The sequence below is a fragment of the Rhodovulum sp. YNF3179 genome, assembly GCF_050586465.1.
Taxonomy (GTDB): Bacteria; Pseudomonadota; Alphaproteobacteria; order Rhodobacterales; family Rhodobacteraceae; genus CAJXYS01.
This window is the reverse complement of record NZ_JBOCEG010000004.1, coordinates 270009-325173: the sequence shown is the minus strand read 5'-3', so window position 1 is coordinate 325173 and position 55165 is coordinate 270009. Positions and strand designations below refer to the sequence as shown.

The 55165-nt window shown below is 67.6% G+C and carries 56 protein-coding genes and 1 tRNA gene (2 of these 57 only partly in view); 32 read left to right on the top strand and 25 right to left on the bottom strand.

From position 1 onward, the window contains the following. From gshB to rsmI, 3 genes are all read right to left on the bottom strand, one after another. Window positions 1-405, bottom strand: the start of a protein-coding gene (gene gshB / locus ACQ5SP_RS09295) for a glutathione synthase (RefSeq protein WP_430938081.1). Its footprint begins 543 nt before the window's first position; only the first 405 of its 948 coding nucleotides appear in the window; it begins with the start codon at window positions 403-405; its stop codon lies off the left edge, out of view. A 91-nt stretch (window positions 406-496) separates the two neighbouring features. Next, a complete protein-coding gene (locus ACQ5SP_RS09290; protein WP_430938080.1) occupies window positions 497-850 on the bottom strand; it encodes a YraN family protein in 354 nt (117 codons plus the stop codon). Window positions 851-887: 37 nt separating this feature from the next. Next, the gene (gene rsmI, locus ACQ5SP_RS09285; RefSeq protein ID WP_430938079.1) at window positions 888-1751 is read right to left on the bottom strand and encodes a 16S rRNA (cytidine(1402)-2'-O)-methyltransferase; all 864 of its coding nucleotides are present in this window, start codon (window positions 1749-1751) and stop codon (window positions 888-890) included. Between the two features lie 98 nt (window positions 1752-1849). Here rsmI and ACQ5SP_RS09280 point away from each other — a divergent pair, with 98 nt between their 5' ends. The 3 genes from ACQ5SP_RS09280 to murJ are packed head-to-tail and all read left to right on the top strand — an operon-like array spanning window position 1850 to window position 7342. Beyond that, window positions 1850-3013, top strand: a complete 1164-nt coding sequence (locus ACQ5SP_RS09280; protein ID WP_430938078.1) for a penicillin-binding protein activator — start codon at window positions 1850-1852, stop codon at window positions 3011-3013. Beyond that, window positions 2973-5795 carry a [protein-PII] uridylyltransferase gene (locus ACQ5SP_RS09275; protein ID WP_430938077.1) on the top strand — a complete coding sequence of 941 codons (2823 nt, stop codon included), beginning with the start codon at window positions 2973-2975 and terminating at the stop codon, window positions 5793-5795. Before ACQ5SP_RS09280 ends, ACQ5SP_RS09275 begins: the two co-directional genes overlap by 41 nt. Further along, entirely contained in the window at window positions 5792-7342 is a 1551-nt protein-coding gene (gene murJ / locus ACQ5SP_RS09270; RefSeq protein ID WP_430938076.1) for a murein biosynthesis integral membrane protein MurJ, read from the top strand. Before ACQ5SP_RS09275 ends, murJ begins: the two co-directional genes overlap by 4 nt. A gap of 3 nt (window positions 7343-7345) precedes the next feature. Here the strand turns inward: murJ and ACQ5SP_RS09265 are convergent, their stop codons facing one another. Next, the gene (locus ACQ5SP_RS09265) at window positions 7346-8044 is read right to left on the bottom strand and encodes a rhomboid family intramembrane serine protease (protein ID WP_430938075.1); all 699 of its coding nucleotides are present in this window, start codon (window positions 8042-8044) and stop codon (window positions 7346-7348) included. 76 nt (window positions 8045-8120) lie between these two features. Between ACQ5SP_RS09265 and trpS the strand changes: the two genes are divergently transcribed. From trpS to ACQ5SP_RS09200, 13 genes are all read left to right on the top strand, one after another. Then, a complete protein-coding gene (gene trpS / locus ACQ5SP_RS09260) occupies window positions 8121-9176 on the top strand; it encodes a tryptophan--tRNA ligase (RefSeq protein WP_430938074.1) in 1056 nt (351 codons plus the stop codon). 109 nt (window positions 9177-9285) lie between these two features. Beyond that, complete coding sequence (locus ACQ5SP_RS09255; RefSeq protein WP_430938073.1) at window positions 9286-9774, top strand: VOC family protein; 489 nt, start codon at window positions 9286-9288, stop codon at window positions 9772-9774. Between the two features lie 66 nt (window positions 9775-9840). Continuing rightward, entirely contained in the window at window positions 9841-10704 is an 864-nt protein-coding gene (locus tag ACQ5SP_RS09250; RefSeq protein WP_430938072.1) for a branched-chain amino acid aminotransferase, read from the top strand. Between the two features lie 62 nt (window positions 10705-10766). Then, window positions 10767-11222 (top strand): universal stress protein, encoded by a 456-nt coding sequence (locus ACQ5SP_RS09245; RefSeq protein WP_430938071.1) that lies wholly within the window; start codon window positions 10767-10769, stop codon window positions 11220-11222. A gap of 77 nt (window positions 11223-11299) precedes the next feature. After that, window positions 11300-11860 carry a NifU family protein gene (locus tag ACQ5SP_RS09240; RefSeq protein ID WP_430938070.1) on the top strand — a complete coding sequence of 187 codons (561 nt, stop codon included), beginning with the start codon at window positions 11300-11302 and terminating at the stop codon, window positions 11858-11860. Continuing rightward, window positions 11850-12503 (top strand): tRNA (adenosine(37)-N6)-threonylcarbamoyltransferase complex dimerization subunit type 1 TsaB, encoded by a 654-nt coding sequence (tsaB, locus tag ACQ5SP_RS09235; protein WP_430938069.1) that lies wholly within the window; start codon window positions 11850-11852, stop codon window positions 12501-12503. The genes ACQ5SP_RS09240 and tsaB overlap by 11 nt, the downstream gene beginning before the upstream one ends. Beyond that, the gene (locus ACQ5SP_RS09230) at window positions 12500-12919 is read left to right on the top strand and encodes a GNAT family N-acetyltransferase (RefSeq protein ID WP_430938068.1); all 420 of its coding nucleotides are present in this window, start codon (window positions 12500-12502) and stop codon (window positions 12917-12919) included. Before tsaB ends, ACQ5SP_RS09230 begins: the two co-directional genes overlap by 4 nt. Before the next feature lie 154 nt (window positions 12920-13073). Beyond that, window positions 13074-14063 carry a BMP family lipoprotein gene (locus ACQ5SP_RS09225; protein ID WP_430938067.1) on the top strand — a complete coding sequence of 330 codons (990 nt, stop codon included), beginning with the start codon at window positions 13074-13076 and terminating at the stop codon, window positions 14061-14063. 18 nt (window positions 14064-14081) lie between these two features. Continuing rightward, the gene (locus ACQ5SP_RS09220; protein ID WP_430938166.1) at window positions 14082-15647 is read left to right on the top strand and encodes an ABC transporter ATP-binding protein; all 1566 of its coding nucleotides are present in this window, start codon (window positions 14082-14084) and stop codon (window positions 15645-15647) included. Beyond that, window positions 15647-16753: an ABC transporter permease gene (locus ACQ5SP_RS09215; protein WP_430938066.1), complete on the top strand. Its 1107-nt coding sequence runs from the start codon at window positions 15647-15649 to the stop codon at window positions 16751-16753. Before ACQ5SP_RS09220 ends, ACQ5SP_RS09215 begins: the two co-directional genes overlap by 1 nt. Next, window positions 16753-17721, top strand: a complete 969-nt coding sequence (locus ACQ5SP_RS09210; protein ID WP_430938065.1) for an ABC transporter permease — start codon at window positions 16753-16755, stop codon at window positions 17719-17721. The genes ACQ5SP_RS09215 and ACQ5SP_RS09210 overlap by 1 nt, the downstream gene beginning before the upstream one ends. Window positions 17722-17838: 117 nt before the next feature. Further along, window positions 17839-18753 (top strand): sulfite exporter TauE/SafE family protein, encoded by a 915-nt coding sequence (locus ACQ5SP_RS09205; RefSeq protein WP_430938064.1) that lies wholly within the window; start codon window positions 17839-17841, stop codon window positions 18751-18753. Further along, on the top strand, window positions 18753-19517 hold the full coding sequence (locus tag ACQ5SP_RS09200) for a TIGR02186 family protein (RefSeq protein WP_430938063.1): 765 nt from the start codon (window positions 18753-18755) through the stop codon (window positions 19515-19517). Before ACQ5SP_RS09205 ends, ACQ5SP_RS09200 begins: the two co-directional genes overlap by 1 nt. A 2-nt stretch (window positions 19518-19519) precedes the next feature. On the opposite strand, the gene ACQ5SP_RS09195 is transcribed toward ACQ5SP_RS09200, so the two are convergent. The 8 genes from ACQ5SP_RS09195 to ACQ5SP_RS09160 form a co-directional block, all read right to left on the bottom strand. Then, window positions 19520-20257 carry an SDR family oxidoreductase gene (locus ACQ5SP_RS09195; RefSeq protein WP_430938062.1) on the bottom strand — a complete coding sequence of 246 codons (738 nt, stop codon included), beginning with the start codon at window positions 20255-20257 and terminating at the stop codon, window positions 19520-19522. Between the two features lie 4 nt (window positions 20258-20261). Further along, the gene (locus ACQ5SP_RS09190; RefSeq protein WP_430938061.1) at window positions 20262-20498 is read right to left on the bottom strand and encodes an Lrp/AsnC ligand binding domain-containing protein; all 237 of its coding nucleotides are present in this window, start codon (window positions 20496-20498) and stop codon (window positions 20262-20264) included. Between the two features lie 62 nt (window positions 20499-20560). Further along, window positions 20561-22087: an ATP-dependent DNA helicase gene (locus ACQ5SP_RS09185; RefSeq protein ID WP_430938060.1), complete on the bottom strand. Its 1527-nt coding sequence runs from the start codon at window positions 22085-22087 to the stop codon at window positions 20561-20563. A gap of 63 nt (window positions 22088-22150) precedes the next feature. Beyond that, window positions 22151-22789, bottom strand: coding sequence for an acyl-homoserine-lactone synthase (locus ACQ5SP_RS09180; RefSeq protein ID WP_430938059.1), 639 nt, complete (start codon window positions 22787-22789; stop codon window positions 22151-22153). Window positions 22790-22881: 92 nt separating this feature from the next. Further along, entirely contained in the window at window positions 22882-23595 is a 714-nt protein-coding gene (locus ACQ5SP_RS09175) for a helix-turn-helix transcriptional regulator (RefSeq protein ID WP_430938058.1), read from the bottom strand. Continuing rightward, the gene (locus ACQ5SP_RS09170; protein WP_430938057.1) at window positions 23540-23734 is read right to left on the bottom strand and encodes a hypothetical protein; all 195 of its coding nucleotides are present in this window, start codon (window positions 23732-23734) and stop codon (window positions 23540-23542) included. The genes ACQ5SP_RS09175 and ACQ5SP_RS09170 overlap by 56 nt, the downstream gene beginning before the upstream one ends. A 219-nt stretch (window positions 23735-23953) precedes the next feature. Continuing rightward, window positions 23954-25246: a crotonyl-CoA carboxylase/reductase gene (gene ccrA / locus ACQ5SP_RS09165; protein WP_430938056.1), complete on the bottom strand. Its 1293-nt coding sequence runs from the start codon at window positions 25244-25246 to the stop codon at window positions 23954-23956. A gap of 165 nt (window positions 25247-25411) precedes the next feature. Continuing rightward, complete coding sequence (locus ACQ5SP_RS09160; RefSeq protein WP_430938055.1) at window positions 25412-26815, bottom strand: 1-acyl-sn-glycerol-3-phosphate acyltransferase; 1404 nt, start codon at window positions 26813-26815, stop codon at window positions 25412-25414. Window positions 26816-26973: 158 nt separating this feature from the next. On the opposite strand from ACQ5SP_RS09160, the gene ACQ5SP_RS09155 reads away from it, so the two are divergent. The 3 genes from ACQ5SP_RS09155 to deoD all read left to right on the top strand — a co-directional run bounded on the left by ACQ5SP_RS09155 (window position 26974) and on the right by deoD (window position 30113). Continuing rightward, window positions 26974-28938 (top strand): protein meaA, encoded by a 1965-nt coding sequence (locus ACQ5SP_RS09155; RefSeq protein ID WP_430938054.1) that lies wholly within the window; start codon window positions 26974-26976, stop codon window positions 28936-28938. Window positions 28939-29066: 128 nt separating this feature from the next. Beyond that, window positions 29067-29372, top strand: coding sequence for an H-NS family nucleoid-associated regulatory protein (locus ACQ5SP_RS09150; RefSeq protein ID WP_430938053.1), 306 nt, complete (start codon window positions 29067-29069; stop codon window positions 29370-29372). A gap of 36 nt (window positions 29373-29408) precedes the next feature. Then, window positions 29409-30113, top strand: a complete 705-nt coding sequence (gene deoD / locus ACQ5SP_RS09145) for a purine-nucleoside phosphorylase (protein ID WP_430938052.1) — start codon at window positions 29409-29411, stop codon at window positions 30111-30113. Window positions 30114-30135: 22 nt separating this feature from the next. Here the strand turns inward: deoD and ACQ5SP_RS09140 are convergent, their stop codons facing one another. The 10 genes from ACQ5SP_RS09140 to ACQ5SP_RS09095 all read right to left on the bottom strand — a co-directional run bounded on the left by ACQ5SP_RS09140 (window position 30136) and on the right by ACQ5SP_RS09095 (window position 38337). Beyond that, window positions 30136-31365 (bottom strand): DEAD/DEAH box helicase, encoded by a 1230-nt coding sequence (locus ACQ5SP_RS09140; protein ID WP_430938051.1) that lies wholly within the window; start codon window positions 31363-31365, stop codon window positions 30136-30138. A 329-nt stretch (window positions 31366-31694) separates the two neighbouring features. Then, entirely contained in the window at window positions 31695-32474 is a 780-nt protein-coding gene (locus ACQ5SP_RS09135) for a succinate dehydrogenase iron-sulfur subunit (RefSeq protein WP_430938050.1), read from the bottom strand. A 23-nt stretch (window positions 32475-32497) separates the two neighbouring features. Next, entirely contained in the window at window positions 32498-32800 is a 303-nt protein-coding gene (locus ACQ5SP_RS09130; protein WP_430938049.1) for a hypothetical protein, read from the bottom strand. A 2-nt stretch (window positions 32801-32802) separates the two neighbouring features. After that, window positions 32803-34611 (bottom strand): succinate dehydrogenase flavoprotein subunit, encoded by a 1809-nt coding sequence (gene sdhA, locus ACQ5SP_RS09125; protein ID WP_430938048.1) that lies wholly within the window; start codon window positions 34609-34611, stop codon window positions 32803-32805. A gap of 12 nt (window positions 34612-34623) precedes the next feature. Continuing rightward, a complete protein-coding gene (gene sdhD / locus ACQ5SP_RS09120; RefSeq protein ID WP_430938047.1) occupies window positions 34624-35001 on the bottom strand; it encodes a succinate dehydrogenase, hydrophobic membrane anchor protein in 378 nt (125 codons plus the stop codon). Between the two features lie 7 nt (window positions 35002-35008). Then, a complete protein-coding gene (gene sdhC / locus ACQ5SP_RS09115; RefSeq protein ID WP_430938046.1) occupies window positions 35009-35395 on the bottom strand; it encodes a succinate dehydrogenase, cytochrome b556 subunit in 387 nt (128 codons plus the stop codon). 258 nt (window positions 35396-35653) lie between these two features. Next, a complete protein-coding gene (locus tag ACQ5SP_RS09110) occupies window positions 35654-36688 on the bottom strand; it encodes a MaoC family dehydratase (protein ID WP_430938045.1) in 1035 nt (344 codons plus the stop codon). Window positions 36689-36692: 4 nt separating this feature from the next. Beyond that, window positions 36693-36896, bottom strand: a complete 204-nt coding sequence (locus ACQ5SP_RS09105) for a DUF1737 domain-containing protein (RefSeq protein ID WP_430938044.1) — start codon at window positions 36894-36896, stop codon at window positions 36693-36695. Then, on the bottom strand, window positions 36896-37453 hold the full coding sequence (locus ACQ5SP_RS09100) for an NnrU family protein (protein WP_430938043.1): 558 nt from the start codon (window positions 37451-37453) through the stop codon (window positions 36896-36898). The genes ACQ5SP_RS09105 and ACQ5SP_RS09100 overlap by 1 nt, the downstream gene beginning before the upstream one ends. Then, window positions 37450-38337, bottom strand: a complete 888-nt coding sequence (locus tag ACQ5SP_RS09095) for an HpcH/HpaI aldolase/citrate lyase family protein (protein ID WP_430938042.1) — start codon at window positions 38335-38337, stop codon at window positions 37450-37452. Before ACQ5SP_RS09095 ends, ACQ5SP_RS09100 begins: the two co-directional genes overlap by 4 nt. Window positions 38338-38638: 301 nt before the next feature. Here ACQ5SP_RS09095 and ACQ5SP_RS09090 point away from each other — a divergent pair, with 301 nt between their 5' ends. The 9 genes from ACQ5SP_RS09090 to lpdA all read left to right on the top strand — a co-directional run bounded on the left by ACQ5SP_RS09090 (window position 38639) and on the right by lpdA (window position 49186). Then, on the top strand, window positions 38639-38866 hold the full coding sequence (locus ACQ5SP_RS09090) for a hypothetical protein (protein WP_430938041.1): 228 nt from the start codon (window positions 38639-38641) through the stop codon (window positions 38864-38866). A 262-nt stretch (window positions 38867-39128) separates the two neighbouring features. Further along, window positions 39129-40091 (top strand): malate dehydrogenase, encoded by a 963-nt coding sequence (gene mdh, locus ACQ5SP_RS09085; RefSeq protein WP_430938040.1) that lies wholly within the window; start codon window positions 39129-39131, stop codon window positions 40089-40091. 193 nt (window positions 40092-40284) lie between these two features. Then, a complete protein-coding gene (sucC, locus tag ACQ5SP_RS09080) occupies window positions 40285-41478 on the top strand; it encodes an ADP-forming succinate--CoA ligase subunit beta (protein WP_430938039.1) in 1194 nt (397 codons plus the stop codon). Window positions 41479-41483: 5 nt separating this feature from the next. After that, window positions 41484-42365 (top strand): succinate--CoA ligase subunit alpha, encoded by an 882-nt coding sequence (sucD, locus tag ACQ5SP_RS09075; RefSeq protein WP_430938038.1) that lies wholly within the window; start codon window positions 41484-41486, stop codon window positions 42363-42365. A gap of 58 nt (window positions 42366-42423) precedes the next feature. Next, window positions 42424-45387 (top strand): 2-oxoglutarate dehydrogenase E1 component, encoded by a 2964-nt coding sequence (locus tag ACQ5SP_RS09070; RefSeq protein WP_430938037.1) that lies wholly within the window; start codon window positions 42424-42426, stop codon window positions 45385-45387. A 4-nt stretch (window positions 45388-45391) separates the two neighbouring features. Next, a complete protein-coding gene (gene odhB / locus ACQ5SP_RS09065) occupies window positions 45392-46918 on the top strand; it encodes a 2-oxoglutarate dehydrogenase complex dihydrolipoyllysine-residue succinyltransferase (RefSeq protein ID WP_430938036.1) in 1527 nt (508 codons plus the stop codon). 12 nt (window positions 46919-46930) lie between these two features. Continuing rightward, window positions 46931-47320 carry an MAPEG family protein gene (locus ACQ5SP_RS09060; RefSeq protein ID WP_430938035.1) on the top strand — a complete coding sequence of 130 codons (390 nt, stop codon included), beginning with the start codon at window positions 46931-46933 and terminating at the stop codon, window positions 47318-47320. A 4-nt stretch (window positions 47321-47324) separates the two neighbouring features. Next, entirely contained in the window at window positions 47325-47738 is a 414-nt protein-coding gene (locus ACQ5SP_RS09055; RefSeq protein WP_430938034.1) for an MAPEG family protein, read from the top strand. A gap of 59 nt (window positions 47739-47797) precedes the next feature. Continuing rightward, entirely contained in the window at window positions 47798-49186 is a 1389-nt protein-coding gene (gene lpdA, locus ACQ5SP_RS09050) for a dihydrolipoyl dehydrogenase (RefSeq protein WP_430938033.1), read from the top strand. 195 nt (window positions 49187-49381) lie between these two features. On the opposite strand, the gene ACQ5SP_RS09045 is transcribed toward lpdA, so the two are convergent. Together ACQ5SP_RS09045 and ACQ5SP_RS09040 are read right to left on the bottom strand one after the other, a co-directional pair. Continuing rightward, window positions 49382-50032: a GntR family transcriptional regulator gene (locus tag ACQ5SP_RS09045; RefSeq protein ID WP_430938032.1), complete on the bottom strand. Its 651-nt coding sequence runs from the start codon at window positions 50030-50032 to the stop codon at window positions 49382-49384. Between the two features lie 31 nt (window positions 50033-50063). Continuing rightward, a complete protein-coding gene (locus tag ACQ5SP_RS09040) occupies window positions 50064-50759 on the bottom strand; it encodes a M48 family metallopeptidase (RefSeq protein ID WP_430938031.1) in 696 nt (231 codons plus the stop codon). Window positions 50760-50929: 170 nt separating this feature from the next. Between ACQ5SP_RS09040 and ACQ5SP_RS09035 the strand changes: the two genes are divergently transcribed. The 3 genes from ACQ5SP_RS09035 to typA all read left to right on the top strand — a co-directional run bounded on the left by ACQ5SP_RS09035 (window position 50930) and on the right by typA (window position 53387). Then, a complete protein-coding gene (locus ACQ5SP_RS09035) occupies window positions 50930-51259 on the top strand; it encodes a TIGR02300 family protein (protein WP_430938030.1) in 330 nt (109 codons plus the stop codon). A 79-nt stretch (window positions 51260-51338) separates the two neighbouring features. Continuing rightward, window positions 51339-51414: transfer RNA gene (locus ACQ5SP_RS09030), tRNA-Ala, on the top strand. A 152-nt stretch (window positions 51415-51566) separates the two neighbouring features. Further along, the gene (gene typA / locus ACQ5SP_RS09025) at window positions 51567-53387 is read left to right on the top strand and encodes a translational GTPase TypA (RefSeq protein ID WP_430938029.1); all 1821 of its coding nucleotides are present in this window, start codon (window positions 51567-51569) and stop codon (window positions 53385-53387) included. Window positions 53388-53393: 6 nt separating this feature from the next. Here typA and ACQ5SP_RS09020 read toward each other — a convergent pair whose 3' ends face one another. Further along, window positions 53394-53972 (bottom strand): histidine phosphatase family protein, encoded by a 579-nt coding sequence (locus ACQ5SP_RS09020; protein ID WP_430938028.1) that lies wholly within the window; start codon window positions 53970-53972, stop codon window positions 53394-53396. 234 nt (window positions 53973-54206) lie between these two features. Between ACQ5SP_RS09020 and ACQ5SP_RS09015 the strand changes: the two genes are divergently transcribed. Further along, window positions 54207-55165 carry the start of an FAD-dependent oxidoreductase gene (locus ACQ5SP_RS09015; RefSeq protein WP_430938027.1) on the top strand. 1084 nt of this gene lie beyond the right edge of the window, so only the first 959 of its 2043 coding nucleotides appear in the window; the start codon lies at window positions 54207-54209; its stop codon lies off the right edge, out of view.

The following is a 55165-nucleotide window of genomic DNA, read 5'->3' as shown; positions in this document are numbered from 1 at the left end:
CGTGAGGTCAGGGAACCGCAGCACCAGGAGTTTCTCGGGCGAGTTCCGCACCCAGAACGGATCGTTCACCACCAGCGTCTGCGGATGGATCATCTCCAGCAGGTGGGTCGTGGTTATGTAGCTCATGTCGAAGGGCGGGTCCTGGCGCAGCCATACGACGTCCCATTCGGCCAGGTCGATCTCTCGTTCCTCCCCGAGCGTGAAGTGATTGCCATGCGCACGCCGCACCTTCAGCGGCCATCCCCGCGCGGTGATGCGCCCGCTCTGGAAGGCGATGCGGTCCGGCGTGTAATAGAAGAGCTCGTGCCCCCGCGCCTGGGCCTCCTCGGCGAGGCGGAAGGTGCTGTCGGCGTCGATGTCGATCGGCGCGATCGGGTCCATCTGGAAAGCGACTCTGAGCGGCATGGTCGAACGGTCCTGCGGGTTTCGGTCCGGTCCTGTTTGGCCGACCCGGGCGCGGGTTGCAATCGGGATACGTGCCCGCCGGCCCGCGCCGCTATCCCCAGATCGCGTTTTCGGTCACCACGATCCGCCCCACCCCGTCGACACAGGCGAGATCGAAGCGCATGTCGCTGTCCGCGCCTTTCGGACATGTCCCGAGATATTCCAGCGCCGCGGTCTGCAGCCGGGCGATCTGCCCGGGCGAGAGGCGCAGCGCCGCCGCGTCGAGGCTGCGGGCCTTCTTGACCTCGACGAAGACGATCAGGCCCGCGCGGGCGCAGACAAGGTCGATCTCGCCGCCCGCCCCGCGCCAGCGCCGGGCCAGCACCGCGTGGCCGCGCCGGGCGTAATGCCGCGCGACCGCCTCTTCGGCGGCGCGCCCGGACTCGTATCCCTCGATCCCGCTCATCCCGCTTTCCCCCGCGCGCGCCCCGCGCGGGCCGGGGTCAGTCCCCCTTCGCCAGCGCCAGGGCCATCTGGTAGACCGCCTTGCGCGGTCGGCCATAGGCGGCGCTGACCGCCGCCACGGCATCCTTCAGGCTGCCCTCCGCCATGTGATCGCGCAGCGCCGCCGCGATCTCGTCATCCGAGGCCGCGGCCTCGGCGCCGGCCCGGTCGACGAGCACCACGACCTCGCCCCGAGGCGGTGCCCCGGCATACTGCGCCGCCAGGGCCTGCAGCGTGCCGCGGCGGGTTTCCTCGAACTTCTTCGTCAGTTCCCGGCAGACCGCCGCCTGCCGGGTGCCGCCCAGAACCTCGGCCATATCGGTTAACAATTTCCCAACGCGCTTGGGGGACTCGAAGAAGACGAGCGTTCCGGGCACGGCCGCGAGGCTCTCCAGGTAGCTCCGCCGCGCGCCCTGCGCGGCGGGCGCGAAGCCGGCGAAGAAGAAGCGGTCGGTCGGCAGGCCGGCGACGGTCAGCGCCGCCATCACGGCGGACGGCCCCGGCGCGGCGGTCACGTCGGCCCCCGCGGCGATCGCCTCGCGCGCCAGGACGAAGCCCGGATCGGAGACCAGCGGCGTGCCGGCCTCCGAGGCGTAGGCGACCGACTTGCCCTCCGCCAGCATGGCCAGAAGGCGCGGCCGGACCTTGGGCCCGTTGTGTTCGTGATAGGCGATGATCGGCCGGTCGCCGGCCGGGACGGCGTGGATTTCCATCAGCTTGCGCAGGGTGCGGGTGTCTTCGGCCGCCAGCACGTCCGCCGACGCCAGCACGTCGAGCGCGCGCAGCGTGATGTCACGCGCGGTGCCGATCGGCGTCGCCACGAAATAGAGACCCGGCGCCAACCGGGCCGGTCGATGATCCATAAGGGTCTCCCGGTCACGGCGCCGTTTACTTGACGACGCCAACCCGGTAGGTTCTGCCACATCTTTTCCTGTTCTGGCCAGCATTCGAGGAGACCGGGATGACCGCAATGCTGAACCGCGCCACCGCCGGCCCAAGGCTTGTGGTCGCCATGCTCGTTACCGCCTTTCTGGCCGCCTGCGCCGGGCCGATCGGCACGGGCGGGCCGCAGGTGAACACGCGCGGCGCGGTCCCGGTGGCGCTGCTGGTGCCCTACGGCGCCGAGGACAGCCGCACGACGGCGCTCGCGCGGAGCCTCGAGAACGCGGCGCGGATGGCGGTGGACGATCTCGACGGCGCGGAAATCGACCTGCGCGTCTACGACACCGGCGGCGCGCCCCAGATCGCGGCCGATGCCGCGCGCCGCGCGGTCGACGAGGGCGCGAAGGTCATCCTCGGCCCGCTCTTTGCCGAATCCGCGCAGGCCGCGGGCGCAGCCGTCAACGTCAACCTGCTGAGTTTCTCCAACAATCCGCGGGCCGCGGGCGGCAACGTCTTCCTCCTGGGCAACACCTTCGAGAATACCGCCCGGCGGCTGGTCAACTACGCGACCGCGCAGGGCCGCAGCCGCATCATGGTGGTGCATGCCAACAACCCGTCGGGCCAGATCGGCCGGGCCGCGGTCGAGGACGCAACGATCCTCAGCGGCGCGACCCTGACCGGCGCCGGCACCTACGAGTTCTCGCAGCAGGGCGTCGTGGACGCGCTCGGACCCATAGCAGAGACCGCGCGCGGCACCGACACCAACGCCATCGTCTTCACCTCGGACACGGCCGGGGCGCTGCCGCTGCTGACGCAGCTGCTGCCCGAGAACCGCGTCGGCCCGCCGGAGATCCAGTTCATGGGCCTGACCCGCTGGGACATCCCGAGGGCCACGCTGGACCTGCCCGGCGTGCAGGGCGGTTGGTTCGCGCTGCCCGATCCCGGGACGCGCGCTTCCTTCGACGCGCGGTACGCCGAGACCTACGGCACCCCGCCGCACCCGCTGGCCGGCCTGGCCTATGACGGTATCGCCGCCATCGGGGCGCTGGTCTCGACGGGTCGGTCCGACGCGCTGACGACCCCCCAGCTGACCCAGGCCTCGGGCTTTGCCGGGGTGAACGGCGTCTTCCGGCTGCTGCCGGATGGAACCAACCGGCGCGCCCTCGCCATCGCGGAAATCCAAGACAGCGAAGTAACGATCATTGATCCTGCCCCAAGAAGCTTCGGCGGCCCCGGTTTCTGACCCGGCGGACGTCACGCCCAGCGCCGCGCCCGCGGCCCTGATCTGCCCCGCGCAGGAGATCTTCGACCCGGACGCCGTCCGGGCCGAGCTCGACGCGCGCTTCGCGAACGCGGCCGACGGCAAGGAGGTCCGCGCCATCGCGGTCGACGTTCTCGACACGGCCCGGAAACGGGGATTCGAGGCCATTTCCGCGGCCTTCCGGGCGCGCCCGCTCGAGGCGCGCCCGACCACGGGCGCCTATGCCTGGCTGACCGACCGCGTGGTGGAGGAGGTGCTGCGCATCGCGCGCGAGCGTCTGCATCCCCTGCCCAACCCGACCGAGTCCGAGCGGATCGCGGTGATGGCCGTCGGCGGCTACGGCCGGGGTGAAATGGCGCCGTTCTCGGATGTCGATCTGCTGTTCCTCACCCCCTACAAGATCACGCCCTGGGCCGAGAGCGTGATCGAGTCGATGCTCTACATCCTCTGGGATCTGAAGCTGAAGGTCGGCCATGCCAGCCGCACCGTGGCCGATTGCGTGCGGCTGGGCCGGCAGGACATGACCATCCGAACCTCGCTTCTGGAACAGCGTTTTCTCGGCGGGGACGCCGGGCTCGCCGCGGAGCTGGACGAGCGGCTCTGGACCGATCTCTTCCAGGGAACCGCGGCGGAATTCGTCGAGGCCAAGCTCGAGGAGCGCGCCCAGCGCCACAAGCGCCAGGGCGGCCAGCGCTACGTGCTGGAACCCAACGTCAAGGAAGGCAAGGGCGGGCTCAGGGACCTGCAGTCGCTGTTCTGGATCGCCAAATACGTCCACCGGGTGCGCGAGGCGCACGAGTTGGTTGCGCTCGGCATGTTCACGCAGGAAGAGTTCGACAAGTTCGTGCGCGCCCAGGGATTTCTCTGGGCAGTGCGGTGCCACCTTCACCTGAACGCGGGCCGGGCGGTGGATCAGCTCACCTTCGACATGCAGGTCGAGGTCGCCGCGCGGCTCGGCTACGAGGATCGCGGCGGGCGGCGGGCGGTCGAGCATTTCATGCAGGATTATTTCCGCCACGCCAACAGCGTCGGCGAACTGACGCGTATCTTCCTCACCGGGCTCGAAGCCCGGCACGTCAAGAAGACGCCGCCGGTCGTCGGCTTCCTGCGCCGCGCCGGGCGGCGGCGTAAGATCGCCCAGGGTTACGACATCGTGCATGGCCGGATCTCCATCGCCGACCCGACCGAGTTCCTGGCCGACAAGCTCAATTTCCTCCGCCTGTTCGAGGAAGCGCTGCGCACCGGGTATCTGATCCATCCCGACGCGATGCGCCTGATCGCGGCGAACCTGCACCGGATCGACGACGAATTGCAGAAATCGCCGGAGGCAAACCGCATCTTTCTCGACCTGTTGCTCAAGCACGGGAACCCGGAACGGGCGCTGCGGCGGATGAACGAGCTGGGCGTGCTCGGCGCCTTCATCCCCGAATTCCAGCGCATCGTCGCGATGATGCAGTTCAACATGTACCACCACTACACGGTGGACGAGCATACGATCCAATGCATCTCGAACCTGGCCGAGATCGAACGCGGCGAACTGATCGAGGATCTGCCGATCGCCTCGTCGATCCTGGAAGAGGGCGTGAACCGCAAGGTGCTCTACGTCGCGCTCCTGCTGCACGACATCGGCAAGGGGCGCCCGGAAGATCACTCCATCGTCGGCGCGCGGATCGCGCGCAAGGTCGCCCCGCGGCTGGGCCTGTCCAAGGCGGAATCGCAGACGGTGGAATGGCTGGTGCGCTACCATCTGCTGATGTCCGACATGGCGCAGAAGCGCGACATCAGCGATCCGCGCACGGTGCGCGATTTCGCCCGCCTGGTGCAGTCGCGCGAACGGCTGAACCTGCTGCTGGTGCTGACGGTCTGCGACATCCGCGGCGTCGGCCCCGGCACCTGGAACAACTGGAAGGCGGTGCTGCTGCGTGAGCTTTACAACGCCACCGCCGACATGCTCGAGGGCGGTCTCGAGGAAGTCAGCCGCGCCAAGCGCGTCCGCGAGGCCAAGCGCGCGCTGCGCGAGACGCTGTCCGATTGGGACAAGGCCGATCTCAAGCGCGAGACCCGGCGCCATTACGGCCCCTACTGGCAGGGGCTGGACACCGACAGCCAGGTGGTCTTCGCCAAGCTGCTGCGCGATATCGGCGATGACGAGATCCGCATGGACCTGACCCAGGACACCTATCGCGACGCGACGCGGGCCTGTTTCGCGCTGGCCGATCACCCGGGCATCTTCTCGCGGCTGGCGGGCGCGCTGGCGCTGGTCGGCGCGAACGTGGTCGACGCCAAGACCTTCACCAGCTCGGACGGCTATGCGACCGCGGTGTTCTGGGTCCAGGATTCCGAGGGGTCCCCCTATGACGAGAGCCGCCTGCCCCGCCTGCGCAAGATGATCGACAAGACCCTGAAGGGCGAGGTGGTCGCGGCCGAGGCGCTCAAGGATCGCGACAAGATCAAGAAGCGCGAGCGCAAGTTCCAGATCCCCACGTCGATCACCTTCGACAACGAAGGCTCGGAAATCTACACCATCGTCGAGGTCGACACCCGCGACCGGCCGGGGCTGCTCTATGACCTGACGCGGGTGCTGGCGGCGAACAATATCTACATCGCCACCGCCGTGATCGCCTCCTACGGGGCGCAGGCGGTTGATGTCTTCTACGTCAAGGACATGTTCGGCCTGAAACTGCATTCCGGCGCCAAGCGCGACGCCCTGGAGAAGAAACTGCGCCAGGCCATCGACCGCGGCGACGAGAGGGCGCGGTCGTGACCTCGCCGATCCGGCTGGTCGCGGGGTTCTTCACCGTCGGTGCCTGGACGCTGGCGAGCCGTGTCCTGGGTTTCGTGCGCGACATCATGATCGCGGCCTTTCTCGGCGCCGGGCCGGTGGCCGAGGCCTTCCTGATCGCCTTTTCCCTGCCCAACATGTTCCGCCGTTTCTTCGCCGAGGGCGCCTTCAACATGGCCTTCGTCCCGATGTTCTCGAAAAAGCTCGAGGGCGACGGCACGGCGGAGGCCCAGCGCTTCGCCGCGGACGCGCTGAGCGGGCTGGCGGGAATTCTCATCGTCTTCACGCTGCTGGCACAACTCGCCATGCCGGCGCTGGTGGTGGCGATGGCCAGCGGGTTTCTCGCGGATGCGCGCTTCGACATGGCGGTGGATTTCGGGCGCATCGCCTTTCCCTACATCCTGTTCATCTCGCTGGCCGCGCTGCTCTCGGGCGTTTTGAACGCGATGGGCCGGTTCGTGGCCGCCGCGGCCGCGCCGGTGCTGCTGAACCTGCTGTTCATCGCCGCGCTGGCGGTCGGTGCGGCGTTGGGCTGGCCGCTGGGCGCGACGCTGGCCTGGACGGTGCCGGTGGCCGGGATCGCGCAACTCGCGCTGCTTTGGCGCGCGGCCGAGCGTGCGGGCCTCCGCATCCGCCCGCACCGCCCGCGGCTGACGCCGGAACTCAGGCGGCTGGCCGTGATCGCGGCGCCCGCGGCGATGGCGGGCGGCGTCGTGCAGATCAACCTGCTCGTCGGCCGGCAGGTGGCGAGCTTCTATGACGGTGCGGTGGCCTGGCTCAACTACGCCGACCGGCTCTACCAGTTGCCGCTGGGCGTCGTGGGCATCGCCATCGGCGTGGTGCTGTTGCCCGACCTGTCGCGGCGCCTGCGCGCCGAGGATACGGATGGCGGACGCCATGCCTTCAACCGCGCGACCGAGTTCGCACTGGCGCTGACCGTGCCGGCCGCGGTGGCGCTGGTGGTGGTGCCGGGGCCGCTCATCTCGGTGCTGTTCGAGCGTGGCGCCTTCACCGCCGACGACAGCGCCGCCACGGCGCTGGCGCTTGCGGTCTACGGCGCCGGGCTGCCGGCCTTCGTGCTGCAAAAGGTGCTGCAGCCGCTCTACTTCGCGCGCGAAGACACGCGGACGCCGTTCTATTTCGCGGTCGTCTCGCTGGTCGTGAACGCCGCGGTGGCGATCGGGCTCAGCTACAGCCTGGGCTATATCGCCGCCGCGCTGGGCACGACCCTGGCAGGCTGGGCGATGGCGGTTCTGCTCTGGGTCGGCTCGCGCCGCATGGGCGACGCCGCCGCCCCGGACGACCGGCTGAAGCGTCGCCTGCCGCGGATGCTGCTCGCCTCGGCCCTGATGGCCGGGGTGCTCTGGGGCCTCGAGAGCGCCATGTCCGGGCTTTGGGACGACCCGGTTCTGCGCGTCCCCGCGCTGGCCGCCCTGGTGGGCGCCGGGATGGGCGCCTACGCGCTCGCCAGCATCCTGACCGGCGCCTTTACCCGCGCCGACCTGAAATCGGCCGTCAAGCGGGGATAGGCCCTAGCGCCGGCGGGCCCGCGCCAGCCAGCCCCGCAGCCGCGCCGGACCGCCGGGACTGACCACGAAGGACATCAGGAACCCGGTGACGAACCCCGAGAGGTCGGCGACCCAGCCGCTATGCCCGCCGAAGAAGAGCTGGAACAGGAGTTGCACCGCCAGCAAGAGCCCGACCAGCGCGAAGGCCCGGTAGCGTTTCGCGCCGGCATCGCTCAGCCGCATCCACAGGATATAGGTGAAGGCCCCGATCAGCCCGTAGACGCCGGGGAACCCCCCGGCAAGCGCCACCCGGTCATCGAGCAGCAGGCCATAGGCGAGCGCACCGCCGACGGACGCCCCGAAGAAGACCGCCAGCACCGCCCAGCCCCGGAACGCCTCGCCCACCATCTTGCCGAGGGCGAGAACGAAGACCACCACGAAAAGCGCATGGCTGAACCCCACGTGCAACAGCGGGTAGGTCACGAGCCGGGCCACGTCGCCCGGCGGGAAGCGGCGGTTCTGGATCATCCAGTCGAAGACCACGTCGACGAAGCCCCAGGCCTGGATCGCCGCCAGACGCCAGCCGATGGCACCGGGGCCGCCGATAAAGCCGCGTTCGGCGGCCGCGAAGAGCAGCTCGACCCCCGCGATCACCACGGCCAGCGCGATCACCACGGGCGGCAGCGGGTTGAAGGGATTGGCGTTCGGGTCGCTGTCCTGCACGGGCAAAGCTCCGGTTGACGCCCGCCGGTGCGGCGGCGATAAGCGCGCGTGACTTTCTTTGACGGAGATACAGAAGATGACGGGAGCGGTCCACACGCCTCGTGACGGCGGCGGCGCGAACCGGCGCACGCCGCGGGTCTTTTCGGGAATCCAGCCCTCGGGCCACCTGACGCTGGGCAACTATCTCGGCGCGATGAAACGCTTCGTGGACATGCAGGAAAGCGGCACGGAGACGATCTACTGCATCGTCGACCTGCACGCGATCACCGTCTGGCAGGATCCTGCCGCACTGACCCGCGCGACACGGGAACTGGCGGCGGGCTTCATCGCCGCCGGCATCGACCCGAAACGCTCCGTCCTGTTCAACCAGAGCCAGGTCCCGGCCCATGCCGAGCTCGGCTGGATCTTCTCCTGCGTGGCGCGGATCGGCTGGCTGAACCGCATGACCCAGTTCAAGGACAAGGCCGGAAAGAACCGCGAGGCCGCGAGCGTCGGGCTTTACGCCTATCCGACGCTGATGGCCGCCGATATCCTGGCCTACCACGCCACGCATGTGCCGGTGGGCGAGGATCAGAAGCAGCATCTCGAGCTGACCCGCGACATCGCGATCAAGTTCAACCAGGATTTCGGCGTGGATTTCTTCCCCGTCGTCGAGCCGGTGATCGAGGGCGCGGCCACGCGGGTGATGAGCCTGCGCGACGGGTCCAAGAAGATGTCGAAATCCGATCCCTCGGACATGAGCCGGATCAACCTGACCGACGACGCCGACACCATCGCCAAGAAAATCCGCAAGGCCCGCACCGATCCCGAGCCGCTGCCCGACAGCGTCGAGGGACTCGAGGATCGGCCGGAGGCGCGCAACCTCGTCAATATCTACGCCGCACTGGCCGATACCACCCCCGGGGCGGTGATCGCCGACCATGCCGGCCAGCAATTCGCGACCTTCAAACCGTCGCTCGCCGACCTTGCGGTGGCCAAGCTCGCCCCGATTTCCGAAGAAATGGGCCGGCTGATGGAAGACCCGGCCGAGATCGACCGGTTGCTGGGGCACGGCGCCGACCGCGCGGCCGAGATCGCCGAACCGATCCTCGCCCGCACCCGCGACATCATCGGGATGGTGCGCTCGCGCTGAGCGGCGCGCGGCGGGCCTGCGCCGGCGCACAGCATCTGCGCTTACAGCGGGGACGCATTTCCGGGGCGACGGGCTTACCCTGGCGTCAAGACGAACAGGAGAGCGCGCCATGACAGCCCCGACCCACCCCGAAACCCGCATCGGGCATGTGCACCTGAAGGTCGCCGATCTCGACCGCGCCATCGCCTTCTATTCCGGCGTTCTCGGCTTCGAGCTGCAGCAACGCTACGGTCCCGGCGCGGCTTTCCTCTCGGCCGGCGGGTATCATCACCATATCGGGCTCAACACCTGGGAGAGCCGTGGCGGCACACCGCCCCCGCCGGGACATACAGGGCTGTACCACGCGGCCTTTCTCTACCCGTCGCGCGCGGCGCTGGCGGAAGCCGTGCGACGCGTGACCGAGGCGGGCATCCCGCTCGACGGCGCGGCCGATCACGGCGTCAGCGAGGCCGTCTACCTGCGCGATCCGGACGGCAACGGCGTCGAGCTCTACCGCGACCGGCCCCGGTCGGACTGGCCGCGCGATGGCGACGGGCATTTGGCGATGATCAATGCGCCGCTCGACGTCGCCGCGCTTCTCGCCGAAGCGGAGGCATAGGTCCCGGCGGCTCTGGACCCTCCCGCCCGGCGGTGGTTAGATGCCGGCGATTTTCGGGAGGACAGCATGGCAACGGGACAGAACATCCGCACCTGGTATGACGGGCGCTGGCATGACGGCGACGTGAAGGTCATGAACGCGGCCGATCACGGCGCCTGGCTCGGCACCACGGTCTTCGACGGCGCGCGGCATTTCGAGGGAATCACGCCCGATCTCGAGGCCCATTGCACCCGTGTGAACCGCTCGGCCGAGGCGCTGATGATCACCCCGACCACCGGCGCCGCCGAAATGGCCGAGATCGTGCGCGAGGGCCTGACGGCCTATCCCGCCGGAAGCGCGGTCTACATCCGGCCGATGTACTGGGCGCTGGACGGCGGCGACCTTGGCGTGGTGCCGAAACAGGGCGCCACCGGTTTCTGCATCTGCCTCGAGGAAATCCCGATGGCCCCGGCAGAGGCCACCACGACGCTGACCACGACCCGCTTCCGCCGCCCGGTCCTGGAAGACGCCGTCGTCAATGCCAAGGCGGGCTGTCTCTATCCCAACAATGCCCGGATGCTTGCCGAGGCCCGCGGAAAGGGCTTCGGCAACGCGCTGGTCGCGGACGCGCTCGGCAACGTGGCAGAGAGCGCGACGGCCAACGTGTTCATGGTCCGTGACGGCGAGATCTTCACGCCGGTGGCGAACGGCACCTTCCTGGCCGGGATCACGCGGGCGCGGCACATCTCGAACCTCGGGGCAGAGGGCGTCGCCGTGCACGAGACGGTGCTGACCTTCGACGACTTCCGGGCCGCCGACGAGGTCTTCCTGTCCGGCAACATGAGCAAGGTCACCCCGGTCACCCAGTTCGACGACACGCATTACCAGGTGGGGCCCGTCACCCGCCGGGTGCGCGAGCTGTACTGGGACTGGGCGCGTTCCGCCGGCTAAGCACAAGGCTTGCCGGACGGCACGCTTTCCGCAATCATGCCGCGGGCAACCGGAGGCCACCCATGCGCAAGTTTCTCGTCGTGCTCGACGACAGCAAGGAATGCCTGAATGCCATGCGCTTCGCCGCGATGCGCGCGGCGCGCACGAAAGGGGGCGTCCAGATCCTGGCCATCATCCCGCCCGAGGAATTCCAGCACTGGATCGGCGTGGGCGACATCATGCGCGAAGAGGCGCGCGAGCGCATAAACGCCCATTTCGAGGTGTTCGCGAAATGGATGCGCGACCGTCAGCAGGTGGACCCGGAACTGGTCATCCGCGAGGGCGAGGCGGTGCCCGAGATCCTCGCCCAGATCGAGGAGGATCGCGACATCGGCGTGCTGGTCCTGGGCGCGGGCGTGTCACGTGACGGGCCCGGCCCGCTCGTCAGCCAGCTGAGCCGGACGTCGGGAACGCTGCCCATCCCGATCACGATCGTGCCCGGCGGGCTCAGCAAGGACGAGATCGAAGCGGTGGCCTGAGCCGCTTTTAGAATTGTTCTAAATCTTGACACCATGCGATGCGGCGCGCATATCCTGTTCATACCCAGGAGGCGCACATGTTCATCCAGACGGAATCGACACCGAACCCCGCAACGCTGAAATTCCTGCCCGGCCAGGCCGTCCTCGACGGCGGGACCGCCGATTTCCCGACGCTCGACGCGGCGCAGAAATCGCCCCTCGCCCGGCGTATCTTCGCCAATGACGGCGTGACGGGCGTGTTTCTCGGGCATGATTTCGTCACCGTGACCAAGGATGACGCGGTTGCATGGGAGCATGTGAAACCCGCCATCCTCGGCGCGATCATGGAGCATTTCCAGTCCGGTGACCCGGTTCTCGAAGGCGAGCGCGAGGAAAGCGCCCACGCCGCGCATGACGGCCCGGATTCCGAGATCGTGAACCAGATCAAGGAACTGCTCGACACCCGGGTGCGCCCGGCCGTGGCGCAGGACGGGGGCGACATCACCTTCCACGGTTTCGATCGCGGCATCGTCTACCTGCACATGCAGGGCGCCTGCGCCGGGTGCCCGTCGTCGACGCTGACGCTGAAGATGGGGATCGAGAACCTTCTGCGCCACTACATCCCCGAAGTGATCGAGGTTCGCCCGGTTGCCGCCTGAGCCGCTCGTCCTGGGCTTCGATACATCGGCCGCGCATTGCGCGGCCGCTTTGCTTCGCGGTGACGATCCCGTTGCGCGCCGGCACGAGGAGATGCGGCGCGGACAGGCCGAACGGCTCTTCCCGCTGCTCGAGGAGCTGCTCTCGGAGGCGGGCGCCGGCTGGCGCGATCTCGCCGGTATCGGCGTCGGGATCGGCCCCGGGAACTTTACCGGCGTGCGCATATCCGTCGCCGCGGCGCGCGGGCTCGCGCTGTCGCTCGGGATCCCCGCGATCGGCGTGGCGGGCTTCGACGCGATGGCCGAAGGCCAGCCCGGCCCCGTGCTGGCCAGTCTCGACGCACGGCGCGGGCTCGCCTACCTGGCGCTCGCCGGGGACGACCGGCCGCTTGACCCGGTGCTGGGCGCGCCGGACACGGTCGCGTTGCCGGCGCCGGCCGGAACCCCCTGCATCGGCCATGCCGCCGAAACGCTGGCGGCACGCCTTGACAGCGCCGTCGCGTCGCCGGCCTTCCCGCTCGCCATCGCCATCGGCAGGGTGGCGGCGCGCAGGCTCGGGCGCGCGCATCCGCGCCCGGCACCGCTCTATGTTCGTCCCGCGGACGCGGCGCCGCCCGCCGAGGCGCCGCCCGTGATCCTGCCATGACACCCGCGGCGCTGGCGGCGCTCCATGCCGCAGCCTTCACCACCTCGCGGCCCTGGAGCGCGGCGGAATTCGCCACCCTTCTCGACAGTCCCGGCATCCTGCTCGTGGGCGACGCCCAGGGCATCGCGCTTGGCCGGGTGACGCTGGACGAGGCGGAACTCCTGACCATCGCCGTGCCGCCGTCCCTGCGGCGCGCCGGGCGCGGCCGGGCGGTGCTGGCTGCCTTCGAAACCGCCGTGGCGGCAAGGGGCGCGACCCGCCTGTTCCTCGAGGTCGCAGACGACAACGCGGCGGCACGGGCGCTCTACGCGGGGGCGGGCTATGAAGAGAGCGGCCGCCGGCCCGGTTACTACACCGCCCCGGACAAGCGGCGCAGCGACGCGCTGGTGCTGACGAAATCGCTCAGCGGAGATTGACGCTGGGTCACCTCCCGCGGCGCGTCGGCGGTGCAAAAAGCTGTTGACCCTTTCGCTGGCCTCGGTCCTAAACTGCTTGTGATCCGGCGCCTGTGCGACCGGACCCCGGCGCGCCGCCACCGGCGCCGCCAGACAACACAACCGGGAGTGTGGTATGACCTTCATGAAAACGTGTCTTGGCGCCGCGGCGGCGCTGGCGATGGGTGCGGCGGGGGCCGCCGCGGAACCTGCGCTTATCTTCGACCTGGGCGGCAAGTTCGACAAATCCTTCAACGAGGCGGCCTTCAACGGTGCCAAGCGCTGGGGTGACGAAACCGGCGAGAGCTATCGCGAGATCGAACTTCAGTCCGAAGCGCAGCGCGAACAGGCGCTGCGCCGGTTCGCCGATGGCGGCTCGAACCCAATCGTCATGACCGGTTTCGCCTTCGCCTCGGCGGTCGAGAACGTGGCGCCGGACTTCCCCGACACCAAGTTCGTCATCATCGACATGGTCGTCGACCAGCCGAATGTCCGCTCCGTCGTCTTCGCCGAGCACCAGGGCTCGTACCTCGTGGGCAAGATGGCCGCGATGGCCTCCGAGTCGGGCACCGTGGGCTTCATCGGCGGCATGGACATCCCGCTGATCCGCAAATTCGCCTGCGGCTTCGTGCAGGGCGTCAAGTCGGTGACCCCCGACGCCACGGTGATCCAGAACATGACCGGCACCACGCCGGCTGCCTGGAACGACCCGGTCAAGGGCGCCGAGCTGACCCGCGCGCAGGTCTCGCAGGGGGCCGACGTGGTCTATCACGCCGCCGGCGGCACCGGTGTGGGCGTTCTGCAGGCGGCGGCCGACGAGGGCATCCTCGGCATCGGCGTCGACTCGAACCAGAACTACCTGCATCCGGGGTCCGTCCTGACCTCGATGCTCAAGCGGGTCGACGTGGCCGTCTACAACGCCTTCGCGGCCGGTCCTGACGTCGAGACCGGCATCCACGTGCTGGACCTGTCGAACGACGGCGTCGGCGTGGCCGTGGACGAGCACAACCAGGCGCTCGTCTCCGACGAGATGATGGCCGCGGTCGAAGACGCCAAGGCAAAGATCATCTCCGGCGACGTCGCGGTGCATGACTACATGTCGAATAACGAGTGCCCGGTGAAGTAAGGGACGGTTCCCGTGACAATGGAACAGGATCCGGGGCGGCAGGAAACTGCCGCCCCCGCCATTGAACTGAAAGGCATCTCCAAGGCCTTCGGCCCGGTTCAGGCGAACAGGGACATCTCGCTGTCGGTCGCGCCCGGGACGATCCACGGGATCGTCGGCGAGAACGGCGCCGGCAAGTCGACCCTGATGTCGATCCTCTACGGTTTCTACAAGGCCGATGCCGGGGAGATATGCGTCAATGGCCGGCAGACGCCGATCCCGGACAGCCAGGCGGCGATCAGGGCCGGGATCGGGATGGTTCACCAGCATTTCAAGCTGGTGCAGAATTTCAGCGTGCTGGAAAACGTGGTGCTGGGCGCCGAGGACGGCGCGCTGCTGCGCCCATCGCTGGCGCGGGCGCGCGGGCTGCTGAAGGAACTCGCCGCCGAGTACGAGCTGAACGTGGACCCCGACGCCAGGATCGAGACGCTCAGCGTCGGGCACCAGCAGCGGGTCGAGATCCTCAAGGCGCTCTTCCGCCAGGCCGAGATCCTGATCCTCGACGAACCCACCGGCGTGCTGACCCCGTCGGAGGCCGATCACCTCTTCCGTATCCTGCGCAACCTCAAGCGCGAGGGGAAGACGATCATCCTGATCACCCACAAGCTGCGCGAGATCATGGACGTGACCGACACGGTCAGCGTCATGCGCCGCGGCGAGATGACGGCGACCCTGCGCACCGCGGAAACGAGCCCCGAGAAACTGGCCGAGGCCATGGTCGGGCGCCGGGTCCTGTTGCGGGTCGAAAAGCCGCCCGCGCGCCCGGGGAAAACCGTGCTCGAGGTCGACGACCTGCGCGTGACGGACGCCGACGGCGTCGAGCGGCTCAAGGGCATCTCGCTCGAGGTGCGGGCCGGCGAGATCCTCGGTATCGCGGGGGTCGCCGGAAACGGCCAGTCGGAACTGCTGGAGGTTCTCGGCGGCATCTCCCCGGGCACCGGAGACGTGCGCGTGAACGGGCAGAAACTCGACCTCAGCACCGGCGCCAACGGCCAGGAACGCCGCGCCCGCGGCATCGCCCATGTGCCGGAGGACCGACAGCGGCTCGGTCTGATCATGGAATTCTTCGCCTGGGAGAACATGGCCTTCGGCTATCACAACGACCCGGCCTACAACAGAAACGCGCTCCTGATGGACAACGCCGCGATGCGCGGCGAGACCGCCGACAAGATGGCCCGCTACGACGTGCGCCCGCCGAACCCGGAACTCGAGGCCAGGAACTTCTCGGGCGGGAACCAGCAGAAGATCGTGCTCGCCCGCGAGATCGAGCGAAACCCGGACCTGCTGCTGGTGGGCCAGCCGACGCGCGGCGTCGATATCGGCGCGATCGAGTTCATCCACCGTGAAATCGTCCGGCTTCGGGACGCCGGAAAGGCGATCCTGCTGGTCAGCGTCGAGCTGGAGGAGATCTTCTCGATCAGCGACCGGGTCGCGGTGATGTTCGACGGGCGCATCATGGGCGAACGGATCACGGCCGAGACCGACGAACGCGAGCTTGGCCTGCTGATGGCCGGTATGCAGTCCGACGCCGGGGAGGTCGCCTGATGGACAGAATGCCCCGCTGGGCCGATATCGTCCTCGTCCCGCTCATCAACCTGGTCCTGGCCTTCTTCGTCTCGGGGCTCGTGGTGCTCTCGATCGGCGAGAACCCGGTCGAGGCGATGCAGATCATGCTGCGCGGCTCGGTCGGCAGCGCGACGGCCTGGGGATATACGCTCTTCCACGCCACCAACTTCATTTTCACCGGGCTCGCGGTCGCGGTGGCCTTCCACGCGCGCATGTTCAACATCGGCGGCGAAGGCCAGGCGCTGGTCGGCGGGCTCGGCGCGGCGCTCGTGGCGCTCTCGGTGCCCTGGCCGCACTGGGCGCTGGCGCTGCCCGCGACGATCCTGGGCGCCGCGCTGTTCGGCGCGGCCTGGGCGGCGATCCCGGCCTGGCTGCAGGCCCGGCGCGGCAGCCATATCGTGATCACCACGATCATGTTCAATTTCATCGCCGCGGCGCTGCTGGTCTACCTGCTGGTCAACGTGATCAAGGTGCCGGGCTCGATGGCGCCCGAGACCGCGCGCTTTCCCGAAGGCGCGCACCTGCCGTCGGCCCATGACATGCTCGGCTGGTTCGGGATCCCCTACTCGAAATCACCCCCGGTCAATATCAGCTTCCTGCTGGCGATCCTGGCATCGGTCGGGGTCTGGGCGCTGATCTGGCGCACGCGGCTCGGCTTCGCGATCCGGGCCTTCGGGCACAGTGAACCGGCGGCGGTCTATGCCGGCATCTCGCCCACCCGGATCATCATGGCGGCGATGCTCATCTCCGGCGGGCTGGCCGGGCTGATGGCGGTCAACACCGTCGTCGGCGAGGGCGAGCGGCTGGTGATCGATCACGTCCAGGGCGCGGGCTTCGTGGGGATCGCGGTGGCGCTGATGGGGCGCTCGCATCCCTTCGGCGTGTTCCTGGCGGCGGTGCTCTTCGGGATGCTCTACCAGGGCGGCGTCGAGCTTCAGTTCGAGATGCCCGCCGTCTCGCGCGAGATGATCCTCGTCATCCAGGCGCTGGTGATCCTGTTCACCGGCGCGCTCGACAACATGGTCCGCATCCCGATGGAGAACCTGTTCCTTGGCCTGCGCCGCCGGCGGAAAGGGAAAGCGTGATGGATTTCGCCACGATCCTGCAAATCCTCGACTCCACGCTGCGGCTTGCCGCGCCGCTGTTGCTGGCCTGCCTCGCCGGGCTCTTCTCGGAACGTTCGGGCATCTTCGACATCGGCCTCGAGGGCAAGATGCTGGCCTCGGCCTTCTTCTCGGCGGCGGTCGCGGCGGTGACGGGTTCGGTCTGGCTCGGCCTCCTGGCGGGCACGGCGGCGTCGCTGGTTCTGGCACTCATCCATGGGCTGGCCTCCATCACCTTCCGGGGCAACCAGCTGATCTCGGGGGTGGCGATCAACTTCCTCGCCTCGGGGCTCACGGCCTTCATCGGCCAGAGCTGGTTCGGGCTTGGCGGACAGACGCCGGCGCTGTCCGGCGACGGGCGCTTCGCCCGGCTCGAGTTGCCCTTCGCCGAGACCTTGTCGGGCGTTCCCGTGATCGGCCCGGTCTACGCCGAGCTGATCTCGGGGCACACGCTGCTGGTCTATATCGCCGTCCTCGCGGTCCCGGCGACCTGGTGGGTGCTGTTCCGCACCCGCTTCGGGCTGCGTCTGCGGGCGGTGGGCGAGAACCCGGCCGCCGTCGACACCGCGGGCGTATCGGTCACCGGCCAGCGCTACTGGGCGGTGATGATCTGCGGGCTTCTCTGCGGGCTCGCCGGGGCTTACCTGGCGACGGGCATGGCGGCTGGCTTCGTACGGGACATGACGGCGGGCAAGGGCTACATCGCGCTCGCCGCGCTGATCTTCTCGAAATGGCGGCCGTGGTACGCGCTCTGGGCCTGTCTCCTCTTCGGCCTGCTCGAAGCGATCGGCATCCGCTACCAGAATATCGACGTCGCCGGGATCGGTACCATCCCCGTGCAGTTCATGCAGGCCCTGCCCTACATCCTGACCGTGGTCATCCTGGCCGGTTTCGTCGGCCGCGCGATCCCGCCCCGCGCCGGCGGACAGCCCTATGTGAAGGAACGGTAACCGCCGAGTTAAGAGGAAGTTACGCGAACGCCGCGCCGCGGAAAATTTTCGCGGCGCGGCAGCCTCTGGCCCGTGCTAACCCTTGTCTAAAGGGGTCGGCCCTGCTTCAAATGGGTCATGCAGATCTACCTCCCGATCGCCGAAGTTTCCGTGAACGCCTTTCTCCTGCTGGGGCTTGGCGGTCTGGTCGGCATCCTGTCGGGCATGTTCGGCGTCGGCGGCGGCTTCCTGATGACGCCGCTTCTGTTCTTCATCGGGATTCCGCCAGCCGTGGCGGTCGCCACCGAGGCCAACCAGATCGTCGCCTCGTCCTTCTCCGGGGTGCTGGCGCATCTCAGGCGAAAGACCGTCGATCTGAAGATGGGCTCGGTGCTGCTCGTGGGGGGGCTTGTCGGGGCGGCGGCGGGCGTGCAGCTCTTCGCGATGCTCAAGGCGATGGGCCAGGTCGAGTTGCTGGTCAAGCTCTGTTACGTCGCGTTCCTCGGCATCATCGGGACCCTGATGTTCACCGAGAGCCTGCGGGCCATCACCCGTTCGCGCAAGCCCGGCGCCAAGCCCACGCGCCGCCAGCACAGCTGGGTGCACAAGCTGCCGCTGAAGATGAAGTTCCGCACCTCGGGGCTCTATATCAGCGCGATCCCGCCCGTTCTGGTCGGGGCCTCGGTCGGCGTGCTGGCCGCGATCATGGGCGTCGGCGGCGGCTTCATCATGGTGCCGGCGATGATCTACCTGCTCGGCATGCCGACCAAGGTCGTGGTGGGCACCTCGCTCTTCCAGATCATCTTCGTGACCGCCTTCACCACGCTGATGCATGCCACCACGAACTACACGGTGGACATGGCGCTGGCCGTGCTGCTGCTGGTCGGCGGCGTCATCGGCGCGCAGATCGGCACGCGGATCGGCGTCAAGATGAAGGCCGAACAGCTGCGGATCCTGCTTGCGCTTCTCGTGCTCGCGGTCTGTCTCAAGCTGGGGCTCGACCTGCTGCTGCGCCCCGACGAGCTCTATTCCCTCGGCAACGGGGGGCACTGATGCGCCGGCTGCTCCTGTCCCTGGCGCTGCTGGCGGCCGCCACGACCCAGGCCCCGGCCGAGGAGGTCGTCGCGGGGCTGAGCCAGAACCGGGTCTCGATCACCGCGAATTTCGACGGCTCGGAGATCATGATCTTCGGCGCGGTCAAGCGCACGGCGCCGCCGCCCGATGCCGGTCCGCTCGAGGTGGTCGTCAAGATCACCGGCCCGCTCACGCCCGTCGTCGTCCGGCGCAAGGAGCGCGTGCTCGGCGTCTGGGCGAACACCGCCGCGGTCGAGGTCGATGCCGCGCCCAGCTTCTATGCCGTGGCGACCACCGGCCCGCTGCGCGAGATCCTTTCGGATACCGAGGATCTGCGCCACCGGATCAGCATCGAGCGGATGATCCGGTCGGTCGGCGCGCCCATGGATATCACCGACTCCCAGGCTTTTTCGGAGGCCATCGTCCGCATCCGCGCCGACAAGGGGCTCTACCGCACCTACGAAGGCGCGGTGGAACTGACCGAGGAGACACTGTTCCGGACGGCGATCGGTCTGCCCGCCAACCTGGTCGAGGGCGACTACACGGCGCGCATCTTCCTCATCCGCGACCGGGGTGTGGTCGACATGCGCTCGGTCTCGATCGAGGTCAGCAAGGTCGGGCTCGAACGCTGGATCTACGATCTCGCCCACCAGCGGCCGCTGGCCTACGGGATGCTCTCGCTGGTGATCGCCATCGCGGCGGGCTGGATCGCCTCCGCGGTGTTCGGCCGCTTCCGCACCTGAGATCAGCCGCGGCCCATATAGGGCATCTTCGTCGCCATCACCGTCATGAAAGGGATATTCGCCTCGAGCGGCATCTCGGCCATGTGCAATACCGAGCGGGCCACTTCGGCCAGATCCATGGTCGCCTCGGCCCCCGCACCGTCGGCGCCCGCCACGGCCGCAGCGCCCAGTCCGGCGACCATCTCGGTCCGTGCGTTGCCGATGTCGATCTGCCCGCAGGCGATGTCATAGGCCCGCCCGTCCAGGGCGAGGCTCCTGGTCAGGCCGGTGAGCCCGTGCTTGGTCGCCGTGTAGCAGACGGAACCCGGGCGTGGCACATGGGCCGAGATCGACCCGTTGTTGATGATGCGCCCGCCCCGCGGCGCCTGGCGCCGCATCATCGCGAAGGCCCGGCGCGCGCATGCGAAGGCCCCGGTCAGGTTGACCGCCACGGCACGGTCGAAATCGGCCGCGTCGATCTCGTCGATCAGCCCGGCCGGCGTGAAGATCCCGGCGTTGTTGAAAAGCACGTCGAGGCGCCCGAATTCCGCGTCGATACGGGCGAAGGCCGCGTCGAGCTGGCCCGCGTCGGAGACATCGCAGGGCAGAACGCATGCCGCCGGGTGGCCGTCGGCGGTCTCCTCCAGGCGGTCCCGCCGTCGGCCCATAAGCGCCACGCGCCAGCCTTTGGCCAGGAACGCCTGCGCGGTGGCCCGGCCGATGCCGGAGCCCGCACCGGTGATCGCGACGCTTCGGGCCACGGGCTCAGAAAGCCTTGAAGGTCATGGTCGTCAGCGATCGGGTGATATTGGGGATATTGATGAGGTTCTCGTTGATGTAATGGCCCACATCCCGGTCGGCGGGGATGTAGACCTTCGCCAGAAGGTCGAAATCGCCACTGGTGGAATAGAGTTCCGAGACGATCTCGCGCTCGTAGATGGCGTCCGCCACCTCGTAGGTGGTGCCGGGTGTGCAGCGGATCTGGACGAAGACACATTGCATGGCACGGATTCCTTCTTTCGGGTCGCGGGCAGTCTAGGAAGCTCCGCGCCCCGCGGCCAGACCTATTCGGCCCCCGGCGCCGCGTCGGCGTCAAGCGCGAGCGGCGCTGCGGGCGCGCGGAGATCCGCGGTGTCGAGCGGCGCCGTCGGGCGCGCCAGGCGGTAGCGTGTCACCCAGTGCAGCCGGTGCTCGGCCCGGGTGATCGCGACATAGGCCAGCCGCTTCCAGAGCGGCTGGCCCGCCTCGCTCCGCCCCGAGCGCGCCGCGGCATAGAGATCGGGCGCGAAGACCTGCACCTCGGGCCACTGTGAGCCCTGGGCCTTGTGCACCGTCACCGCGGCCCCGTGCAGGAAGGCCGCCCCCATGTTCGCCGCGAAGGGGATGAAGGGCTCTTCCTCGCCCGGCATCTCGATCTTGACGATCGAGGCGGCAGAAACCTGCGGATCCTCAGCCCCGATGACGTGAAGCCGCGAGAAACCGGGTTTCTTGCCAGGGCCGAGATAGATCACTTGCGCCCCCTTGATCAGGCCGCGCGCCTCGAGGTCGATCCGTTTCTTGCGATGCTTGAGCGGCAGTTCGATCCCGTCGCAGATCAGCGGCTCGCCGGGCAGGAGCGCATCGTCCGGCGAGCCGTAGGCCGCGCGGAAGGCATGGATCAGGCGGATCCGGGTCGCGTTGCGCCAGACCAGCACCGGCGAGCGTGCCATGAGGCCGGCATCGACGCGCGGGGCCACGACGATCCGGTCGTCCTGGCGTGCGGCCTCTTCGACCAGCTGTTCGAACCGCTCGAACCCGACCTCCGGGTCGCCCAGCGCGTGGGCGAGGTCGAGTATCGGGTTGTCGTGTGCCTGCCTGTGAATGCGATGCAGCGTCAGCTTCGAGTCTGCCAGCAAGCCGTCGAAGACCATCTCGCCCGACTGGCCCACCGGCGCGAGCTGTGCCGGATCGCCGAACAGCAGGAGCGTCGGGAAGATCTCCTTCAGATCGTCCAGTTGGGTCTTGTCCAGCATCGAGGATTCGTCGACGAAACCGATATCGAGGGGATCGTCGCGCCGTTTCCACCCACGAATGAAGTCAGAGCCGCGAAGCCCCGCCGCCGCCAGCGCGCCGGGAACAGATTTGTGGATGGCATAGAAGGCGGCCGCCCGGTCGAGCGCGGCCTCGGTCAGGCCCTCGATCACCGGCTTCTCGCCGTTTCCGGCCAGCCACTCCGCGATCTTCTCGTATTCGGGATCGTAGACGGGCGTGTAGAGGATCCGGTGGATCGTGGTGGCCGGAACGCCGCGGGCGCGCAACACGCTGGCCGCCTTGTTGGTCGGCGCCAGAATGGCGAGCGTCCGGCGCTCCTTGCGCCGCCGGCCTTCCCAATCGCCCGACACGGTTTCGACACCGGCCTCCGTCAGGGCTTCCACCAGCCGGGCCAGCAGCATGGTCTTGCCGGACCCGGCCTTTCCGATCACCGCCAGGACAGCGGATTTCGCGCTGCCGGGATCCGGCGTCAGCGTGCCCTCGACAAGGTCGATCCCGGCCGCGGCCAGGGCGGAACTTACCCTGTCATAGGCCTCCGCCTGATCCTCCGAGAACTGCATCCTGCCTCCGCCTGTCCGGGTCGCGGGCACCCTACCGGCCCGCGCCCGCCGGCGCCAGACGGATCAGGCGCTGCGCGCCGGGCGATCGGTCGCGCCGAAGGCCCGCGCACACCAGAGCGCCGAGAGCGCCCGGCTGATGCCGGCCCGCTGCGCCAGCCGGTCACGGATGGCCACGGAGAAGGGCCAGAGCCCGGCGCTGATCGCCGCGGCGCCCCGCCCCTCCTGGCCGAAGATCTGCGGGGGCCAACCGAGGCGGCGGTAGATCCGCACCATCCGGGCATCGAACACGCCGACCGCATGCGTCAGCCCGAAGATCAGGCCGATCTCGGCGCCCGCGAGCATCAGCGCCGCCGGCACCTGCGGCGTCGCCCGCCCGCCGGGCGCGAGACAGAAGCGGGTGCATTCCCAGACGCGCGCCGAGCGGATCCGGCGCCCGCCCGTCAGCTGCGCGAAATGGTCGTCCAGCATCGTGGGGCCGTCGGTCGGAAGGAACCGCATGGATCCGCCATGCCCCCCGTCGTGGCGCTGCCAGATCACGTAGAGCGGGTCCAGATCGTCGTAGCCGTCGCGTTCCAACCCGCCGGCATCCACGCTGACCGCCCAGCCGAGCCGGTCACGGAATTGCCGGGCGCGGTCGCGGAACATGCCATCGCGCAGTTTCGGGTAGCGGGCCAGGTCCGACCCGCGAAGATAACGGAGCATTCTGCCTCCTGTCGCGAAAATCGGCGCGGAGGCTAGGATCGGACGGTTAAACGGCGCTGAAGGTACGTCGACAAAAACTTTCCGCAACGCGCTCAGAGCAGCACCTGGCCGCGGGTGACGGCCAGGGCGACGGCATGCGTGGTGTTGGCCGCCCCCAGCTTGTAGCGCGCGGATTCCAGGTAGGCGCGCAGCGTATGCTCGGAAATGGACAGCGCATCGGCGGCCTGGGCACGGCTCCGGCCGAGCCCGAGCAGTCGCAGCGCATCGATCTCGCGCGGCGAAAGCGGGCTGGACGGTTGCGTTTGATCCACCCCCTCGAGGCGGAGCGCGACCTCGTTGACGTAATGGGCGATCAGGATCAGGTCCTGCAGAAAGTTCGACGTGAAAAGCGCCCAGCGGCGATCGTCGCAGCGGTGATTGACCGTCAGCAGCGCAAAACGCCCGTGCGGCCCGCGCACCGGCACCGAGAGCCCCTGCGCACCGAGACCGGCGTCAAGCGCCTCCCCCAGAAAGCGGCGCGCCGCCCGCGGGGACCAGTCGAGCGCCTTCCAGTCGACCGGGTTGAACCGCCGGTAGCAGCCGAGGACGACAGGGTCGATCCGGTCGTAATCCTGGTCGAGATAATGGGCGACCCAGTCATGGTCGTAGGTCAGCGCCGCGTACTGACCGCCCGCGGCGTTGACGGCATGATAGGCGACGTGATCGACGTCGTAGAGATCCCGCAGGTCCTGGATGCCGGCCTGGAGGCCCTCAAAGCTGTCGACCGCCGCGATACGATCCAGGGCCCGTGTCAGCCGTGTGTCCATGTCCCGCCCCCGCACGGTCATGTTCACGCGCCGTCAGGTCGCTTTCCGCGACGAGGATCGTATCCTCAAGCTGCTCGGCCAACGCGATCAGACCGTTCTTGTGCGCGAATGTCCTGAGGTCGGTCAGAACATCGATCATCCATTCCTGAGACATGGTCACACTCACACGCGAACGGTTAAAGAATCATTAATACAACCCTAGCATGTGTGCTGGTTCAGCCTCTACTCGCTGATTTCAACCCCCCGAATTCGGTGGGGGCGCCTGCTCCAAGCCCTTGATATCTCTCGCTCGCCGCAAAACGAAACGCCCCGGACCGAGGCCCGGGGCGATGACGCGGCGTCGATGTGACCCCCGGCTTCAGCCGGTGGGGCCCGCCTCGAGCGCGTCCTCGAAGGTGCGCAGGCCCGTGCGCGGCGCGGACACCAGCACCGCCATGTTGCCCGGCTTGTGCTGGTTGCGCAGCATCGCCATGTGGGCCAGCGGCAGCTCGTCCCAGGGGAAGACCTCGGACATGCAGGGATCCAGCCGACGCTCGACCATGAGCTTGTTGGCGGCCGAGGCCTGCTTGAGATGGGCGAAATGGCTGCCCTGAAGCCGCTTCTGATGGCTCCACATGTGGCGGACGTCGAAGGTGCAGTTGTACCCGGTAGTGCCGGCGCAGATCACCACCATGCCCCCGCGCTTGACCACGAATGTCGACACCGGGAAGGTCGCCTCGCCGGGATGTTCGAAAACCATGTCGACGTTGTTGCCCTTGCCGGTGATGTCCCAGATCGCCTTGCCGAAACGGCGCACCTCGGCGAACCACTCCTTGTATTCGGGCGTGTTGACCTCCGGCAGACGGCCCCAGCAGTCGAAATCCTTGCGGTTGATGACGCCCTTGGCGCCAAGCGCCATGACGAACTCGCGCTTGTCTTCTTCGGAAATGACCCCGATCGCATTGGCACCGGCCGTGTTGATCAGCTGGATCGCGAAGGACCCAAGCCCGCCCGAGGCCCCCCAGACCAGCACGTTCTGGCCGGGTTTCAGGTCATGCGGCTCGTGACCGAAGAGCATCCGGTACGCGGTGGCGAGCGTCAGCGTGTAGCAGCCCGACTCTTCCCAGGTCAGGTGCCGGGGGCGGGGCATCAGCTGCTGGGCCTGCACGCGGGTGAACTGCGCGAACGAGCCGTCGGGGCTCTCGTAGCCCCAGATCCGCTGGCTCGGCGACAGCATCGGGTCGCCGCCGTTGCATTCCTCGTCGTCGCCGTCATCCTGGTTGCAATGGACGACCACCTCGTCGCCCACCTTCCAGCGGGTGACCTTGTCGCCTACTTTCCAGACGATGCCGGCGGCGTCGGAGCCGATCACCGCGTAGGGGGCGCCGTGCCCCCGGAAAACCGATGCCGGCTGGCCGAGGCAGGCCCAGACGCCGTTGTAGTTGACGCCGGCGGACATCACCAGCACCAGCACCTCGTGGCTGTCGATCTCCGGGACGTCCACGACTTCCTTCTGCAGCGCCGTGTCGGGCTCGCCGTGGCGTTCCTGCCGCAGCACCCAGGCATGCATCTTCTTCGGCACGTAGCCCAATGGGGGGATCTCCCCCATCTCGTAGAGATCCTTCTCGGGCGCGTCGTACTCGATGACACCGGTTGGCGCGTCCAGGGCCATGGGCTCCTCCTGCTGATCGTTCGTTTTGCCGCGACGCAGAATCGCGCGCGGTTGCGCGTGCTCCTTCAATCTCACCTCCCACCGAAGGGTTCAAGAGCAATAATGCGCCAAAATGGCGCGCTTTGGCGAAATTTTATGACGAGGCCGCCCTCAAATCGAGCCCAATCATGCGCCCTCGAGGCAGTCGGACCAGTCGGTCTCTGGCAAGAGGTGGATGATCGAGTTGCCGTAATAGGCCAGCAGCGGGGCTTCTTTCGCATTTGCAGAATAGCCCGCGGGAGCCTCCAGGACGAGATGGCGCCGGGTCAGCATGCGCAGACCGGTGCGCGCCAGTTCGACCGCGCCCTCCTCGGGCACGTGCACATGCGCGCCCACGTCCGCGAGCTTCGCCTGGGCGCGCGTCACCGCCGTGACCAGGCCGGTCTCCGTAAGCGGCCGGTCGGCACGCGTGATCAGCGCGGCGACCAGCGGCACCGGCAAGACCGGCACGGCAAGGCCGACACGCCGCATCAGCGCCGTGCCGAGATGGTCGATCGCCGCACCGTCCCGTCCTTCCGCGGCGACGAAACGGCTCAGATGCAGGGGGTCGCCGAAGCCGACGCTGGCATAGCCGCGGTGGAACCGCCGCATGAGCCGCAGCCGGATCTGCCGGGCGGCAAATTTCACGAAGGCCCAGGGGCGGAACAGGAAACGCCGTTCGGGCGCGGCGGCGCTTTCCAGAAGGATGCGGTCTTCGAGAACGCGGTCGTAATTCACGCCCACCGGCACGAAGATCACCTCGCGCGAGCGGCCGGGTTCGAAATCCTCGAGAATATAGGACAGCAGGCCCAGTTTCGGGCTTCTCAGCCGTCCGTCCAGCGTCAGGCCGCCCTCGGGGAAGACCGCCTGGGTCACGCCGCCCTCGGTCGCCATCTGCACGTAGCGCGCAAGTATCCGGCGGTAGAGCGCGTTGCGATAGCGGCGGCGGATGAAATAGCCGCCAAGCGCCCGGATCAGACCCTGCAGCGGCCAGACCCGTGCCCATTCGCCGACCGCGTAAGACAGCGCACTGCGTTCGGCCACGAGGTAGGTCACCAGGACGTAATCCATGTTGGAGCGATGGTTCATCACGAAGATGACCGTCGCGCCCGGATCCAGTTGTTCCAGCACCTCGCGGTCGTAGCGGCCGAGCTGCACCCTGAAAATGCCGCGCGACAGCCACTTGGCCGCGCGGGTGGCGAAGCCGAAATACGCGAACGCGGAAAAGGACGGCACGATCTCGCGGGCGTGCCGCTCGGCCTCGCGCATGGCGACGTAGAGCGGGACTTTCTGTTCTTCCGCCCGTTCGACCACGGCTTCCATCACCTTGGGATCGTGGGTCAGCCGGTCGATCATGTCGCGGCGGCGCATAAGCTTGAAGGGCTGGAGCTTGAGCTGAAGGCGCTTGTTCAGCCGATCCACGGCGCGCAGGAAGCGCCGCCGCAGAAACCAGCGCACCGACGGCGCCAGGATACGGTCGAGCACCGCGACGACGGACAGCCCCGCCATGATCACTGCGCCCCAGACGGGGATTTCAATTGCCGCGAGCATCGGCGCAGGTTTGCAGCTTTCCCGCGGTCGGTAAAGCGTTTACAGCGTCCATGCTGCGGCGGCTACGCTGCGACGCGGCGAATTGACATCGACACAAAGTTCCACTTATCTCGAGCGCGAAGAAATTTTGTTGCATGCCGATTCCGGCCGGAGATGACATGACCGATCGAACCAAGGACCGCCCCTGGCTTTTCCGGACCTATGCGGGCCATTCCACCGCCGCGGCGTCGAACGCGCTTTACCGCGCGAACCTCGCCAAGGGGCAGACCGGTCTTTCGGTGGCCTTCGACCTGCCCACGCAGACGGGGTACGACAGCGATCACAAGCTGGCACGGGGCGAGGTTGGCAAGGTCGGCGTGCCGGTGGCGCATCTGGGCGACATGCGCGCGCTTTTCGACCAGATCCCGCTCGAGCAGATGAACACCTCGATGACGATCAACGCGACCGCGCCGTGGCTGCTGGCCCTCTACATCGCGGTGGCCGAGGAACAGGGCGCCGACGTCACGAAACTGACCGGCACGGTCCAGAACGACATCATCAAGGAGTATCTCAGCCGCGGCACCTATGTCTGCCCGCCCGAGCCGAGCCTGCGGATGATCACCGACGTCGCGGCCTATACCCGCCAGCACCTGCCCAAGTGGAACCCCATGAATGTCTGCTCCTACCATCTGCAGGAGGCCGGCGCGACGCCGGAACAGGAGCTGGCCTTCGCCCTGGCGACCGCGACCGCGGTGCTAGACGACCTGAAGGGCAAGGTGGAACCGGCCGACTTCCCCGAGATGGTCGGCCGCATCTCCTTCTTCGTGAACGCCGGCATCCGCTTCGTCACCGAGATGTGCAAGATGCGGGCCTTCGTCGAGCTTTGGGACGAAATCTGCCGCACGCGCTACGGCGTCGAGGATCCGAAGTTCCGCCGTTTCCGCTACGGGGTGCAGGTGAACTCGCTCGGGCTCACCGAACAGCAGCCCGAGAACAACGTCTACCGCATTCTCCTGGAGATGCTGGCGGTCACGCTCAGCAAGAACGCCCGCGCCCGCGCGGTGCAGCTGCCGGCCTGGAACGAGGCGCTCGGGCTGCCGCGCCCGTGGGATCAGCAATGGTCCCTCCGCATGCAGCAGATCCTCGCCTACGAGACCGATCTTTTGGAATACGGCGATCTCTTCGACGGCAACCCCGCGGTCGAGGGCAAGGTCGAGGCGCTGAAGGCCGGGGCCCGCGCGGAGCTGGAAACCATCGACGGCATGGGCGGGGCCGTGAACGCCATCGATTACATGAAATCCCGCCTCGTCGAGAGCAACGCCGAGCGGATCGCCCGGATCGAGTCCGGCGAGACCGCGGTCGTCGGCGTCAACAAATATGTCGAGGCCGAAGACAGCCCGCTCACGGCCGGCGAGGGCTCGATCATGACGGTCGACGCCGCCGCCGAGGCCGACCAGCTGCAACGCCTCGCGGACTGGCGGGCGGAGCGGGACGATGCGGCGGTCAGCGCCGCGCTCGATCGGCTGCGCAGCGCCGCGCGGTCCGGCGAGAACATCATGCCGGCCTCCATCGCGGCGGCCAGGGCCGGCGCCACCACGGGCGAGTGGGGCGAGGTGATGCGCGCCACCTTCGGCGAATACCGGGCACCGACCGGCGTGTCTGCCAGCCGCTCGAACCGGACCGAGGGGCTGGACGATATCCGCGCGGCGGTGGACGCCGCCTCCGATCGGCTCGGGCGGCGGCTCAAGCTGCTCGTGGGCAAGCCCGGGCTCGACGGCCATTCGAACGGCGCCGAGCAGATCGCGGCCCGCGCCCGGGACTGCGGCATGGACATCACCTATGAGGGCATCCGCCTGACGCCGGAGCAGATCGTTGCCGCCGCGGCCGAACAGGAGGCCCATGTGGTGGGGCTCTCGATCCTCTCCGGCAGCCATGTGTCGCTTGTCACCGAGGTGATGGAGCGGATGCGCGCCGCGGGGCTCGGCCACGTTCCGGTCGTGGCCGGCGGGATCATCCCCGAGGCCGACGCCGAGAAGCTGCGCGCCGCCGGCGTTGCCCGGGTCTACACGCCCAAGGATTTCGAACTCAACCGCATCATGTTCGATATCGTGGCGCTGGCCGATCCCGAAGCGGCCGCTGCCTGACGCTAAACACGCACACGGCCTGACGGGAAACGCCCGCCGGAATTCCCGGCGGCGTTTAAATCTTGTTTTCCAGAATCGGCTAAGGCAAACTTTGCCCGTTATTAGTGTGAAAGCGTAAAGGTGACCCCATGCTCGATCTGGACTCCATGTCGAAAGACGATCTCGAGAACCTTCTGAAAGACGTACAGAAGGCACTGGCGTCGGTGGAAAAACGCCGCAGGGCCGAAGCCCGTGCCGCCGCCGAGGAAGCCGCCAAACAATTCGGCCTCTCGCTGACCGACGTGCTCGGTGGCGACAAGGGGGCCGGGAAAAACCCCCCGAAATATCGCAATCCCGACAATCCGGACCAGACGTGGAACGGTCGCGGGCGTCAACCGAACTGGCTGAAGGAACGGCTGGCGAATGGTGAAACATTCGAAGATTTACGCATCTGAGGCGCCGGGACGAAACGGCGTCGAATTGGAAATGACATGACGATCCATATTGGCGCCGATCCCGGCGATATCGCCGAAACCGTCCTCATGCCCGGCGACCCGTATCGGGCCCGGTGGGCCGCGGAGACTTTCCTGGAATCTCCGCGGCGCGTCAACGAGGTGCGCGGAATGTTCGGCTATACCGGCACCTGGCAGGGCCATCCCGTCACGATTCAGGGATCTGGGATGGGGATGCCGTCACTCTCGATCTACGCCAACGAGCTGATCCGGGATTACGGTGCCAAAACCCTGATCCGCATCGGCTCCTGCGGGGCGATGCAGTCCCACGTAAAGCTGCGCGACGTGATCCTGGCAATGACGGCATCGTCCATCTCGACACCGTCGCGCGGCATTCTGCGCGAGCTTGCCTTCGCGCCCTGTGCCGATTGGGGCCTGCTGAAAGCTGCCTGGGATGCCGCGCAGGCCAAATGGACCATGGTGCATGCCGGCGGGATCTATTCCTCGGACGTGTTCTACGACGAGCGTCCGGACCTGAACGAGCAGATGACCCGCCACGGCATCCTCGCTGTCGAGATGGAGGCCGCGGAACTCTATACCGTCGCCGCCCGACACGGCGCGCGGGCGCTGGCGGTCCTGACGGTCAGCGATCACCTGCTGACCGGCGAGGCTCTGCCCGCCGCCGACCGGGAAAACAGCTTCGGCGAGATGGTCGAGATCGCGCTGGCGGCGGCCTTCGCCTAGCCGCCCCGCGGTGGCGGCCCGGTCAGGCCGCCTTGCGCTGACCGCCGGAGCGCGACCGCGACCGCCGGCGGCCACCACCGCCATTGCCGCGTTTCTGCGCCTGCTGTTTCCGGGGGGGCTCGACGGCCCAGGGCGTTCCGCCCGCAACCTCGATGCCCCGCCCCATGACCTTCTCGATGTCGCGCAGGGCGCCCATCTCGTCCTTGGTGCAGAAGGCGATCGCCGCGCCATGTGCCCCGGCCCGCGCCGTGCGCCCGATCCGGTGGACATAGTTCTCGGCGACGTTCGGCAGGTCATAGTTGTAGACGTGGCGCACTTCGGGGATGTCGATGCCGCGCGCGGCCACGTCGGTGGCCACCAGAACGCGCGTACGGCCCTGGCGGAACGCCGCGAGGGCGCGGTCGCGCTGGTTCTGGTTCTTGTTGCCGTGGATCGAGTCGGCGGCGAAACCGGCCGCGACGAGCGATTTCATCAGCCGCTCCGCCCCGTGCTTGGTGCGGGAAAAGACCAGCGCCAGCTGGTTCGGATGCCCGGAAAGCAGTTCCTTGAGCAGCGCCGATTTCTCGCCCTGGGGCACGAAATGCACCGATTGGGCAATCTTGTCGGCGGCCCGTCCCGGGGGCGCCACCTCGACCCGGACCGGATCGGTCAGGTAGGCGGCCGCGATCTCGGCCATCTGCTTGGGCATGGTCGCGGAGAAGAGCAGCGTCTGGCGCTTGCGGGGCAGAAGCCCGGCAATCCGGCGCAGCGCGTGAATGAAGCCCATGTCCAGCATCTGGTCGGCCTCGTCGAGCACGAGGAACTGCGTCTGGCCCAGATCGATCGCCCGGCGGTCCAGCAGGTCGAGTAGCCGCCCCGGTGTCGCCACCAGGATGTCCGTGCCGCGGCTCATCCGCTTGACCTGCGCGTTGATCGAGGTGCCGCCGACCACCATCGCCGTGTTCAAACGCGTCTGGGCGAGAAAGCCGTTGAGCGTGTCGCTGATCTGGCGGGCCAGCTCGCGCGTCGGCGCCAGGATCAGCGCCTTGGCGCTTTTCGGCGCCGGGCGGCGCCCCGCGGCATTGAGAAGCTGCACGAGCGGCAGGCCGAAGGCCGCCGTCTTGCCGGTGCCGGTCTGGGCGAGACCCATAAGGTCGCGGCCGCGCAGGACATGCGGGATTGCCTCTGTCTGGATCGGTGTGGGCGCGGTGTAGCCCTGCTCGGCTACGCGGGTCAGCAGGTCGGGCGTAAGCCCGAGGGTGTCGAATGACATCGGAGAGTTTCCTTTCGGGAAGCGGCCGTCCGGGCCGCGAATAACAGGATGCGCTGCGACGCGGATATGCCGCGACGGCGCATATGGCGCAAAGGATGTCAGCCGCGCCTCGCCCCGGGCCGGATTGCCCGATGGCCGGCGCTGCCGGCGGACCCCCTGCGTGATCGTGGGAACCTGGTGTGCCGTGCGTCTGCACGGCTTTCCCGGCTGGCGGGCGCCCACCCTTCGGTGGCGCGGCCTCTCCGCTCACGCGGCGGAGCCAGTCGGGTCCGTGTTACTTGGGACGCCGCGCGCCCCAAGTCAACATGTTTTACCTATCTCTGCGCAGATCAGAGCGTGCGCTCCACCATTTTCTTCTTGATCTCCGCGATCGCCTTGGCGGGGTTGAGCCCCTTGGGACAGGTCTTCGCGCAGTTCATGATGGTATGGCAACGGTAGAGCTTGAACGGGTCTTCCAGGTCGTCGAGCCGCTCGCCGGTGGCCTCGTCGCGGCTGTCAATGATCCAGCGATAGGCGTGCAGCAGCGCGGCCGGTCCGAGATAGCGGTCACCGTTCCACCAATAGGACGGGCAGGACGTGGAACAGCAGGCACACATCACGCATTCGTAAAGCCCGTCGAGCTTCTCGCGGTCCTCGATGGTCTGGCGCCATTCGGTCTGCGGCTCGTTCGTCGTCGTCTCGAGCCACGGCTTCACCGCCGCGTGCTGGGCATAGAAATGGGTGAGATCCGGGATCAGGTCCTTGACCACCGGCATGTGGGGCAGCGGATACACCCGAACATCGCCCTTCACCTCGTCGATGCCATAGGTGCAGGCCAGCGTGTTGCCACCGTCGATATTCATCGCGCAGGACCCGCAGATGCCCTCGCGGCAAGACCGGCGGAAGGTCAGGGTCGGGTCGATCTCGTTCTTGATCTTGATCAGCGCGTCGAGAACCATCGGCCCGCAATCGTCGAGATCGACATGGTAGGTGTCGATCCGCGGATTGTCCCCGCTGTCAGGGTCCCAGCGATAGATGCGGAACGCCCGCACATTCGTGGCGCCCTCGGGCTTGGGCCAGGTCTTGCCCGTCTTGACCTGCGAATTCTTGGGGAGGGTCAGTTGAACCATGTTGCCAATTCCTTTCCGCGTCCTCAGCTGCCAAGCGGTTCTGTCGGCCGCTGGCCGGTCAGGTTTATGACGCACTGGATGTAGACCTGTTCCGGGTCGCGCCCGGCCAGGAAATCGCTGCCGATGGTCACATCGAAGGTGGTGATCGGACCGTCGCTACCGACGCCCATGCCCACGCGGCCGCGCGGGCTCTCCGCCAGGCGTGCCCGCTCGCGGCAGCGCTCCATCGCATCGTCGAGCGGCACCCTTTGCGGGCCACAGGCCGACGCCGCGAGGGCGGAAACCCCCGCGACCGCCAGGCCGATATGACGCCCGGTGCAACGCATGCTCAGTACACGCGCGCCTTCGGGGCGATCTTGGCGGTATCAATCCCGCCTTTCTCCTGCGGCGTCAGCGGGTCGAGATGCACCGGGCGATAGTCGAGCTTGACGCTGCTGTTGCCCTCCACCCAGGACAGGGTGTGAACACGCCAGGTCTCGTCGTCGCGATCCGGGTGATCCTCGTGGGCGTGGGCGCCGCGGCTTTCCTTGCGGGCCTCGGCGCTGACGATGGTGGTCAACGCGTTCGGCATGAGGTTGGTCAGCTCCAGCGTCTCCATCAGGTCGGAGTTCCAGATCATCGACCGGTCGGTGACCTGCAGATCGTCGAGCTTGTCCGCGACGGCCGCCATCTTCTTGCAGCCCTCGGCGAGCGTCTTTTCGCTACGGAACACGGCGGCATCGTCCTGCATGGTCTTCTGCATCTCGAGGCGCAGTTCTGCCGTCGGCGTCCCGCCATCCGCGTGGCGCAGCTTGTCGAAGCGGTCGAGCGCCGCATCGACCGACGCCTTGTTGAGCGCTGGGGCCGGTGCGTTCGGATCGACCACTTCGCCCGCGCGCAGCGCCGCGGCGCGGCCGAAGACCACGAGGTCGATCAGCGAGTTCGACCCGAGCCTGTTCGCCCCGTGCACGCTGGCACAGCCGGCTTCGCCCACGGCCATCAGGCCGGGCGCGATGCGGTCCGGGTCGTCCGTGGTCGGGTTCAGCACCTCGCCCCAGTAATTCGTCGGGATGCCGCCCATGTTGTAATGCACCGTCGGAAGCACCGGGATCGGTTCCTTGGTCACGTCGACGCCCGCGAAAATGCGTGCCGATTCCGAGATGCCCGGCAGCCGCTCGGCCAGGGTCGCGGGCGGCAGGTGGCTCAGGTTCAGATGGATGTGATCCTTGTTCGGGCCGACGCCGCGGCCCTCGCGGATTTCCATCGTCATGCACCGGCTCACCACGTCGCGCGACGCGAGGTCCTTGTAGGTGGGCGCGTAGCGTTCCATGAAGCGCTCGCCCTCGGAATTGGTGAGATACCCGCCTTCGCCGCGCGCACCCTCGGTGATGAGGCAGCCGGCGCCGTAGATGCCCGTGGGGTGGAACTGCACGAATTCCATGTCCTGCAACGGCAACCCGGCCCGCGCGACCATGCCGCCCCCGTCACCGGTGCAGGTATGCGCGGAGGTGGCCGAGAAATAGGCCCGGCCATAGCCGCCGGTCGCCAGCACGGTCATCTTGGCGTTGAAGACGTGGATCGTGCCGTCGTCGAGCTTCCAGGCCACCACGCCCTGGCACTGGCCGTCCTCGGACATGATCAGGTCGATGGCGAAATACTCGATGAAGAATTCCGCCTTCTGCTTCAGGCTCTGGCCGTAGAGCGTGTGCAGGATGGCGTGGCCCGTCCGGTCCGCGGCCGCACAGGTGCGCTGCACCGGAGGACCCTCGCCGAACTCGGTCGTATGGCCCCCGAAGGGCCGCTGGTAGATCTTGCCCTCTTCGGTGCGCGAGAAGGGCACGCCGTAATGCTCGAGCTCGTAGACCGCCTTCGGCGCCTCGCGGGCGAGATATTCCATCGCGTCGGTATCGCCCAGCCAGTCCGACCCTTTCACGGTGTCGTACATGTGCCATTGCCAGTCGTCCGGCCCCATGTTGCCGAGTGAGGCCGCGATGCCGCCCTGGGCCGCAACGGTGTGCGAGCGGGTCGGGAAGACCTTGGTGACGCAGGCGGTGCTGAGGCCCTGTTCGGCCATGCCCAGCGTCGCGCGCAGGCCGGAGCCGCCGGCGCCCACCACGACCACGTCGTAATTGTGATATTCGATATCGTAAGATGCCATGTCCGTCTCCGATCAGGCGCCGAGCGCGATCTTGACCACCGCGAAGACGCCGGCGATGGCAAGGGCCCAGCAGAGCAGCGTGTTCGCGATCAGCAGGACCACGCCGGCCTTGCCGTGCACGTAGTCCTCTATCACCACCTGCAAACCCATCATCAGGTGATAGAAGGCGGTGATGATGAAGAGGATCGCGATCACGGCGTTCCAGGGGTTCGTGTAGGTCTCGACCACGGCGTCGTGGCCGGCGCCGAGATTGCTCCCGAACGGCACCACGAAGAAGATGGTCAGGGGCACCAGCGCGATTGCGGTCAGGCGCTGCATCCACCAGTGATGGGTGCCTTCCTTGGCAGACCCCAGCCCGGCGACGCGCTTGTAACTTGTCAGGATGCTCATGTCTGCCTCACCACGTTGCGGCCAGAAGAAGGGCGGCGATGACGACGGCCAGCACCAGGCCGATGATCCCGCTCTGCTGCGTCGACTCGTTGTCGAACCCGGCGCCGGTGTCCCAGATCAGGTGCCGCACGCCGTTCATCAGGTGATATGACAGCGCCAGCAGCGACAGGAACAGCACGAGATCGCCGATCCAGGATGTCAGCACCCCGTCGACGGTGGCGAAATACTCGGCCGAGGTCGCCGCGGCGAGGAACCACCAGACGACCAGAACGGCGCCCAGCGCCATGGCCGTGCCGGTGATCCGGTGCAAGATGGACATGATCGCGTTGAGCGGCCAGCGGTAGATTGTGGCGTGGGGCGACAGCGGGCGGTTTCCCCGGTTCACGTCAGCCATGGGGCGTCCCTTCTCTTTGCAGTCTCTGCATCTGGTTTACTGCTTAGCCCATTTGCGGCGCTTGTCACATAGTCAGAGCCGCGGCAGGGCGGAAAAATCGCATCTGATTGCGTGCATTTCCAGTTTCGTGATCACGCTTTCTGATCACGTGATCACAAATTCAAGCCCTGCGGGGACATCATCGCATACGATAGTATGCTGATCTGCGACTCACCTTGAACACCCCAAAATTGGCTAGCCGGATGTTCATGGGACCCCTCAACGCGGCATCAGCGCCCAGTAATCGAGGTCGAGCAGCACATGGGGAAGATACTTGCCCTCGGCATTCCTGAGCCCCGCCTCGGGGCCCTCGCCCTTCGTCGCGACCAGCCGCAACCGCAGCGCCCCTACGCCGGGCGCGTCCGTCTCGGCGGTCTCCAGCACCTCGGTCCAGGCCCGGACCGTATCGCCGGCGAAACACGGATTGGCATGCGCGCCGCCGTTCAGCGCCACGATCATCTGCGCGTTCGCCAGCCCGTTGAAGCTGAGCGCGCGCGCCAGGCTGATGACGTGGCCGCCATATATCAGCCGTCGGCCGTCTTCGCGCAGGGTCGCGTCGAAATGGACCTTCGCGGTATTCTGCCACAGCCGTGTCGCCATCATGTGCTCGGCTTCCTCGACGGTGACGCCATCGACATGGTCGATCACCTCGCCCACGGCATAGTCCGCCCAGCGATGCGGCTCGCCGGAGAGGGCGAAATCATAACCGGTGAAATCGAGCCCGGGCGCACTCACGAGGTCTTCGGCCGAAACGGCATCGGCCAGGTCCGGGATCGTGGTCTCGGGGGCCGGTGCGTCGAGCCGCAGCTTCCGAACCATGACCCAGCGGACGTAGTCCAGCACAACCTCGTCGCGCTGGTTGAGACCACGGGTCCGCACCCAGACCACGCCCGACCTGCCGTTCGAGTTCTGCTTCAGCCCGATCACCTCGGACTCCGCGCGCAGCGTATCCCCCGGCCAGACCGGCGCCCGGAAACGGCCCTCGGCGTAGCCCAGATTGGCCACGGCGTTGAGCGAGATGTCCGGCACGGTCTTTCCGAACACCGTGTGAAACGCGATCAGGTCGTCCAGCGGCGCGGCGGGCAGCCCGCAGGCCCGCGCGAATTCGTCCGAGGAATGCAAGGCATGACGCGCCGGGTAGAGCGCGTGGTAGAGCGCGCGCTCCCCGCCTGAAACGGTGCGCGGCACGGCGTGGGCAATCACCTCGCCCAGGCGGTAATCCTCGAAGAAGCGGCCGGGATTGGTCTTGGTCATCGGCTCAGAGGCTCCCCAGTTTCACGTCCGGGTCGTAGTCACCGGCCACGTCTTTCACGACGGCCTGCGCGCAACGCATCACGCCGTTGGCCGCGTCATAGGCATAGGACGGATCGCCATAAAGCGCCCAACCCCTGTCGAGCGCGGCGGTCACCTTGTGACAGAAGGCCGAACCGTCTTCGCCCGTCAAAAGCCGGTACGCCCGCATCACATGCCCCCGCCCGGGAAGGGCCAGTAGCCCAGCCAGCCATGGACCATGCCGATCAGGCCGTAGACCACCACGGCCGCGACGGCCACGCCGATTTCCTTGCCGATCGGGGCCGGCGCGGGGCGTGCCGGCGCCGGCTCGGCTTTGTTGATCAGGATCACGCTGACCACGGCCCAGACCAGCAGCCCGCCGAAAAGGATCACCGAGGCGAGATCGCCGTTCACCAGCAGATGCGCAACCGCCCATGTCTTCACCGCGGTCAGCTGCGGATGGCGGATGATGCCGCTCAGGCGCGTCTTCGCCCCCGAGACCGCGAACAGGTAGACCGCCAACAGCATCAGGAGATTGTTCAGATGGGTCAGGAAAGACGGCGGAAACCACAGGAACACCGGTTCGGCGGCGCGGTACCCGATCACCATGAGCACGATGGAAGCCAGGATCGCGACGGCGACGAGGCCCTTGCCCTTGTCGCCCATCTCCGCCCGCGCATCCGGCATGAGCCGCTTGAAGAGATGCGCGAAAATCCAGAGCGCAAGGCCGAGAACGAGAAGGATCATGCCGCGGACTCCTTTTCCAGTTTCAGGATCGCCTCGGCGCGGGCGATCGTCTTGCGGGCCGTCTCGACATGAAGGTTCTCCACGATCCGGCCGTCAACCACCGCGACCCCCTCGCCAGAGGCCTCGGCCGCTTCGAAGGCGGCGATCTGGCGGCGTGCAAGGTCGAGTTCGTCTTCGGCCGGGGCGTAGACCGTGTTGGCGATTTCCAGCTGGGCGGGATGGATCAGGGTCTTGCCGTCGAAGCCCATGTCGCGGCCCTGAACGCACTCGGCGCGCAGGCCGTCGGCATCCTTGAAGGCGTTGTAGACCCCGTCGACACAGACCAGGCCCCGGGCCCGCGCGGCCAGCAGACAGAGCGACAAAGAGGTCACGAGCGGGCCGCGGTCCGGCACCAGCCGCGCCGTCAATTCCTTGGCCAGATCGTTGGTGCCCAGCACGAACCCCGCCATCCGCGGCGAGGCGGCCGCGATCTCGCGCGCGTTCAGGACACCCTCGCAGGTTTCCATCATCGCCCAGATGCGGGTGTCGCGCGCGGCCGGGATGCCGTCGAGCCGCGCCTCGAGGCGCATGATGTCATCGGCGTCGTTGACCTTGGGCAGCAGCACCGCCTGGGGCGCGGCGGGACCGATCGCGGCGAGGTCATCCTCGGCCCAGTCGGTGTCGAAGGCGTTGATGCGCACGATCTGCGCGCGCGGCCCGTAGCCGCCATCTACCAGCGTCTTCGCCAGCAGATCCCGCGCCGCGTCCTTCTCGCCGGCGGCGACCGCGTCCTCCAGGTCGAAGATGATCGCGTCCGTCGGCAGCTGCCGCGCCTTGTCCAGCGCCCGGGACTTCGAGCCCGGAATGTACAGGACGGACCGGAACGGCCTTGAAGTGTAGTCCATCGATTCTCGCCCTCCCCTGTTCGTGCCGCAATGCAGCACAGCCCCCGCCCCCGCGCAAGCGCCCCGTGGCCGCACCCGCTCGGCGCGATTTGCCTCAAAGCCGCGTCAATCCCTCCATCCGGCGCACGGCGGGTTAACCCCGCCTTCGTGATTTCGCCGCGAGACTGTCCGGCAGCGGCGATGCGGGGGGCATCTGGGGAAAGGGACCAACATGCGGGACAACCTGTTCGCGCTCTCCTTGGGGTTCGGGGGGCTAATTCTGGCAACGCTTTGGGCTGCGCAGTCCGGCACCGCCGGTGTGATGGCCTGTGGCGACCGCCAGACCGTGATCGACCGGCTGGAGACCCGTTTCGGCGAGACGCGCCAGTCGATCGGTCTTGGCCGCGGCGACCGGGTGGTGGAGCTGTTCGCCTCGACCGAAACCGGAAGCTGGACGATCATCGTCACACGCCCCGACGGGGTGAGCTGCCTGCTGGCGACCGGTGATGCCTTCGAAGACATCATCGTGCCGCAGGGCGACCCGGTCTAGGGACGGACCGCGGGGCGACTCGCCCCGCGGACAGCCCCCGAGAGGGGCGTCCGGGCGGCCGCGCTGCGCCGCAGCGGCAGATATCACGGGGGCCGCGCAGGGGCCGGCGGCGCCAGTTTTCCAATGTTTCTCCGGGAGTTGAACCGCCATCGCCGCCGTCCGCGCGGCGCCGGCCCGCATGGCACCGCGGCGGGAAAGCTTGCGCGGACGGGTTTCCGAGAGTAGGCAAGCGGCGATTTCTAACCGACCGGAGATGGAAACGATGGCTAGACCCAAGATCGCGTTGATCGGCGCAGGCCAGATCGGCGGCACGCTGGCGCACCTCGCCGCGCTGAAGGAACTCGGCGACGTCGTGCTGTTCGACATTGCCGAGGGCACGCCCCAGGGCAAGGCCCTTGATCTCGCCGAAAGCGGCCCCGTCGCGGGTTACGACGTGGCGCTGAAGGGCACCCAGGACTATGCCGACATCGCCGGGGCCGATGTCTGCATCGTCACCGCCGGCGTGCCGCGCAAACCCGGCATGAGCCGCGACGACCTGCTGGGGATCAACCTCAAGGTCATGAAGGCCGTTGGCGAGGGCATCAAGTCCAATGCGCCGGACGCGTTCGTGATCTGCATCACCAACCCGCTCGACGCGATGGTCTGGGCGCTGCGCGAATTCTCGGGCCTGCCGCATGAAAAGGTCTGCGGGATGGCAGGCGTTCTGGACAGCGCGCGCTTCCGCCACTTCCTTGCCGACGAGTTCAACGTCTCGATGCGGGACGTGTCGGCCTTCGTCCTCGGCGGCCACGGCGACACCATGGTGCCGCTGACCCGGTATTCCACCGTCGGCGGCATCCCGCTGCCCGATCTGGTGAAAATGGGCTGGACCAGCCAGGACAAGCTGGACGCGATCGTGCAGCGCACCCGCGACGGCGGCGCCGAAATCGTCAAGCTGCTGGGCAACGGGTCGGCCTTCTACGCCCCCGCGACCGCGGCGATCGAGATGGCCGAGGCCTACATGAAGGACCAGAAGCGCGTCCTGCCCTGTGCGGCCTATGTTGACGGCGCCTACGGCCTGAACGGCTTCTATGTCGGCGTGCCGACCGTGATCGGCGCCGGCGGCATCGAACGCGTCGTCGAGATCGAGTTCAACAAGGACGAGAAGGCGATGTTCCAGAAATCCGTCGACGCCGTGAAGGGCCTGGTCGAGGCCTGCAAGGGCATCGACGAGTCGCTCGCCTGACCCGAACATGGCGAATCCGCGGGCTTCGGCCCGCGGGTTGCGCACCGACAGTTTTGTGATCACACCTAGAAATTGCGTGATCACAAACCGCAGAAAATACGTCGAATAGGCGGGTTTTCAGCGGGTTTTCCTTCTCAGCCCCAATCGTCTGTGCTTAGGTCGCCGTCAACGCAAGAAAGACGGGACAGTTTTCATGAACATTCATGAATATCAGGCGAAAAGCCTTCTGCGCGACTACGGCGCCCCGGTGTCGGACGGCCGCGCGGTGACCAAGGCCGAGGAGGCCAAGACCGCCGCCGGGGAACTCGACGGCCCGCTCTGGGTCGTGAAGGCACAGATCCACGCCGGCGGCCGCGGCAAGGGCCACTTCAAGGAAACCGACGTCGGCGACAAGGGCGGCGTAAGGCTGGCCAAGTCGGTCGAGGAGGCCGAGACCGAGGCCAAGCGCATGCTGGGCCGCACCCTCGTGACGCACCAGACCGGCCCGGCCGGAAAACAGGTCAACCGCATCTACATCGAGGATGGCAGCGACATCGATCGCGAGCTTTACCTCGCGCTGCTGGTCGACCGTGTGACGAGCCGCATCTCCTTCGTCTGCTCCACCGAGGGCGGCATGGACATCGAGGAAGTCGCCGCGTCCACGCCGGAGAAGATCCTGTCCTTCTCCGTCGACCCGGCCACGGGCTACCAGGGCTTCCACGGCCGGCGCATCGCCTTCATGCTGGGCCTCGAGGGCAAACAGGTGAAGCAGTGCGTCCAGCTGATGGGCATTCTCTACAAGCTTTTCGTGGACAAAGACTGCGAGATGCTGGAAATCAACCCGCTGATCGTGACGCCCGCGGGCGACCTGAAGTGCCTCGACGCGAAGATGGGCTTCGATTCGAACGCGCTTTACCGGCACCCCGATATCGCCGCGCTGCGCGACGAGACCGAGGAGGATCCCAAGGAACTCGCCGCGTCGAAATACGACCTGAACTACATCGCGCTCGACGGTGAGATCGGCTGCATGGTCAACGGCGCGGGCCTTGCCATGGCGACGATGGACATCATCAAGCTCTACGGCGCGGAACCCGCCAACTTCCTCGACGTCGGCGGCGGCGCCACCAAGGAAAAGGTGACCGAGGCGTTCAAGATCATCACCTCCGACGACAACGTCAAAGGCATCCTGGTCAACATTTTCGGCGGGATCATGCGCTGCGATATCATCGCCGACGGCGTGGTGCAGGCGGTCAAGGAGGTCGGCCTGCAGGTGCCCCTGGTCGTGCGGCTCGAAGGCACGAATGTTGAACAGGGCAAGAAGATCATCAACGAAAGCGGGCTGAACGTCATCGCGGCCGACGACCTGAGCGATGCGGCCGACAAGATCGTCAAAGCGGTGAAGGGGTAAGGCACATGGCAGTTCTCGTAGACGAAAACACCAGGGTCATCTGCCAGGGCTTCACCGGCAGCCAGGGCACCTTCCACTCCGAGCAGGCGATTGCCTACGGCACCAAGATGGTCGGCGGCGTGACCCCCGGAAAGGGCGGACAGACCCATCTGGACCTGCCGGTCTTCAACTCGGTGCACGAGGCCCGGGCGAAGACCGAGGCGAACGCCTCCGTGATCTACGTCCCGCCGCCCTTCGCGGCCGACTCCATCCTCGAGGCCATCGACGCCGAGATGGAGCTGATCGTCTGCATCACCGAGGGCATCCCGGTGCTCGACATGATGAAGGTCAAGCGCGCGCTGGAAGGCTCCAAATCGGTGCTGGTCGGGCCGAACTGCCCGGGCGTCATCACGCCGGATGCCTGCAAGATCGGCATCATGCCGGGCCACATCCACAAGCGCGGCTCCTGCGGCGTGGTCTCGCGCTCCGGGACGCTGACCTACGAGGCGGTCAAGCAGACCACCGATGTCGGCCTCGGCCAGTCGACCTGCGTGGGTATCGGCGGTGACCCGATCAAGGGAACCGAACATATCGACGTGCTCGAATGGTTCCTCGCCGACGACGAGACCGAATCGATCATCATGATCGGCGAGATCGGCGGCTCGGCCGAAGAAGACGCCGCGCAGTTCCTGGCGGACGAGAGGAAAAAGGGCCGCTGGAAGCCCACCGCCGGCTTCATCGCGGGGCGCACGGCGCCGCCGGGCCGGCGCATGGGTCATGCGGGCGCGATCGTCGCGGGCGGCAAAGGCGGCGCCGACGACAAGATCGAGGCGATGAAATCCGCCGGGATCGTGGTGGCCGACAGCCCTGCGGGTCTCGGCGAAGCCGTGCTGAAGGCGATCGGCTGAGACGACTTCCGATCCCGCGCGCCACGGTGGCGCGCGGGCCAACACGATGGGTGCGACCATGACGGACCAGAGCCCGAACGATCAGTTCCGCTCCTCTTCCTTCCTCCAGGGCCATAACGCCGAATATGTCGAGCAGCTCTACGCGCGCTACGCGAGCGACCCGGCCTCGGTGGACGAAGCCTGGGCAGCGTTCTTCCGATCGCTCGGCGACGACGAGATGGACGTCAAGCGCGAGGCCAAGGGCCCGTCATGGGAACGCAAGGACTGGCCCCCGACGCCGAACGACGATCTGACCAACGCGCTGGACGGCATGTGGACGACCGAGCCGGCGATGGCGGGCGAGATCGCCGGCAAGATCAAGGGCAAGGCGGCAGAGACCGGCGTGTCGGTCACCGACGAACAGGTCAAGCGCGCGGTGCTCGACAGCATCCGGGCGCTGATGCTGATCCGCGCCTACCGAATCCGTGGCCACCTCGCCGCGCAGCTCGATCCGCTGGGAATGCGCAACCCTGACCCGCACCCCGAGCTGGAGCCGCAGACCTACGGCTTCGCAGAGGCGGACATGGACCGGCCGATCTTCATCGACAACGTGTTGGGCCTGCAAGTCGCGTCGATGCGCGAAATCCTCGCCATGGTGAAGCGCACCTATTGCGGCACCTTCGCGCTGCAGTACATGCACATCTCCGATCCCGAGCAGTCCGCCTGGCTGAAAGAGCGGATCGAGGGCTACGGCAAGGAGATCACCTTCACCCGCGAGGGGCGGAAGGCGATCCTGAACAAGCTCGTGGAAGCCGAGGGCTTCGAAAAGTTCCTGCACGTCAAGTACATGGGCACCAAGCGCTTCGGCCTCGACGGCGGCGAGGCGCTGATCCCCGCGATGGAGCAGATCATCAAGCGCGGCGGCGCGCTGGGCGTGAAGGAGATCGTGATCGGCATGCCGCACCGCGGCCGGCTCTCGGTTCTGGCCAACGTGATGGGCAAGCCCTACCGCGCGATCTTCCACGAATTTCAGGGCGGCAGCTTCAAGCCCGAGGACGTGGATGGATCGGGCGACGTGAAATACCATCTCGGCGCCTCGTCGGACCGCACCTTCGACGGCAACGAGGTGCATCTGTCACTGACCGCCAATCCCAGCCACCTGGAGGCGGTGAACCCGGTGGTGCTCGGCAAGGCGCGGGCCAAGCAGGCCCAGCACAACGACGCCGAGCGCAAGCGGGTCCTGCCGATCCTGCTGCACGGCGACGCGGCCTTCGCGGGCCAGGGCGTCGTGGCCGAATGCTTCGGCCTGTCGGGTCTCCGGGGCCATCGCACCGGCGGCACGATCCATGTCGTGGTGAACAACCAGATCGGCTTCACCACCGCGCCGCACATGTCGCGATCCTCGCCCTACCCGACCGATATCGCGCTGATGGTCGAGGCGCCGATCTTCCACGTCAACGGCGACGATCCAGAGGCCGTCGTCCACGCCGCCAAGGTGGCCACCGAGTTCCGCCAGAAATTCGGCAAGGACGTGGTGATCGACGTGTTCTGCTACCGGCGCTTCGGGCACAACGAGGGCGATGAACCGATGTTCACGCAGCCCACGATGTACAAGAAGATCAAGAGCCACAAAACGACGCTGCAGCTCTACACCGAGCGGCTGGTCAAGGACGGCCTGATCCCCGAGGGCGAGATCGAGGACATGAAGGCCTCGTTCCAGGCGCATCTGAACGAGGAGTTCGAGACCGGTAAGAGCTACCGGCCCAACAAGGCCGACTGGCTGGACGGGCGCTGGGCCGATCTCGAAGCCCACAGCGGCAAATACGAGCGCGGCAAGACCGCCATCGCCGAAGAGACCTTCCGCGACGTCGGCCAGGCGCTGACCCGCCTGCCCGAGGGCTACAGGCCGCACAAGACGATCACGCGCCTTCTCGATACCAAGAAGGAGATGATCGAGACCGGCCAGGGGCTCGACTGGGCCACCGCCGAGGCGCTCGCCTTCGGGTCGCTGATGCTGGAAGGCTACCCGGTGCGCCTCGCCGGGCAGGACTCGGCGCGCGGCACCTTCTCGCAGCGCCACTCGGCCATCGTCGACCAGGAAACCGACGAGCGCTACCACCCGCTCAACCACATCCGCGAGGGCCAGGCGAACTACGAGGTGATCGACTCGATGCTCTCGGAATACGCGGTGCTGGGCTACGAATACGGCTACTCGCTGGCCGAGCCCAACGCGCTGGTGCTCTGGGAGGCGCAGTTCGGCGACTTCGCCAACGGCGCGCAGATCATGTTCGACCAATTCATCAGCTCTGGCGAACGCAAGTGGCTGCGGATGTCCGGCCTGGTGATGTTGCTGCCGCACGGCTTCGAGGGCCAGGGCCCCGAGCACAGCTCGGCCCGGCTGGAGCGGTTCCTGCAGATGTCGGCCGAGGACAACTGGATCGTCGCCAACTGCACGACGCCGGCCAACTACTTCCACATCCTGCGCCGGCAGCTCCATCGCAGCTTCCGCAAGCCGCTGGTGCTGATGACGCCGAAATCGCTGCTGCGCCACCGGCTGGCGATCTCGGACATGGAGGATTTCACCAACGGGTCATCTTTCCACCGCGTGCTCTGGGACGATGCCGAGAAGGGCCATTCGGACACCAAGCTGGCCAAGGACGACAAGATCCGCCGCGTCGTTCTCTGCTCGGGCAAGGTGTATTACGACCTGCTGGAGGAACGCGACGCCCGCGGCATCGACGACATCTACCTGCTGCGTGTCGAGCAGTTCTACCCGTTCCCGGCGCTCAGCCTGATCAAGGAACTGGAACGCTTCCCCAAGGCCGAGATCCTCTGGTGCCAGGAGGAACCCAAGAACCAGGGCGGCTGGACCTTCATGGAGCCGAACCTCGAATGGGTGCTGGGCAGGCTCAAGGCGACGCATAACCGCCCGCGCTATGTCGGGCGCCAGGCCGCGGCCTCGCCGGCCACCGGCCTGCTCAAGCAACACAAGGAACAGCAAGACGCCATCGTGAACGAGGCGCTTACCTTCGAGAAGGAATAACGGAATGGCTACCGAAGTGCGCGTGCCGACGCTCGGCGAGAGTGTCTCCGAGGCGACCGTGGCGACCTGGTTCAAGAAGCCGGGCGACCCGGTCCAGCAGGACGAGATGCTCTGCGAACTCGAGACCGACAAGGTGACGGTCGAAGTGCCGGCGCCCGCGGCCGGCACGCTGGGCGAGATCGTGGCCGAGGAAGGCCAGACCGTGGGCGTCGACGCCCTGCTTGCCACCGTCGAGGAAGGCGCCGGCGCCGCCGCGCCCGCGGCGCCGAAGGCCGACAAGGCCGAGGCCGCCCCGGCGGACGACGACACCGGCGGCGGCGAGACCGTCGACGTGATGGTGCCGACGCTCGGCGAAAGCGTCTCCGAGGCGACCGTCGCCACCTGGTTCAAGAAACCCGGCGACGCCGTCCAGCAGGACGAGATGCTCTGCGAGCTGGAGACCGACAAGGTTTCCGTCGAGGTGCCCGCCCCCGCGACCGGCACGCTGTCCGAAATCCTGGCCGCCGAGGGCGAAACCGTGGAAGCCTCCGCCAAGATCGCCACGATGACGACCGGCGCGGGCGCCGCGGCCGCCAAGCCCGCGGAAGCCGCCGAGGCGCCGGCCGCCGGCGACAGCGCCAGTGCGGATGTCGAGGACGCCCCCTCGGCCAAGAAGATGATGGAAGAGCACGGCCTGAGCGAAAAGGACGTGAAAGGCACCGGCCGCGACGGCCGCATCATGAAAGAAGACGTGCAAAAGGCGATCGCCGCCGGCACCAAGGCCAAGCCCGCCGAGGCACCGAAGGCCGAACCGGCCCAGGCGCCCCGCGCCCCCGTCCCGGCCGAGGATGCGAGCCGCGAGGAACGGGTCAAGATGACCCGCCTGCGCCAGACCATCGCGCGCCGGCTGAAGGATGCGCAGAACACCGCCGCGATGCTGACCACCTACAACGAGGTGGACATGACCGCGACGATGGAGCTGCGCAAGGAATACAAGGATCTCTTCGAGAAGAAGCACGGCGTGAAGCTGGGCTTCATGTCCTTTTTCACCAAGGCCTGCTGCCACGCCCTGAAGGAAGTGCCGGAGGTCAACGCCGAGATCGACGGCACCGACATCGTCTACAAGAACTTCGTCCATATGGGCATCGCCGTGGGCACGCCGACCGGGCTCGTCGTGCCGGTGGTGCGCGACGCCGACCAGATGTCCTTCGCCGCGATCGAGAAGAAGATCAACGAGCTTGGCGCCCGCGCCCGCGACGGCAAGCTGTCGATGGCGGAAATGCAGGGCGGCACCTTCACGATCTCGAACGGCGGCGTCTACGGGTCGCTCATGTCCTCGCCGATCCTGAACCCGCCGCAGTCGGGCATCCTCGGCATGCACAAGATCCAGGATCGCCCCATGGTCGTGAAAGGCGAGATCAAGGCCCGCCCGATGATGTATCTCGCGCTCAGCTACGATCACCGCATCGTCGACGGCAAGGGGGCGGTGACCTTCCTCGTGCGCGTCAAGGAGGCGCTCGAGGACCCGCGCCGCCTGCTGATGGATCTCTGAGGAGGATCCCCGATGTTGAACGACGAGCTTTCCATACTCGCCCTCTACGGGCTCTATGTCGCCATCACCCTTGTCCTGCAGGCCACGGGCGCGATGCAGCAGCTCGGCATGGGCTACCTGCTGTCCTCGCGGGACGAGGGGCGCACCGCCAGCGGCATGGCCGCCCGGCTCGAACGCGCGCTCTGGAACTCGGTCAGCGCGATGGCGCTTTTCGCACCGGCCGTCCTGATCCTCGAGGCGCGCGGCGCCTTCTCGGACGCCACGCTCATGGCCGCGCAGGTGTTCCTGATCGCACGGGTGATCTACGTGCCCACCTATGCCTTCGGGGTTATCGGCGTGCGCTCGCTGGCCTGGGCCGCAGGTTTCTTCGCCACCATCATCCTCTACCTGCTCGCGCTCTGAGCGGATGTCGGCGGAACTCACCGTCCTCGCGCTCGCCGGGCTTCTGCAGGCGGTCCAGTACGTGCTGATGGCCGTGCCCGCCAACCTGGAGCTTGGCCCGGGCTACACGGCCGGGCCGCGCGACGACGCGCCGCCGCGGGTGCTCTCGGCGCGGACCGGTCGCCTGGTGCGGGCGCTCGACAATCACTTCGAGGCGCTGATCCTCTTCACCCTGGCCGTGGTCGTCGTCACCCTGTCGAACCAGGCGACCGCGCTCACCGCCGCGCTGGCATGGCTCTACCTCGCGGCGCGGGTGCTCTACATCCCGGCCTACGCCTTCGGCTGGCGACCCTGGCGGTCGGTGATCTGGCTGGTCGGCTTCGGATCATCCATTCTGATCATAATTGCAGCCCTCCGGGGGGCGCTGGGCGGTGCATAAGGTTTGTGCAACCCGCCCGCATGTGTTGTGAATAGGGGCAAAGGCCCAAGGAGAAGAACATGGCAAGCTACGACGTCATCGTGATCGGCAGCGGCCCCGGCGGCTATGTCTGCGCCATCCGCTGCGCCCAGCTGGGACTGAAGACGGCCTGCGTCGAGGGGCGCGACACCCTCGGCGGCACCTGCCTCAACGTGGGCTGTATCCCGTCCAAGGCGCTGCTGCACGCCACGCACCAGTTGCACGAGGCCGAGGAGAACTTCGCCAAGATGGGCCTGACGGGCAAGGCGCCGTCGGTCGACTGGAAGGCGATGATGGCCTACAAGGACGACACCATCGGGCAGAACACCAAGGGCATCGAGTTCCTGTTCAAGAAGAACAAGGTGGACTGGATCAAGGGCTGGGGCCAGATCGCCGGCCAGGGCAAGGTCAAGGTCGGCGACGAGACCCACGAGGCCAAGAACATCGTGATCGCCACCGGCTCCGAGCCGGCCAGCCTGCCGGGCGTCGAGATCGACGAGAAGACCGTCGTCAGCTCCACCGGCGCGCTGGCGCTGGCGAAGATCCCGAAGAAGATGGTGGTGATCGGCGCCGGCGTGATCGGGCTCGAGATGGGCTCCGTCTACAGCCGCCTCGGCGCCGAGGTCACCGTGGTCGAATATCTCGATCACATCACGCCCGGCATGGACGGCGAGGTGCAGAAAGGCTTCCAGCGGCTGCTGAAGAAACAGGGGCTCGACTTCGTCATGGGGGCGGCCGTGCAGTCGGTGGAAAAACTCAAGACCAAGTGCAAGGTCACCTACAAGCTTCGCAAGGACGACAGCGAAGCGACCGTCGATGCCGACGTGGTGCTGGTCGCGACCGGCCGCCGCCCCTACACCGGCGGGCTGGGTCTCGAGGCCGCGGGCGTCGAGACGACCGAGCGCGGCATGGTCAAGACGGACCCGCACCGCAAGACCAGCGTGGACGGCATCTGGGCCATCGGCGACGTGATCGCCGGCCCGATGCTCGCCCACAAGGCCGAGGACGAGGGCATGGCCGTGGCCGAGTCCATCGCCGGCCAGGCGGGCCATGTGAATTACGACGTGATCCCGAGCGTGATCTACACCCATCCCGAGGTCGCCGCCGTCGGCAAGACCGAGGAACAGCTCAAGGACGAGGGCCGCGCCTACAAGGCCGGCAAGTTCAACTTCATGGGCAACGGCCGCGCCAAGGCCAACTTCGCGGCCGACGGCTTCGTCAAGATCCTCGCCGACAAGGAAACCGACCGGATCCTCGGCGCCCACGTGATCGGGCCGATGGCGGGCGACCTGATCCACGAGGTCTGCGTGGCGATGGAATTCGGCGCCGCGGCCGAGGATCTCGCCCGCACCTGCCACGCGCATCCGACCTTCTCCGAAGCCATGCGCGAGGCCGCCCTCGCCTGCGGCGACGGGCCGATCCACAGCTGACGTGGCACCCCCTGCCCCGCCCGGGACAGGGGGCTTCACCGTTCACGGCCATCGGCGTCCCCGCCTGTGCCGCGCCGTGACCCTCCCGCGCCGGGGTTAAGGCAGGGTAAAGGCGCGCTTCATCGTTCCGGAAATATCCTCGGGGGTGAATTGGCCCCGCCCGCGGGGCCAAGAGGGGGCGGAAAGCCCCCTGCCCTAGCCCACCAGCATCCGCAGGCCCTGGGTCACGTCCGTCCGCACGGCCAGCCGGAGCCCCGGCTCGTCACCCGCGCGCAGCGCCGCCAGGATCATGCGGTGATTGAGCGGCGGCTCGGTGCGCTGCAGCCGGCCGTAGAGATGGCGCATCGTGGGGCCGAGCTGCAGCCAGACCGTCTCGGCCATCGCCAGCATGGCCGGGGCCTGCGCCCGAAGGTAGAGGCTGCGGTGGAATTCCAGGTTCGCGCGGATATAGCCGACCGAGTCCTGCTTGGCGATGACCTGCGCGATCGTGGCGTTGATGCTCTGCATCCGGTCGATCAGCGCGATATGCGCCCGCGGCAGCGCCCGCGCGGCCAGTTCCGGTTCCAGCAGCGCGCGCAACGCCGCAAGCTCCTCGATCCGCTCGGGGCCGAGATCCGGCGTGGTGATCCGCCCCGAGGACGACAGCGTCAGCGCGCCTTCCGCCGCGAGCCGCCGGACCGCTTCGCGGGCCGGCGTCATCGACACACCGAAACTCTTGGCCAGCCCCCTGAGCGTCAGGGGCTGGCCCGGGGCCAGCTCGCCATGCATGATCTGCGTGCGAAGCTTGCGGTAGACCCGGTCATGGGCGGCGGCGGTGGTGTCGGCGGGGCGCGGGGATATCAGCATGGGCGGATTGTGATCACGTTCCGCGGTGCGGTCAACGACTGCCGAAATCGAAACGGTGCAGGGCGGGTCCCTCGGCCCGGAGCCAGGCGCGGGGCGCCTCGTAACCGGGGCAGAGCTGCCGGACCACCGCCCAGAAGGCCGGGGAATGGTTCATTTCCGCCAGGTGCGCCACCTCGTGCGCCGCGACGTAGTCGAGCACCTCGGGCGGCGCCATCACCAGGCGCCACGAATACATCAGCCCGCCGCGCGCCGAACACGACCCCCAGCGCGAGCGCGTGTCTCGCAGCGTGATCCCGGCATAGCCGCGTCCGAGCGCCGCCGCATGGAGATCGGAGGCCGCCGCCAGCCGCGCCCGCGCCGCCCCGATCAGGAACGCCCGCAGCCGGGCGGGCACCTGCCCAGGCCGGCCCGGCACGTGCAGCGCGCCGTCCTCCGCCCAGGCTGTCCGGCCCGTACCGGGGCGAATCTCCAGCGTCCGGCCCTCGAAGGGCAGGGTTCCCCCGACCGCCGGCACGATCCGCGGGCGGGCCTCGGCCACATGCGCGCGCAGCCAGCCCGCCTTCTCGCGCAGGAAGGCCAGCGCCTCGCGCTCGGGCACGCGGCGGGGCAGGGTCAGCGTGACCCGCCCGTCCAGCCGCGAGACCCGCAGCGACAGCCGCCGCGCCCGCGCGGACCGTCTCAGCTTCACCGCGACGGGTGGATCGCCCGGCAATGTCAGCTCCGTCATCCGGCCTGGTCCCTCGCCATCTTCCCGCCCCGGACTATGCGCCAAAACCACGCCGGATGCAGGGGCAAATCGCCCGGCGTTTCGCGGCTGCGGAAAGGCTTTGACAAAGCCTCGCCATTTTGGCAGTTGGCACCGATTGACGCGACATCAGCAAAGCCAAGAGGAATCTGATGCCCAAGGAAGAATGGGGCGTGAAACGACTCTGCCCCAATTGTTCGACCCGCTTCTACGATCTGCAGCGGAACCCGATGACCTGTCCCGCCTGCGGGCACAGCTTCGACCTCGAATCGCTGACCGGCGCAAAGTCGCAGTCCACCGCCTCGAGCCGCAAGGCGAAGCCGGCCAAGGCCGCGGCGCCCGCCGAAGAGGCCGAGGTCATCGAGGATGACAACGACTCCGATGTCAGCCTGGGCGATGACGTGCTCGAGGACGACGACGAGGATTCCGTCGATCTCGACGACCTCGCCGACGTCCCGGCTGAGGGCACCGACGAGAGCTGATCCGCCGCATTTTTGCACTTGATCTAGGCGGGTCGCTTCAATATCTACCCTCTGGCGAGCGGGACAGCTCGCCCTCGGTGGGGCCATAGCTCAGTTGGGAGAGCGCTTGAATGGCATTCAAGAGGTCAGGGGTTCGACTCCCCTTGGCTCCACCAAATTTTCCCGCGGACACCGACGGCAGGCGCTGAGGACACGGTCCGGCGGCCCCGATGCCGCATCCCGCGCTTTTCCGCTGGCCAGGGCCCGGCCGGGGGTGTAACGCCCGCGGTGACATCACTCGTATACTCCTTTGACGGACATTTCCCCGATGGATCTGAGAAACATCGCCATCATCGCGCATGTCGATCATGGCAAGACAACCCTCGTGGACGAACTGCTCAAGCAGTCCGGCGCCTTCCGCGAAAACCAGGCGGTCGCCGAGCGCGCGCTCGATTCCAACGATCTCGAACGCGAGCGGGGGATCACCATCCTCGCCAAGGCGACGAGCCTGGAATGGGGCAGCACGCGCATCAACATCGTCGACACCCCGGGGCATGCCGATTTCGGGGGCGAAGTCGAACGGATCCTCTCGATGGTGGACGGTGTCGTCCTGCTCGTCGACGCGGCCGAGGGGCCGATGCCCCAGACCAAGTTCGTCACCTCGAAGGCGCTGGCGCTGGGCCTGCGCCCGATCGTCGTGCTGAACAAGGTCGACAAACCGGACGCCGAACCGGACCGCGCGCTCGACGAGGTCTTCGATCTCTTTGTCGGCCTCGGCGCCGATGACGACCAGCTCGATTTCCCGGTGCTCTATGCCTCCGGCCGCTCGGGCTGGGCCGATGCCGAACTCGACGGGCCGCGCCGGGACCTGGTGGCGCTCTTTGACCTGGTCGTCGCCCATGTTCCGCCGCCGGACCAGATCGCCGCGCAGAACGGCCCGTTCCGCATGCTGGCAACCACGCTCGGCGCCGATCCGTTCCTTGGCCGTATCCTCACCGGCCGCGTGGAGAGCGGCACGCTTCGAACCGGCATGACGCTGAAGGCGCTCTCGCGCGATGGCGCACAGCTGGAGTCGTTCCGCGTCGCCAAGATCCTGGCGTTCCGCGGATTGGGACAGCAGCCGATCGAGGAAGCCGTCGCCGGCGACATCGTGACCCTCTCGGGCATGTCGAAGGCCACGGTGGCCGACACGCTCTGCGATCCGGCCGTGACCGATCCGATCCCCGCCCAGCCGATCGACCCGCCGACGATCTCGGTCACATTCGGGATCAACGACAGCCCGCTGGCCGGACGCGAAGGCAGCAAGGTGCAGTCGCGGGTCATCCGCGACCGGCTGATGAAGGAAGCGGAATCGAACGTTGCCATCCGCGTCAGCGACACGCCCGGCGGCGAGGCCTTCGAGGTCGCAGGCCGCGGCGAATTGCAGATGGGCGTCCTGATCGAGAACATGCGCCGCGAGGGCTTCGAGCTTTCGATCTCGCGCCCGCAGGTGCTGACCCGCGACGAGAACGGCCAGCGTCTCGAACCGGTCGAGGAAGTCACCATCGACGTGGACGACGAGTATACCGGCGCCGTCATCGAGAAGCTCACCGGCCCGCGCAAGGGCGATCTCGCCGAGATGAAACCGGCCGGCCAGGGCAAGACCCGGATCGTCGCCCACGTGCCCTCGCGCGGCCTGATCGGCTACCACGGCGAGTTCCTGACGGACACGCGCGGCACGGGCGTGCTGAACCGCGTCTTCCACGGCTGGGCGCCCTGGAAAGGGGCCATCCCCGGGCGCCGGGCGGGCGTTCTGATCTCGATGGAGGCGGGACAGTCGGTCGCCTACGCGCTGTTCAACCTCGAAGAGCGCGGGCGCATGTTCATCGGCGCGCAGGAGCCCGTCTACGAAGGCATGATCATCGGCGAGCACGCCCGTGAGAACGACCTCGAGGTCAATCCGCTCAAGGGCAAGAAGCTGACCAATGTCCGCGCCTCCGGCAAGGACGACGCGGTGGTTCTGACGCCGCCCGTGCGAATGAGCCTCGAGGAGGCCATCGCCTATATCGACGACGACGAGCTGGTCGAGGTCACGCCCGGCGCGATCCGGCTGCGCAAGCGTTTCCTGGATCCCCACGAGCGCAAGCGCCAGGCCCGCGCCGCGGGCTGAGGACACTCAGGGAGCCGCAGGGGTCAGCCGGCCGAGCACGGTCACCCCCGCCCCGTCCGGCCCGCCCTGCCCGGCCCGGACCAGCACGATCTCGCCGGACCGCGGAGCGATGCCGGTCAGCGCGCGGATATTCACCTGGTGCGTCACCATGATCGAGCGCCCCGTCGCGGGCAGCGCGCGGATGCGGTCAAGCGTTGCACGGGTCCGCGGCCCGGCCCGCTCGCGCTGCCCGAAGAAGGAGTTGAGCGCCGGCATCTCGACGACCGCGCCGACATCCAGCAACGCTGCCGTTTCGCGGCAGCGGCACCACTGGCTGCTCAGAACGCGGTCGATCTCCAGGTCCCGCGCGCGGATCGCTGCGCCGATCGCGCGCGCCTGCGCCCGCCCGTCCGCGTCGAGGTTGCGCTGCGTCGCGCAGTCGTCGAGCCGGAACGCCTCCGGGTCGCCGATGCCCGGCGCCAGGGCATGGCGCATCAGCGCGACCACGCCCTCGCCTGCAAAGGCAGTCCAGGCGCTGTCCCCCGCCCGGGCGTCCGCCGGGCCGAGGAAAAGCAGTGCGGTCAGGAGTGCAGCCCAGCGTCTCATGGCGCAACAAGTAGCGGCGCGCATCCGCGCGCCAAGCCTTTTCTCTCGCCCGGGCCTGCGGCCCGAGGCTCGGGGCCTCCGGCGGGGATATTTCTGCCACTTGGATGCGATCACCCCCGTCCAAGTGGTCCAAGTATCCCCGCCGGAGGCATGAATCCCGGGGCCGAAGGCCCCGCATTCGCGTTTGCATCATCTCGCGGCGCATGCTCAACTCCGCGAAAAAGGAGAGGCCGCATGTCCAGGGATCCGCTTCTTCAGCCTTATCGGCTCAGGCATCTGACCTTCCGCAACCGGCTCATGTCCACGGCTCACGAGCCCGCCTATTCCGAGGACGGTCTGCCGGGTGACCGGTACCGGCTCTATCATACGGAAAAGGCCAAGGGCGGTATCGGACTCAACATGACCGCCGGTTCGGCCGTGGTGTCGCCGGACAGCCCCGAGGCTTTCGGGAACCTGCATGCCTACAAGGACGAGATCGTCGCGCCGCTGCGCCGCCTGGCCGAGGAGAGCCACGCGCACGGCGCCGCGGTGATGATCCAGCTGACCCATCTCGGGCGGCGCACGAATTGGAACAAGGGCGACTGGCTGCCGGTGCTCTCGGCTTCGCCGGTACGTGAACCCGCGCACCGGGCTTTTCCGAAAGAGGCCGAGGAGTGGGACATCGACCGGATCGTCGCGGATTACGCGGCCGCCGCCGAACGGATGCAGGCGGCCGGTCTCGACGGGATCGAGTTCGAGGCCTATGGCCACTTGATGGACAGTTTCTGGTCGCCGGCGACCAACCATCGCACGGATGCCTATAACGGCGATCTCGACGCGCGTCTGCGCTTTGCGCGGCGGGTGATCGACGCGGTGCGGGACGCGGTCGGCCCGGAGTTCATCGTCGGCATCCGCATGGTCGCGGACGAGGACTGGGAGAAGGGCCTTTCGCGCGCGGAAGGCGTCGAGATCGCCCGGCGGCTGATCGGGACCGGGAAGATCGATTTCCTCAACCTCATCCGCGGCCATATCGAGACCGACGCGGCCCTCTCGCGGGTCATCCCGGTGCAGGGCATGGCAAGCGCGCCGCATCTCGACTTCGCGGGCGAGGTGCGGGCGGCCACGGCCTTCCCGGTGTTCCATGCCGCGCGGATTCCCGACACGGCGACCGCCCGGCACGCGATCGCGGAGGGCAAGCTCGACATGGTCGGCAT

Excerpts from the sequence above, each read along its gene's own strand:
- ACQ5SP_RS09290 (WP_430938080.1), bottom strand. The coding sequence starts at position 850 with ATGAGCGGGATCGAGGGATACGAGTCCGGGCGCGCCGCCGAAGAGGCG.
- rsmI (WP_430938079.1), bottom strand. The coding sequence starts at position 1,751 with ATGGATCATCGACCGGCCCGGTTGGCGCCGGGTCTCTATTTCGTGGCG.
- ACQ5SP_RS09280 (WP_430938078.1), top strand. The coding sequence starts at position 1,850 with ATGACCGCAATGCTGAACCGCGCCACCGCCGGCCCAAGGCTTGTGGTC.
- trpS (WP_430938074.1), top strand. The coding sequence starts at position 8,121 with ATGACGGGAGCGGTCCACACGCCTCGTGACGGCGGCGGCGCGAACCGG.
- ACQ5SP_RS09255 (WP_430938073.1), top strand. The coding sequence starts at position 9,286 with ATGACAGCCCCGACCCACCCCGAAACCCGCATCGGGCATGTGCACCTG.
- ACQ5SP_RS09250 (WP_430938072.1), top strand. The coding sequence starts at position 9,841 with ATGGCAACGGGACAGAACATCCGCACCTGGTATGACGGGCGCTGGCAT.
- ACQ5SP_RS09245 (WP_430938071.1), top strand. The coding sequence starts at position 10,767 with ATGCGCAAGTTTCTCGTCGTGCTCGACGACAGCAAGGAATGCCTGAAT.
- ACQ5SP_RS09240 (WP_430938070.1), top strand. The coding sequence starts at position 11,300 with ATGTTCATCCAGACGGAATCGACACCGAACCCCGCAACGCTGAAATTC.
- ACQ5SP_RS09230 (WP_430938068.1), top strand. The coding sequence starts at position 12,500 with ATGACACCCGCGGCGCTGGCGGCGCTCCATGCCGCAGCCTTCACCACC.
- ACQ5SP_RS09225 (WP_430938067.1), top strand. The coding sequence starts at position 13,074 with ATGACCTTCATGAAAACGTGTCTTGGCGCCGCGGCGGCGCTGGCGATG.
- ACQ5SP_RS09220 (WP_430938166.1), top strand. The coding sequence starts at position 14,082 with ATGGAACAGGATCCGGGGCGGCAGGAAACTGCCGCCCCCGCCATTGAA.
- ACQ5SP_RS09215 (WP_430938066.1), top strand. The coding sequence starts at position 15,647 with ATGGACAGAATGCCCCGCTGGGCCGATATCGTCCTCGTCCCGCTCATC.
- ACQ5SP_RS09210 (WP_430938065.1), top strand. The coding sequence starts at position 16,753 with ATGGATTTCGCCACGATCCTGCAAATCCTCGACTCCACGCTGCGGCTT.
- ACQ5SP_RS09205 (WP_430938064.1), top strand. The coding sequence starts at position 17,839 with ATGCAGATCTACCTCCCGATCGCCGAAGTTTCCGTGAACGCCTTTCTC.
- ACQ5SP_RS09200 (WP_430938063.1), top strand. The coding sequence starts at position 18,753 with ATGCGCCGGCTGCTCCTGTCCCTGGCGCTGCTGGCGGCCGCCACGACC.
- ACQ5SP_RS09190 (WP_430938061.1), bottom strand. The coding sequence starts at position 20,498 with ATGCAATGTGTCTTCGTCCAGATCCGCTGCACACCCGGCACCACCTAC.
- ACQ5SP_RS09185 (WP_430938060.1), bottom strand. The coding sequence starts at position 22,087 with ATGCAGTTCTCGGAGGATCAGGCGGAGGCCTATGACAGGGTAAGTTCC.
- ACQ5SP_RS09180 (WP_430938059.1), bottom strand. The coding sequence starts at position 22,789 with ATGCTCCGTTATCTTCGCGGGTCGGACCTGGCCCGCTACCCGAAACTG.
- ACQ5SP_RS09175 (WP_430938058.1), bottom strand. The coding sequence starts at position 23,595 with ATGGACACACGGCTGACACGGGCCCTGGATCGTATCGCGGCGGTCGAC.
- ACQ5SP_RS09170 (WP_430938057.1), bottom strand. The coding sequence starts at position 23,734 with ATGATCGATGTTCTGACCGACCTCAGGACATTCGCGCACAAGAACGGT.
- ccrA (WP_430938056.1), bottom strand. The coding sequence starts at position 25,246 with ATGGCCCTGGACGCGCCAACCGGTGTCATCGAGTACGACGCGCCCGAG.
- ACQ5SP_RS09160 (WP_430938055.1), bottom strand. The coding sequence starts at position 26,815 with ATGCTCGCGGCAATTGAAATCCCCGTCTGGGGCGCAGTGATCATGGCG.
- ACQ5SP_RS09155 (WP_430938054.1), top strand. The coding sequence starts at position 26,974 with ATGACCGATCGAACCAAGGACCGCCCCTGGCTTTTCCGGACCTATGCG.
- ACQ5SP_RS09150 (WP_430938053.1), top strand. The coding sequence starts at position 29,067 with ATGCTCGATCTGGACTCCATGTCGAAAGACGATCTCGAGAACCTTCTG.
- deoD (WP_430938052.1), top strand. The coding sequence starts at position 29,409 with ATGACGATCCATATTGGCGCCGATCCCGGCGATATCGCCGAAACCGTC.
- ACQ5SP_RS09140 (WP_430938051.1), bottom strand. The coding sequence starts at position 31,365 with ATGTCATTCGACACCCTCGGGCTTACGCCCGACCTGCTGACCCGCGTA.
- ACQ5SP_RS09135 (WP_430938050.1), bottom strand. The coding sequence starts at position 32,474 with ATGGTTCAACTGACCCTCCCCAAGAATTCGCAGGTCAAGACGGGCAAG.
- ACQ5SP_RS09130 (WP_430938049.1), bottom strand. The coding sequence starts at position 32,800 with ATGCGTTGCACCGGGCGTCATATCGGCCTGGCGGTCGCGGGGGTTTCC.
- sdhA (WP_430938048.1), bottom strand. The coding sequence starts at position 34,611 with ATGGCATCTTACGATATCGAATATCACAATTACGACGTGGTCGTGGTG.
- sdhD (WP_430938047.1), bottom strand. The coding sequence starts at position 35,001 with ATGAGCATCCTGACAAGTTACAAGCGCGTCGCCGGGCTGGGGTCTGCC.
- sdhC (WP_430938046.1), bottom strand. The coding sequence starts at position 35,395 with ATGGCTGACGTGAACCGGGGAAACCGCCCGCTGTCGCCCCACGCCACA.
- ACQ5SP_RS09110 (WP_430938045.1), bottom strand. The coding sequence starts at position 36,688 with ATGACCAAGACCAATCCCGGCCGCTTCTTCGAGGATTACCGCCTGGGC.
- ACQ5SP_RS09105 (WP_430938044.1), bottom strand. The coding sequence starts at position 36,896 with ATGCGGGCGTACCGGCTTTTGACGGGCGAAGACGGTTCGGCCTTCTGT.
- ACQ5SP_RS09100 (WP_430938043.1), bottom strand. The coding sequence starts at position 37,453 with ATGATCCTTCTCGTTCTCGGCCTTGCGCTCTGGATTTTCGCGCATCTC.
- ACQ5SP_RS09095 (WP_430938042.1), bottom strand. The coding sequence starts at position 38,337 with ATGGACTACACTTCAAGGCCGTTCCGGTCCGTCCTGTACATTCCGGGC.
- ACQ5SP_RS09090 (WP_430938041.1), top strand. The coding sequence starts at position 38,639 with ATGGCCTGTGGCGACCGCCAGACCGTGATCGACCGGCTGGAGACCCGT.
- mdh (WP_430938040.1), top strand. The coding sequence starts at position 39,129 with ATGGCTAGACCCAAGATCGCGTTGATCGGCGCAGGCCAGATCGGCGGC.
- sucC (WP_430938039.1), top strand. The coding sequence starts at position 40,285 with ATGAACATTCATGAATATCAGGCGAAAAGCCTTCTGCGCGACTACGGC.
- sucD (WP_430938038.1), top strand. The coding sequence starts at position 41,484 with ATGGCAGTTCTCGTAGACGAAAACACCAGGGTCATCTGCCAGGGCTTC.
- ACQ5SP_RS09070 (WP_430938037.1), top strand. The coding sequence starts at position 42,424 with ATGACGGACCAGAGCCCGAACGATCAGTTCCGCTCCTCTTCCTTCCTC.
- odhB (WP_430938036.1), top strand. The coding sequence starts at position 45,392 with ATGGCTACCGAAGTGCGCGTGCCGACGCTCGGCGAGAGTGTCTCCGAG.
- ACQ5SP_RS09060 (WP_430938035.1), top strand. The coding sequence starts at position 46,931 with ATGTTGAACGACGAGCTTTCCATACTCGCCCTCTACGGGCTCTATGTC.
- ACQ5SP_RS09055 (WP_430938034.1), top strand. The coding sequence starts at position 47,325 with ATGTCGGCGGAACTCACCGTCCTCGCGCTCGCCGGGCTTCTGCAGGCG.
- lpdA (WP_430938033.1), top strand. The coding sequence starts at position 47,798 with ATGGCAAGCTACGACGTCATCGTGATCGGCAGCGGCCCCGGCGGCTAT.
- ACQ5SP_RS09045 (WP_430938032.1), bottom strand. The coding sequence starts at position 50,032 with ATGCTGATATCCCCGCGCCCCGCCGACACCACCGCCGCCGCCCATGAC.
- ACQ5SP_RS09040 (WP_430938031.1), bottom strand. The coding sequence starts at position 50,759 with ATGACGGAGCTGACATTGCCGGGCGATCCACCCGTCGCGGTGAAGCTG.
- ACQ5SP_RS09035 (WP_430938030.1), top strand. The coding sequence starts at position 50,930 with ATGCCCAAGGAAGAATGGGGCGTGAAACGACTCTGCCCCAATTGTTCG.
- typA (WP_430938029.1), top strand. The coding sequence starts at position 51,567 with ATGGATCTGAGAAACATCGCCATCATCGCGCATGTCGATCATGGCAAG.
- ACQ5SP_RS09020 (WP_430938028.1), bottom strand. The coding sequence starts at position 53,972 with ATGAGACGCTGGGCTGCACTCCTGACCGCACTGCTTTTCCTCGGCCCG.